Source organism: Methylorubrum rhodesianum (assembly GCF_014199985.1).
Taxonomy (GTDB): Bacteria; Pseudomonadota; Alphaproteobacteria; order Rhizobiales; family Beijerinckiaceae; genus Methylobacterium; species Methylobacterium rhodesianum.
Genome location: NZ_JACHOS010000004.1, coordinates 113,384 through 170,018, shown reverse-complemented (window position 1 = coordinate 170,018; position 56,635 = coordinate 113,384). Strand labels below are relative to the sequence as shown.

General features: G+C 71.7%; 51 protein-coding genes (1 of these 51 only partly in view). 24 read left to right on the top strand and 27 right to left on the bottom strand.

Annotation, left to right across the window (positions count from 1 at the left end; translation table 11 throughout):
* Positions 1–147 precede the first annotated feature (147 nt).
* On the top strand, positions 148–1,707 hold the full coding sequence (locus HNR01_RS07440) for an HNH endonuclease signature motif containing protein (RefSeq protein ID WP_183667259.1): 1,560 nt from the start codon (positions 148–150) through the stop codon (positions 1,705–1,707).
* A 266-nt stretch (positions 1,708–1,973) separates the two neighbouring features.
* A complete protein-coding gene (locus tag HNR01_RS07435; protein WP_183667258.1) occupies positions 1,974–2,273 on the top strand; it encodes a hypothetical protein in 300 nt (99 codons plus the stop codon).
* Here HNR01_RS07435 and HNR01_RS07430 read toward each other — a convergent pair.
* The 6 genes from HNR01_RS07430 to HNR01_RS07405 all read right to left on the bottom strand — a co-directional run bounded on the left by HNR01_RS07430 (position 2,270) and on the right by HNR01_RS07405 (position 9,086).
* Positions 2,270–2,740: a DUF411 domain-containing protein gene (locus tag HNR01_RS07430; protein ID WP_096485538.1), complete on the bottom strand. Its 471-nt coding sequence runs from the start codon at positions 2,738–2,740 to the stop codon at positions 2,270–2,272. The two genes, HNR01_RS07435 and HNR01_RS07430, sit on opposite strands and share 4 nt — an antisense overlap.
* Before the next feature lie 50 nt (positions 2,741–2,790).
* On the bottom strand, positions 2,791–5,955 hold the full coding sequence (locus HNR01_RS07425; RefSeq protein ID WP_183667257.1) for an efflux RND transporter permease subunit: 3,165 nt from the start codon (positions 5,953–5,955) through the stop codon (positions 2,791–2,793).
* Positions 5,952–7,478, bottom strand: a complete 1,527-nt coding sequence (locus HNR01_RS07420; RefSeq protein WP_183667256.1) for an efflux RND transporter periplasmic adaptor subunit — start codon at positions 7,476–7,478, stop codon at positions 5,952–5,954. The genes HNR01_RS07425 and HNR01_RS07420 overlap by 4 nt, the downstream gene beginning before the upstream one ends.
* Positions 7,478–8,026 carry a FixH family protein gene (locus HNR01_RS07415; protein WP_183667255.1) on the bottom strand — a complete coding sequence of 183 codons (549 nt, stop codon included), beginning with the start codon at positions 8,024–8,026 and terminating at the stop codon, positions 7,478–7,480. The genes HNR01_RS07420 and HNR01_RS07415 overlap by 1 nt, the downstream gene beginning before the upstream one ends.
* A gap of 241 nt (positions 8,027–8,267) precedes the next feature.
* Positions 8,268–8,666, bottom strand: a complete 399-nt coding sequence (locus HNR01_RS07410; RefSeq protein WP_183667254.1) for a hypothetical protein — start codon at positions 8,664–8,666, stop codon at positions 8,268–8,270.
* Positions 8,667–8,801: 135 nt separating this feature from the next.
* The gene (locus tag HNR01_RS07405; protein ID WP_063111115.1) at positions 8,802–9,086 is read right to left on the bottom strand and encodes a hypothetical protein; all 285 of its coding nucleotides are present in this window, start codon (positions 9,084–9,086) and stop codon (positions 8,802–8,804) included.
* A gap of 202 nt (positions 9,087–9,288) precedes the next feature.
* Here HNR01_RS07405 and HNR01_RS07400 point away from each other — a divergent pair, with 202 nt between their 5' ends.
* From HNR01_RS07400 to HNR01_RS07385, 4 genes are all read left to right on the top strand, one after another.
* Positions 9,289–10,497 (top strand): RNA-guided endonuclease InsQ/TnpB family protein, encoded by a 1,209-nt coding sequence (locus tag HNR01_RS07400; RefSeq protein WP_183667253.1) that lies wholly within the window; start codon positions 9,289–9,291, stop codon positions 10,495–10,497.
* 213 nt (positions 10,498–10,710) lie between these two features.
* The gene (locus HNR01_RS07395; RefSeq protein ID WP_183667252.1) at positions 10,711–11,076 is read left to right on the top strand and encodes a hypothetical protein; all 366 of its coding nucleotides are present in this window, start codon (positions 10,711–10,713) and stop codon (positions 11,074–11,076) included.
* Entirely contained in the window at positions 11,073–11,585 is a 513-nt protein-coding gene (locus tag HNR01_RS07390) for a hypothetical protein (protein WP_183667251.1), read from the top strand. The genes HNR01_RS07395 and HNR01_RS07390 overlap by 4 nt, the downstream gene beginning before the upstream one ends.
* 110 nt (positions 11,586–11,695) lie before the next feature.
* Positions 11,696–11,968 (top strand): hypothetical protein, encoded by a 273-nt coding sequence (locus HNR01_RS07385; protein WP_183667250.1) that lies wholly within the window; start codon positions 11,696–11,698, stop codon positions 11,966–11,968.
* A 65-nt stretch (positions 11,969–12,033) separates the two neighbouring features.
* On the opposite strand, the gene HNR01_RS07380 is transcribed toward HNR01_RS07385, so the two are convergent.
* Both HNR01_RS07380 and HNR01_RS07375 read right to left on the bottom strand, forming a co-directional pair.
* Positions 12,034–12,684: an NrsF family protein gene (locus HNR01_RS07380; RefSeq protein ID WP_012454454.1), complete on the bottom strand. Its 651-nt coding sequence runs from the start codon at positions 12,682–12,684 to the stop codon at positions 12,034–12,036.
* Positions 12,681–13,235, bottom strand: coding sequence for a sigma-70 family RNA polymerase sigma factor (locus HNR01_RS07375; RefSeq protein ID WP_183667249.1), 555 nt, complete (start codon positions 13,233–13,235; stop codon positions 12,681–12,683). The genes HNR01_RS07380 and HNR01_RS07375 overlap by 4 nt, the downstream gene beginning before the upstream one ends.
* 433 nt (positions 13,236–13,668) lie before the next feature.
* On the opposite strand from HNR01_RS07375, the gene HNR01_RS07370 reads away from it, so the two are divergent.
* From HNR01_RS07370 to HNR01_RS07295, 16 genes are all read left to right on the top strand, one after another.
* Positions 13,669–13,911: a hypothetical protein gene (locus HNR01_RS07370; RefSeq protein ID WP_157914193.1), complete on the top strand. Its 243-nt coding sequence runs from the start codon at positions 13,669–13,671 to the stop codon at positions 13,909–13,911.
* A gap of 315 nt (positions 13,912–14,226) precedes the next feature.
* Entirely contained in the window at positions 14,227–14,559 is a 333-nt protein-coding gene (locus HNR01_RS07365) for a DUF305 domain-containing protein (RefSeq protein WP_246417430.1), read from the top strand.
* A 799-nt stretch (positions 14,560–15,358) separates the two neighbouring features.
* Positions 15,359–15,592: a hypothetical protein gene (locus HNR01_RS07360; protein WP_041371369.1), complete on the top strand. Its 234-nt coding sequence runs from the start codon at positions 15,359–15,361 to the stop codon at positions 15,590–15,592.
* Between the two features lie 482 nt (positions 15,593–16,074).
* Positions 16,075–16,503 carry a hypothetical protein gene (locus HNR01_RS07355; protein WP_183667248.1) on the top strand — a complete coding sequence of 143 codons (429 nt, stop codon included), beginning with the start codon at positions 16,075–16,077 and terminating at the stop codon, positions 16,501–16,503.
* Between the two features lie 182 nt (positions 16,504–16,685).
* Positions 16,686–17,009, top strand: coding sequence for a hypothetical protein (locus HNR01_RS07350; protein WP_012454459.1), 324 nt, complete (start codon positions 16,686–16,688; stop codon positions 17,007–17,009).
* The gene (locus tag HNR01_RS07345) at positions 17,009–18,616 is read left to right on the top strand and encodes a TolC family protein (protein WP_012454460.1); all 1,608 of its coding nucleotides are present in this window, start codon (positions 17,009–17,011) and stop codon (positions 18,614–18,616) included. Before HNR01_RS07350 ends, HNR01_RS07345 begins: the two co-directional genes overlap by 1 nt.
* Before the next feature lie 33 nt (positions 18,617–18,649).
* Entirely contained in the window at positions 18,650–20,071 is a 1,422-nt protein-coding gene (locus HNR01_RS07340) for a multicopper oxidase family protein (protein ID WP_041371993.1), read from the top strand.
* A gap of 170 nt (positions 20,072–20,241) precedes the next feature.
* A complete protein-coding gene (locus HNR01_RS07335; protein WP_012454462.1) occupies positions 20,242–20,526 on the top strand; it encodes a copper-binding protein in 285 nt (94 codons plus the stop codon).
* Between the two features lie 71 nt (positions 20,527–20,597).
* Positions 20,598–21,308, top strand: coding sequence for a copper-binding protein (locus HNR01_RS07330; protein ID WP_012454463.1), 711 nt, complete (start codon positions 20,598–20,600; stop codon positions 21,306–21,308).
* 103 nt (positions 21,309–21,411) lie between these two features.
* Entirely contained in the window at positions 21,412–22,050 is a 639-nt protein-coding gene (locus HNR01_RS07325) for a c-type cytochrome (protein ID WP_009864849.1), read from the top strand.
* 95 nt (positions 22,051–22,145) lie between these two features.
* A complete protein-coding gene (locus tag HNR01_RS07320) occupies positions 22,146–23,231 on the top strand; it encodes a glycosyltransferase (protein ID WP_012454464.1) in 1,086 nt (361 codons plus the stop codon).
* Between the two features lie 58 nt (positions 23,232–23,289).
* Positions 23,290–23,670: a hypothetical protein gene (locus tag HNR01_RS07315; protein WP_009862577.1), complete on the top strand. Its 381-nt coding sequence runs from the start codon at positions 23,290–23,292 to the stop codon at positions 23,668–23,670.
* A 125-nt stretch (positions 23,671–23,795) separates the two neighbouring features.
* Positions 23,796–24,320: a uracil-DNA glycosylase family protein gene (locus HNR01_RS07310; protein ID WP_012454465.1), complete on the top strand. Its 525-nt coding sequence runs from the start codon at positions 23,796–23,798 to the stop codon at positions 24,318–24,320.
* A 567-nt stretch (positions 24,321–24,887) separates the two neighbouring features.
* Positions 24,888–26,060: an SIR2 family protein gene (locus HNR01_RS07305; protein WP_238231521.1), complete on the top strand. Its 1,173-nt coding sequence runs from the start codon at positions 24,888–24,890 to the stop codon at positions 26,058–26,060.
* Positions 26,060–26,590 (top strand): hypothetical protein, encoded by a 531-nt coding sequence (locus tag HNR01_RS07300; RefSeq protein WP_012454467.1) that lies wholly within the window; start codon positions 26,060–26,062, stop codon positions 26,588–26,590. Before HNR01_RS07305 ends, HNR01_RS07300 begins: the two co-directional genes overlap by 1 nt.
* Positions 26,587–28,650: an AAA family ATPase gene (locus HNR01_RS07295; RefSeq protein ID WP_096485554.1), complete on the top strand. Its 2,064-nt coding sequence runs from the start codon at positions 26,587–26,589 to the stop codon at positions 28,648–28,650. Before HNR01_RS07300 ends, HNR01_RS07295 begins: the two co-directional genes overlap by 4 nt.
* 279 nt (positions 28,651–28,929) lie before the next feature.
* Here the strand turns inward: HNR01_RS07295 and HNR01_RS07290 are convergent, their stop codons facing one another.
* The 7 genes from HNR01_RS07290 to HNR01_RS07260 form a co-directional block, all read right to left on the bottom strand.
* Complete coding sequence (locus tag HNR01_RS07290; RefSeq protein WP_012454469.1) at positions 28,930–29,907, bottom strand: 3'-5' exonuclease; 978 nt, start codon at positions 29,905–29,907, stop codon at positions 28,930–28,932.
* A gap of 119 nt (positions 29,908–30,026) precedes the next feature.
* Complete coding sequence (locus HNR01_RS07285; protein ID WP_012454470.1) at positions 30,027–31,013, bottom strand: metallophosphoesterase family protein; 987 nt, start codon at positions 31,011–31,013, stop codon at positions 30,027–30,029.
* A gap of 71 nt (positions 31,014–31,084) precedes the next feature.
* Positions 31,085–32,872 carry an AAA family ATPase gene (locus HNR01_RS27525; RefSeq protein WP_238231523.1) on the bottom strand — a complete coding sequence of 596 codons (1,788 nt, stop codon included), beginning with the start codon at positions 32,870–32,872 and terminating at the stop codon, positions 31,085–31,087.
* Positions 32,873–32,907: 35 nt separating this feature from the next.
* Positions 32,908–33,195, bottom strand: coding sequence for a hypothetical protein (locus HNR01_RS07275; RefSeq protein ID WP_009861606.1), 288 nt, complete (start codon positions 33,193–33,195; stop codon positions 32,908–32,910).
* A 43-nt stretch (positions 33,196–33,238) separates the two neighbouring features.
* A complete protein-coding gene (locus HNR01_RS07270; protein WP_012454472.1) occupies positions 33,239–34,012 on the bottom strand; it encodes a metallophosphoesterase in 774 nt (257 codons plus the stop codon).
* Between the two features lie 75 nt (positions 34,013–34,087).
* The gene (locus HNR01_RS07265) at positions 34,088–34,558 is read right to left on the bottom strand and encodes a hypothetical protein (protein WP_012454473.1); all 471 of its coding nucleotides are present in this window, start codon (positions 34,556–34,558) and stop codon (positions 34,088–34,090) included.
* 45 nt (positions 34,559–34,603) lie between these two features.
* Positions 34,604–35,677 carry a hypothetical protein gene (locus tag HNR01_RS07260; protein WP_012454474.1) on the bottom strand — a complete coding sequence of 358 codons (1,074 nt, stop codon included), beginning with the start codon at positions 35,675–35,677 and terminating at the stop codon, positions 34,604–34,606.
* Between HNR01_RS07260 and HNR01_RS07255 the strand changes: the two genes are divergently transcribed.
* Entirely contained in the window at positions 35,676–36,134 is a 459-nt protein-coding gene (locus HNR01_RS07255) for a helix-turn-helix domain-containing protein (RefSeq protein ID WP_081435397.1), read from the top strand. The two genes, HNR01_RS07260 and HNR01_RS07255, sit on opposite strands and share 2 nt — an antisense overlap.
* A gap of 338 nt (positions 36,135–36,472) precedes the next feature.
* Here HNR01_RS07255 and HNR01_RS07250 read toward each other — a convergent pair whose 3' ends face one another.
* Positions 36,473–37,993, bottom strand: a complete 1,521-nt coding sequence (locus HNR01_RS07250) for a sensor domain-containing diguanylate cyclase (RefSeq protein ID WP_012454476.1) — start codon at positions 37,991–37,993, stop codon at positions 36,473–36,475.
* A 186-nt stretch (positions 37,994–38,179) separates the two neighbouring features.
* Entirely contained in the window at positions 38,180–39,298 is a 1,119-nt protein-coding gene (locus HNR01_RS07245; protein ID WP_066918771.1) for an acyltransferase family protein, read from the bottom strand.
* Between the two features lie 553 nt (positions 39,299–39,851).
* Between HNR01_RS07245 and HNR01_RS07240 the strand changes: the two genes are divergently transcribed.
* Positions 39,852–40,091: a hypothetical protein gene (locus HNR01_RS07240; RefSeq protein WP_066918773.1), complete on the top strand. Its 240-nt coding sequence runs from the start codon at positions 39,852–39,854 to the stop codon at positions 40,089–40,091.
* A 237-nt stretch (positions 40,092–40,328) separates the two neighbouring features.
* Here the strand turns inward: HNR01_RS07240 and HNR01_RS07235 are convergent, their stop codons facing one another.
* From HNR01_RS07235 to HNR01_RS07190, 10 genes are all read right to left on the bottom strand, one after another.
* Entirely contained in the window at positions 40,329–41,153 is an 825-nt protein-coding gene (locus tag HNR01_RS07235) for an MBL fold metallo-hydrolase (protein ID WP_238231524.1), read from the bottom strand.
* Between the two features lie 43 nt (positions 41,154–41,196).
* Positions 41,197–42,000, bottom strand: coding sequence for a sulfite exporter TauE/SafE family protein (locus HNR01_RS07230; protein ID WP_066918775.1), 804 nt, complete (start codon positions 41,998–42,000; stop codon positions 41,197–41,199).
* A complete protein-coding gene (locus HNR01_RS07225) occupies positions 42,000–42,458 on the bottom strand; it encodes a YeeE/YedE family protein (protein WP_012752928.1) in 459 nt (152 codons plus the stop codon). The genes HNR01_RS07230 and HNR01_RS07225 overlap by 1 nt, the downstream gene beginning before the upstream one ends.
* Positions 42,459–42,460: 2 nt before the next feature.
* Entirely contained in the window at positions 42,461–42,886 is a 426-nt protein-coding gene (locus HNR01_RS07220; protein WP_066918776.1) for a YeeE/YedE family protein, read from the bottom strand.
* A gap of 678 nt (positions 42,887–43,564) precedes the next feature.
* Positions 43,565–43,888 (bottom strand): ArsR/SmtB family transcription factor, encoded by a 324-nt coding sequence (locus tag HNR01_RS07215; protein WP_012752930.1) that lies wholly within the window; start codon positions 43,886–43,888, stop codon positions 43,565–43,567.
* Positions 43,889–44,665: 777 nt separating this feature from the next.
* Complete coding sequence (locus HNR01_RS07210) at positions 44,666–48,040, bottom strand: UvrD-helicase domain-containing protein (RefSeq protein ID WP_066918778.1); 3,375 nt, start codon at positions 48,038–48,040, stop codon at positions 44,666–44,668.
* The gene (locus tag HNR01_RS07205) at positions 48,040–50,700 is read right to left on the bottom strand and encodes a PD-(D/E)XK nuclease family protein (protein WP_153874040.1); all 2,661 of its coding nucleotides are present in this window, start codon (positions 50,698–50,700) and stop codon (positions 48,040–48,042) included. The genes HNR01_RS07210 and HNR01_RS07205 overlap by 1 nt, the downstream gene beginning before the upstream one ends.
* 244 nt (positions 50,701–50,944) lie before the next feature.
* Positions 50,945–53,212 (bottom strand): DEAD/DEAH box helicase, encoded by a 2,268-nt coding sequence (locus HNR01_RS07200; RefSeq protein ID WP_012752933.1) that lies wholly within the window; start codon positions 53,210–53,212, stop codon positions 50,945–50,947.
* The gene (locus tag HNR01_RS07195; protein WP_066925038.1) at positions 53,187–54,512 is read right to left on the bottom strand and encodes an ATP-binding protein; all 1,326 of its coding nucleotides are present in this window, start codon (positions 54,510–54,512) and stop codon (positions 53,187–53,189) included. The genes HNR01_RS07200 and HNR01_RS07195 overlap by 26 nt, the downstream gene beginning before the upstream one ends.
* Positions 54,513–54,516: 4 nt before the next feature.
* Positions 54,517–56,635, bottom strand: the 3' portion of a protein-coding gene (locus HNR01_RS07190) for a tellurite resistance TerB family protein (protein WP_238231525.1). 410 nt of this gene lie beyond the right edge of the window; 2,119 of the gene's 2,529 nt are visible here — the last part of the coding sequence; its start codon lies beyond the right edge, outside the window; it ends in the stop codon at positions 54,517–54,519.

Sequence of the window (56,635 nt, the reverse complement as noted above, 5' to 3'; positions counted from 1 at the left end):
GTTGCCGGGTGGCGCCGGCAAGTTTAGAAGGGCGCGCCCGGCCCGAGCCGGTGGGCCGAGGGGCGACCGCCGCGTCGTCTTCCTCGGCGGGCGACCGTCCCTGGCCGGCACGCCAAAGACTGTTTCGACGGACGCTAGAGCCCCCGGATGGCGAGCAACACCAAGCCCGAAGGCAACGGGAAGCTGTCCGAGGTCGAAGCGGCGATCCGCCTGCGGATGTCGCCGGAACTGCTCGAACACTTCACGCGCTACGGGGCCAAGGCCGGCATCCGGCGCAAGCTCGCGTGCGAGACCGGGGACGGGCTGCGCTGGTACGAGGAAGCCGAGCTCGCCGCCTTCGACAAGTTCCTGCGGGAACCTTGGCCGGTCAAGGAAGGCAAGACGCGTCCGCACATGCCCGAGAAGGTCCGCCTGGAGATCAAGCTTGAGGCGAACTGCGGCTGCGCGATCTGCAGCCACGGCGCGAACTGCGAGGCCGCGCATATCGAGCCCGTCTCGCAAACCCTGAGCCACCATCCCGCCGGTCTCATCTGGCTCTGCCCAAACCACCACACGGACTTCGACAAGGGCCTGTACATGCCCCGCGACGTCGACCTCGCGACCGTGCGGGCCGTGAAGCAGATGCTCGTCAACCGGCGCGTGCGGGGGTGGACCATCGAACGGAATGCGAGCCTCGCCGTCCTGCAACTCGTCCGACAGATTGAGGAGATCGGCGGCCTGTTGGCCAACGCGCAGTTCGCCGCGGCCCACGGCGCCGCGGTTGCCCTTGCTGAACAGGACATCGTCGCGCTGGAAGAGACCGCGAGCAGGGCCGCGACCGCGAAGCCGACGGCCGGTCCCGTCGGCCGGTCCTACGGCAAGTTCGCGGCCAAGGTCGCCACCTCGGCGAAGGGAGCCCGGGCGCTGCCCGGGGCTCGGATACCGACGTTCGCCGCGGCCGTCGTCGAGGCGCGGGACGAGTTCCTGCGGGACGCCTCGATGACCGCCTGCCCGCTCTGCGGGGGTGCGGGCTCGTGGGACGGCTCCGATTGCCCGGCCTGCGGGGGCGAGGGCTACATCGGCACGGCGGAGGCCCGCCGAATCGACGTATCGGCTTACCAAGCGGTGGATTGCCCGGTCTGCGACGGGCTGGGCCAGCGCAACGGGAGCCCATGCACGGCCTGCGGCGGCGAGCGTCGCATGCAGCGTCGCCACGCGGAAGCGGTCGACGCCAGGGACTACCAGGAAGTGCCCTGTCCCGTCTGCGCGGGCGTCGGGCGCCGGCAGGGCGAGGAGTGCCCGGCCTGCGGCGGCGAGAGGTCGATGGAGCGGCACGTCGCCGACAGGATCGATCCAACCGCATACGACGAGGTCGATTGCCCCCTCTGCCACGGAAGCGGGCGACGGGACGGCCTCGATTGCCCCGTGTGCCAGGGCGACGGGCGGGTCGAGGCACGGCACGCCGAGCGCGTCGACCTGTCGGACTACGCCGAGGTGCCGTGCCGCCTCTGCGGCGGCAGCGGACAGGTCAACGGCTACGACTGCCCACCCTGTGGCGGCGACGGGCGCATGGAACGGCAGCTGGCGGACCGGTACGACTGGTCACAGTATGACTTGGTGACGTGCCCGAGCTGCAAGGGGACGGGGCAGCGGCACGACTTCGATTGCCGGTCCTGTGGCGGCGAGGGTCAGGTGTACCGGCGGCAGCTCGCTTGGATCGAGGATTAGCGGCACCACCCTGCCGTTTTGCCCGAGCTCCCCACGCGAGGGCGGCCGGCGCTTCGACCGCCCAGTCCCAAGGCCGCTGTCTCGGCGCGTCGCCCGATTCGGGTGCCCCGGGTTCGAACCAGATGTCGGCAGGGCTCGCGACGACCGCGACGTTGTGGGCTCCCTGCATCCAGCCACAGCGCGGTGGGTGGGCCCTGCGTTGGGAAGGCCGGCACCCCGCCAGTGCCGCCGCGGCGCCCCCGGTTGACCTGCGGCGAGGCCTCAGGATGGCGATCGTCACCGCACGCAATCCTCAGCTCGACGAGACCGACGGTGGCGCCGCCCCCGAGGCCCTCGGCAAGAGCCGCCTCGGCTCCCCCGTCCCGTGGCGGACGTTGTCGAGGCGGCCCAAGCCGGCCGATGTCTTGCTCGTGTTGACGATGGCGACGGCGATGCGCGGGCCGACGCCGCAAGCCAAGAGTTCGTCCTCGTCGTCGCGCTCGAAGGTCAATGCCGCGGCGGTCCGGTCGACCTCGGTCAAGAAGCCCCCTGCTTGCCAGGGCGGGCGTGCCGCCATGCCCGGCTAGACGGCCTGCCCGCCGCGAAATCGCGCGAAGGTGGTGCGCACGCCCGGGCCGAACAGCACCACCTCGTAGGTGGCGGGCTCCACCCCGTCGACCTCCATGCCGGGCGAACCGACCGGCATGCCGGGCACCGCGAGGCCGGTGCCGGCAGGCTTCTCCACCAGCAGCCGCTTGATGGCCGATGCGGGCACGTGCCCCTCGATCACGTAGCCGCCGACCTGGGCCGTGTGGCACGAGGCCAGCTCCCGCGGCACCCCGAGCCTCGCCTTGACCGGGTTCACGGGGGCGTTCACGACCTGGACGCGAAAACCCTCGGCGCGCAGGTGCTTGACCCAGGCCTCGCAGCAACCGCAGCTCGGGTCCTTCGTGGCGACGACTTCCGGCAGATCCTCCGCCCGCGCCGCCTGTACGCCGGCGGCCGCCAGGCCGAGGACCACCATGCGTCGGGACGGCCGGAAAAGTTCGCTCATAACCAACTCCTGTCTGCTCACGGCCGCCGGGACGGCCCGTCCAGCCACGCTCACTCGGCGGCCCGGGGGAGGCCCGCGTGCACGGCGGCCCGCCGCTCCTGCCGAAGCGTCGGCCTCCGTTCCTTCACCAGCCCGTAGATGGCCGGGATCACGACGAGGGTCAGCACGGTCGAGGAGACCATGCCGCCGATCATCGGCACCGCGATGCGCTGCATGATCTCCGACCCCGCGCCGGTGCTCCACAGGATGGGCAGCAGGCCCGCCATGATGGCGACGACCGTCATCATCTTCGGCCGCACCCGCTCGACCGCCCCCACCATGATGGCTTGGTACAGGTCCGCGCGCGTGGTCTCCCGCCCGGCGGCGAGGGCCGCGGCCCGACGCTCGTCCCAGGCATGGTCGAGGTAGACCAGCATGATCACGCCGGTCTCCGCGGCGACGCCGGCGAGCGCGATGAACCCCACCGCCACCGCCACCGACATGTTGAAGCCCATCCACCACATCAGCCAGACGCCGCCCACGAGGGCGAAGGGCAGGGACAGCATGACGATCAGCGTCTCGGTCAGGCGCCGGAAGTTCAGGTAGAGGAGCAGGAAGATGACGAGCAGCGTCACGGGCACCACGATCTTCAGCCGCGCCTCCGCCCGCTCCAGGTACTCGAACTGGCCGCTCCACTGGACGCTCGTGCCCGGCGCGAGCTGGACCTCCTTGTCGACCGCGTCCCGGGCCTCGGCGACGTAGCCGCCGAGGTCGCGCCCGGTTATGTCGACGAAGATGTAGACCGCGAGCTGCCCGTTCTCGGTGCGGATCGAGGTCGGCCCCCGGGTCAGCTGCACCTTGGCCACCTCGCCGAGCGGCACCGTGCCGCCGGCCGGCAACGGCACCTGCACCTCGGTGGCGATGGCTTGCGGATCCGAACGGAAGTCGCGGGGGTACCGCACGTTGACGGTGTAGCGCTCGCGGCCCTCGACCGTGTTCGTGACGCTCTCGCCCCCCAGCGCCGTCGCGATGACGTCCTGCACGTCCCCGACCGTCAGGCCGTAGCGCCCGAGCGCCTCGCGGTCCGGGGTGATGTCGAGGAAGTAGCCGCCGATGACCCGCTCGGCGTAGGCGCTCGACGTGCCCGGCACGTTGCGCACGACCGCCTCGATCTGTCGGGCGACCTTCTCCATCTCGGCCAGCTCGGTGCCGTAGACCTTGATGCCGACCGGCGTGCGGATGCCGGTCGAGAGCATGTCGATGCGGGCTCGGATCGGCTGCGTCCAGGCATTCGACACGCCGGGGAACTGCAGGGCCCTGTCCATCTCGGCCTTGAGGCTCGCCAGCGTCACGCCGGGACGCCACTCCGCCTTCGGTTTGAGGGTGATGATCGTCTCGAACATCTCGGTGGGGGCCGGGTCCGTCGCCGTCGAGGCACGCCCCGCCTTGCCGTAGACCGAAGCCACCTCCGGGAAGGACTTGATGATGCGGTCCTGGGTCGCCAGCAGCTCCCCGGCCTGGGTCACCGAGATGCCCGGCAAGGTCGTGGGCATGTACATCAGGGTGCCCTCGTTCAGGTCCGGCATGAACTCGGAGCCGAGCTGGCGGGCCGGCCAGAGGGTCAGGCCGAGCGCCGCCACCGCCAGCAGGATGGTCAGCACCTTGGCCCTCAGCACGACCTTGATGACCGGGCGGTAGACCCAGATCAGCAGCCGGTTCAGCGGGTTGCGGTGCTCGGGGATGATGCGCCCGCGCACGAACAGCACCATCAGGGCCGGCACCAGGGTGACCGACAGGAGCGCCGCGGCGGCCATAGCGAAGGTCTTGGTGAAGGCGAGCGGCCCGAACAGCCGCCCCTCCTGGCTCTCCAGGGTGAAGATCGGCAGGAAGCTCACCGTGATCACGAGGAGGGAGAAGAACAGCGACGGGCCGACCTCTGCCGCCGCTTCGACCAGGATCTCGACCCGGGGCCTGCCCGGCGGCGCCCGCTCCAGGTGCTTGTGGGCGTTCTCGATCATGACGATGGCGGCGTCGATCATGGCCCCGACCGCGATGGCGATGCCGCCCAGGCTCATGATGTTGGCGCCGATCCCGAGGAGATGCATGGCGCCCAACGCCATCAGGATGCCGACCGGCAGCATCAGGATGGCCACCAGCGCGCTGCGCAGGTGAGCCAAGAACACGATGCAGACGAGCGCCACGATGACGCTCTCCTCGACGAGCGTGTGCTTCAGGGTGTCGATGGCCGCCTCGATCAGCTGCGAGCGGTCGTAGACCGCCAGGATCTCGGTGCCCGCCGGCAGGCTTTTCGCGACCTCCGCGAGCTTCGCCTTGGCGCCCTCGATAACGGTGAGGGCGTTGGCGCCGAAGCGCTGCAGGATGATGCCGCCGGCCACCTCGCCCTCGCCGTTCATCTCGGTGATGCCGCGCCGCTCGTCCGGCCCGAGCTCGACCCGGGCGATGTCCCGCACCCGCAGCGGGGTGCCGGCCTCCGTCTTCAGGACGATGTTCTCGATGTCGGAGACGCTTCTGAGGTAGCCGCGCCCACGCACCATGAACTCGAACTCGGAGAGTTCGACCGTGCGGCCGCCGACGTCGGCGTTGCTCGACCGGATGGCGTCTCGGAGCCTGCTGAGGCTGATACCCTGGGCGCGCAGCCGGTTCGGGTCGACGACGACGTTGTACTGCTTCACGAAGCCGCCGACGCCCGCGACCTCGGCCACCCCCTCGGCGCGCGAGGCGCCGAAGCGGACGACCCAGTCCTGCAGCGAGCGCAGCTCGGCGAGCGTCTGCTGCTTGGCCACGATGGCGTACTGGTAGACCCAGCCCACCCCCGTCGCGTCGGGCCCGAGCGTCGGCGTCACCCCGGCCGGCAGCCGCTTGCCGGCCGCGCTCAGGTATTCCAGCACGCGCGAGCGTGCCCAGTACGGATCGGTGCCGTCCTCGAAGATCACGTAGACGAACGAGACCCCGAAGAACGAGAAGCCGCGCACCACCTTCGACCGCGGCACCGTGAGCATGGCGGTGGTCAGCGGGTAGGTGACCTGGTCCTCGACGACCTGGGGCGCTTGCCCCGGGTACTCGGTGTAGACGATGGTCTGCACGTCCGAGAGGTCCGGGATGGCGTCGAGCGGCAGGGTGCGCACGCTATAGAGACCGGCCGCCACCGCGAAGACGGTCCCGATCAGCACCAGGACGAGGTTGCGGGCCGACCAGCCGATGAGGCGCGCGATCATTCCGGGTTCTCCTCGGCCTGCGCCCGGGGCTCGGCGGGGGACTTGGGCGCCGCCATGCTCTGCAGCGCCGCCTTCAGGTTGCTCTCGGCGTCGATCAGGAAGTTGGCCGCGGTCACGACATGCTCGCCGGCCTGCACGCCCTCGCGGATCTCGGTGTAGCCCTCGCCGCGGGCGCCGATCTTGACCTCGCGCGGCTCGAAGCGGCCCTCGCCCTTGTCGACGAGCACGACCTGGCGCGCGCCCGTGTCGATGACGGCATCGTTCGGGACCGCGACGACGGGCTTCGTCGCGCCGGTCCCGATCTCGACGTCGGCGTACATGTCGGGCAGGAGCACCCCGTCGGGGTTCGGCAGCTCGATGCGCACGCGGGTGGTGCGCGTTTGCGTGTTCACCTGCGGGTAGATCAGACCGACCTTGCCGACGAAGTCGCGCCCGGGGAGCGAGCGCATGCGCACGCCGACCGGCTGGCCGACCTTGACGCTGCCGAGGTCGTATTCGGGCACCTCGGCCAGCACCCAGATCGTCGAGATGTCGCCGATCCGGAACAGGGTGTCGCCGGCCGCGGCCTTCATGCCCTCGACGGCGGTGCGCTGCAGGACGAGGCCGTCCCGAGGCGCGGACCAGGTGATGGCCATCGGCACCTTCCGGGTCCGCTCCATCTCGTTGATCACCTCCTCCGAGACGTTCAGGTTCTGCAGCCGCCGCCGGGCCCCGTCGAAGCCGGGATTGGCGATGAGCTGGGCGGCGGCCGCGTTGATCTCGGGCGAGTAGACGTGGACCAGGGGCTGGCCCTTGCGCACGCGGTCCCCGGTCGTGACGTTCTCGACGTGGTCGACGTAGGCGTCCGACCGTGTCGCCACGACGGTGACGCGCCGCTCGTCGAGGGTGACGGTGCCGGGCACCCGCACGGCGCGGCTGACGACGCGACGTTCGGCCCTCTCGGAGCGGACGCCGGTGCGCTGAACCTTGCCGGGCGAGATCTTGAGGGTGTTGCCCTCCTCGGCCTCGCCCTCGTAGACGGGGACGTAGTCCATCCCCATCGAGTCCTTCCTCGGCACCGGCGAGGTGTCGGGCAGGCCCATCGGGTTGCGGTAGTAGAGGATTTTCCGGCCCCCGGCCGGGGGCGCGGCGTAGGTGGCGTTCGCCGTGGCCTCCTTCGCGGCGGGCCGGGGCTCGAAGTCGACATCCCCGCCGACACGCACGGGAAGGTAGTCGCGTCCGTCGGGCGTCCGCGCCGGGGCGAGCGCGTAGGCCGCCTTTCCGTCGGGATCACGGTAGTAGAGGACGGGCGCATCCGCGGCCGCGGCCGGCTTCGCGCCGCGACCGACGAGCGGGCCGGAGACCGACGGCGGCAACCATGCCGGCAGGGGCCATCCCGCCGCGCCGGCCCTCAGCCCGGCAAGGGCCCCGCCCGCGACGGCGAGGGGCAGGAGGACGAGGCCCGCGACCCACGCCCTCGCATGGCCGCCCCGGGGGGCGCGCTCATGGTGCCGCGCCAGGTGGATCGGTGTCGTCTGGTCCATCACTCGACCGCCCTGAGCACGAGTTGGTCGTGGACGGTGCCGGTCTCGCCCGGCACCTTCGCGGCCAGCGAGAGGCGCCAGCGGCCCTCCATCGTCAGGCCGGCCCTGAAGGCGTGGATGCCCGGTCCTGGGCTTGCCTCGGGCTCCAGCTTGCCGGTCATCGTCGGCATCCCGTCGGGCGCCATGTCGAGGCGGCGCGCGTAGACGAGCGCGTCGGCCACGGGCTTGCCGACGCGTGCGTCGAGCAGGCGGACCCTGAGGGTCGCCTCGCCCGCCTTGGCCTCGGGATCCAGGAGCTCGAAGGCATAACCCTTGAGCTCCGGGGGCATGGGTCGCGCGGCCTGGGGCAGCCACGCCGCGACCGGTGCGGGAAGCCGCGTCGCGACCGCGTTGGGAATATCCCATGCGCCGCGCGCGAGCCCGTAGCCGGCGCCGGCTCCCGCCACGGCTCCTACGATGAGGACGAACCCGAGCAGGAGCCATGCGCCCATTCCGGCCGGCCGGCGCCCCTCCTGGTCAGCGGCGGAAAATCCTTCCCGTCCCGTCATGGCGCCATTCGCGGAGCCGGGGGGATGGGGAAGCGCGCCGCGCGGCTCGGGGCACGCCGGATGCGCCGGGGTCCCAGGGGCGGGACGCGGCGGGGATGCGGGATGTTCGATGGACACGGGGATGTTCCTGTTCCGGAGCGTCTGGACGCGGGGCCTCGACCGTTCGGACCGCCGCGAGGCGGCGATGCGCGAAGGCTGCCGTGCACGCGCGTGCACGGGGCGGCACCGCTCTCGGGCGGGCTCAGGAACGCGGTTTGGGAGGGGGGGCCTGCGGGGCTGCGGCCAAACTTGGCCGGGTATGGTCCTGCCGAACGGGCAGGAGGACCGGGGCGACCAGGGCATCACCGGCAAGTGGGGTAGGCAGGATCCCTGCTACGATCTTCGCGGCGCAGGCCGCCGCGAAGGGGCAGGCCTTGGTGTCGCGGCAGTCCGGGTCCGAGGGTGCGGGATCGCAACACGGCATGTCGGCAGGCATCGGCGCAACGTGCGGCGACGCGACGTCGTCCTGCTGCGCGACGATGTCCCGGTAATCGCCGCCCGCGAAAGCGCGCGCCTGCGCGGGGGCGACAAGCGCCCCAGCAACCAGGCCGAGCACGGCGAGGGCCGTGAGCAGGCGCGCTATGGTGGATCGGATCGACATCCACTCCCAGGATCCCACTGATCGGGGGCCTTGCCTAGCCCCGGACGCGCCGGGCTCGCGACAAGCCCGACGACGACAAGTTCGCAAATGCGGGCCCGCGGGTTACAGCCGCGTGCGCAACGTGCGCGACGCTGATCAGAACGCGGGTCCGCCCGAAGTGGCGCCGAGGTTCTGAGCCTCGGCGGGACGCTCGGGGAACTGGGCGTTCCCGCGCGTGCTGCTCCTCAGGTCCCGTCCCTGGAGATCACGCCCCTCCCAAACGCGGCCGAGGCTGCCCGTCACCTCGGGCGCGGCTCCCGTCGGGCCTTCCAGGACGCTCCAGCCCGCCGAGGGAACGGCCTCGCCGGTCAGCCTCGGGTGCGCCCAAGCGCCGCCGGTCATGAGGGTGGAGGCCACCAAGGTCGCAAGGATGTACTTCATCGAATGCTCCATCGTCTTTCGCGTTTGCCTTCACGGCGCCGCTACCGACGACTTCGGGACGCGCGGACGATGCGTTACAGTAGAAGCGCGGAAAGCCCCGCCCTTAAGGGCGGGGATGGATAGCGCCGGCGGCGACAGCTGCCATCCAGGCATCCGTACCAAGGCCCTTGCCTGCGTTCCGCTTCCGTTCTAGCCTTGGTCCGTGCTTCGCGTCCAGGCATACCGGTTCGTCCTCCGGCCCGACGGCGCGCAGGAACGGCTCATGAGACGCTCCTGCGGCGCGCGCCGCTACGTCTTCAACAAGGCCCTCGCCCTGCAGAAGGAACGTTACGCCGCCGGCGGGAAGCACCTCTCCTATGCCGACCTCTGCAAGCATCTCACCGCCTGGAAGGCCGACCCCGCCACCGCCTGGCTCAAGGAGGTGCACAGCCAGGTCCTGCAGCAGGCGCTCAAGGACCTCGACCACGCCTACCGCAACTTCTTCGAGGGGCGGGCCGAGCTCCCGCGCTTCAAGAGGAAGGGCAAGGACGACGCCTTCCGCCACCCGCAGAAGGTCGAGCTCGACCAGCCGAACGGGCGCATCCGCGTGCCCAAGCTCGGCTGGATGCGCTACCGCGCCTCCCGCGCCGTCGAGGGCGCGGTCGGGCAGGTCACCGTCTCGCTGAAGGCCGGCAAGTGGCACGTCTCGGTCCAGACCGAGCGCGAGGTCGAGAAGCCGGTCCACCCGTCGACGACGCTTGTCGGCATCGACGTCGGCGTGACGCGTTTCGCCACGCTGTCCGACGGCACCGTCATCGAACCGGCGAACGCGTTCCGCAAGGCCGAGGCGGCGCTCGCGAAGGCGCAGCGGGCGATGGCCCGCAAGACCAAGTTCAGTAGGAACTGGAGGAAGGCGAAGGCGAAGGTACAACGGGTCCAGGCACGCATCGCCCGCATCCGCTCCGACTTCCTGCACAAGGCCTCGACGACCGTCAGCAAGAACCACGCGGTGGTCTGCGTCGAGGACCTGGACGTGCGGGCGATGACGGCGAGCGCGGCCGGGACGGTCGAGGAGCCGGGCGTGAACGTCCGTCAGAAGGCGGGGCTGAACAAGGCGATCCTGGACCAGGGGTGGGGCGAGTTCCGCCGGCAGGTCGGGTACAAGCAGGAATGGCTCGGCGGCTGGCTGCTGCCGGTGCCGGCTCCGAACACGAGCCGGACGTGCCCGGAATGCGGGCACGTGGCGGCGGAAAACCGCCCGAGCCAGGCCGTGTTCCGGTGCGTGGCGTGCGGGTACGCGGCGAACGCGGACGACGTGGCGTCGGTCAACATCGCAAGGGCGGGGTACGCCCGGCAAGCCTGCGGAGAGACTTCGCCCGTTCGGGCGTCGGCCCAGGAACCCACCGAGGCGGGTCCGGCCCTCGCGGCCTGACACGCGGTAGGAATCCCCGCCCTCCAGGGCGGGGAGGATGTCAAAGAGACCGGTGCCAGACCCCATATCCGCGGGGACCGAAGTTCTGTGGAAGTCGAACCGAGCCCCAACTCCGACGTTGTCGGGTCTCCGGGCGTCGGGCATAATGCCCACGGTCCGAAACGCGTGTGGCTCCAGAGGCATCCCGTGCGTCCCGAGGTAAACAGGGAAGTCGTGAACGACCGTGCCAAGCTGATGATCCATCGGCTGGTGGCGCGTCGGCTCGCGCGCGACCCGGGCATCCTCGATAGCGCCAAGATGGCCGTCATGCGGCTTGAGGCGGACTACCCCGAGCGCACCTTCGTCTCCGAGTGGCGCGAGATCCTCGGGCAGCCGCCGGGGACGATCCGGCAACTCCTCACCCGGTGGGACGAGGGTATGCAGCGGCTTCGGCTGTCCTCGCCGTTCTTGGAAGGGGAGGGCGTGTCGTTCGTGCGCGACCCGAACGTCCGGAAGCGGATCTGGCGCCTGGCACGCAAAGGCGCGGCCGCCCAGCGCGCGGCGCATGCCGGCCGCCAAGGCTCCTCCGTTCCGGCGTGAGCCGTCCGATTGAGATCCGGACGGTCGCGGACCTGGAGCGCACCGCCCGCTCGCTGGCGTTGCACTTCAAGGCCCGCACCGTGGTGGTCGTCGGCAGCCAAGGCATCCTCGTAGGCTGGCCCGGCGCGCCGGTCACGATGTGCATGTCGCCCGAGATCGACGCCTATCCCGCCAACGCCCGGGCCTGGGAGGCAGCCCAGGACGACGACCTCGCGGAGGCATCCGAGGAGATCTCCGTCATCTTCGGCGAGGGCTCGCCCTTCCACGCGGCGCACGGTTTCTACATCGACGGCGTCGACGACCGCACCGCCCGCCTGCCGCCCTCGTGGCCCGCGCGCGGTGGTGCGGGAGGTGAGAGGCCACGGCACGGCGACTGTGACGGTGGTGGCCCCCGGCCCGGACGACCTGATCGTTTCCAAGCTCGCCCGCCTCGCCGACAAGGACAGGGACTACATCGCGGCCTACCATCGGGCCCGGCCTCTCGACCTTGCCGTCATCCAGGCGCGTAGCGGAATGCGGGTTCGAGGAAGTTCTGGCACAGCGTGCGCTCGCCTTCCTCGCCGGCCTTCCCTCGCCTCCCGGGCGCGCGACCGCCGCACCCGTGCGGGCAGGGGCTGTCGTGCCACCCCATCCCGCGGGGACGCACTGCGCCTTCCTCATGGACGAGGGCCGTTCGGTTTCGGTCCGCGCCTGGAACGAGGCGGCCGGGCTCTACGATATCCTCGACAATCCGCTCGGCCCGGCGGTCGTGGCGCAGGACGGGACGAGCGCCTTCCGGATCGACGGGGAGGCGCTCACGCAGGCGGCGTGGGACGCGCATCCGCGCGTCCGGGCCGCTCGACAGGGCGACCTGTCCGGGTACCCACGGCCGAACTGGAGGCCTCCGGGCTGACCCGCCCCTGAAGCGGGCGGCGGGCCGGGAGCGGTTCGCCCTTGCGTACGGGTGAGCCGACGGCCTTACCAGCGCAGCAGGCGAGGCCCGAGAAGCGCGCCCGCCAGCGTGCAGAGGGCAATCGTCCCGCCGTACCAGAGCGCGATGAAGGGCACGGTGTCGTCCATGCAGTGAATCGCGTAGCCCATCGCACTCACGCCGCCCGAGGCGAGCCCGACCAGGGCCCCGGCCCGGACGAGGTCCGTCGGCGCGCCGAACCTCCGGACCGCCCACATCAGGGTCGCGAAGGGGACCACCGCGATCACCGGGATGGAGACGAGGCATTCGAGCCACATATGGCCGGTGAGCATGGTCCCCCAGTGGGCCGCCGGCGCGTTGGCGAGGCTGAGGGCAGCGAGGACCATGACTGCCGCGAACGGCAGGGCCGCGATGCCGAGATGCACCCTCCTCTCGCCCCCTGGGCGAGCGATGCGACCGAGATAGCGCAGGGCCAAGCCACCGACGGCGAGGGCGAAGGCCAGCTTGGCCAACAGGAAGGTCAGTGACTTGCCTTCACCCAAGTCAGGCCGGACGCCCAATGCGAGAAGGGCGAGGCAGAGTGCCCCGGCGGCCCCGATGGCGGCCCCGAGCGCGATCCGCCGCAGCATGCCGGGAGACTTGGCAGGCTCGCTGGCGAAGCTCGCGCCGAGCAAGCCGATGAGTTCGTCGGTCTTCATTCCCCTTTGCCTCCTGCCATGGCGGCCAACGCCTTCAACCCGCGGTGGACGCTGACCTTGACGGCCGATTCCGACATGCCGGAGCGCGTCGCGGCCTCGGCCACGCTCAGACCTTCGACCTTCATGGCCCGGATCGCTTGCTGCATCTTGCCGGGAAGGCGACCGAGCAGGCGCTCGACGTCGAGCGTGCTCTCGACGGCGGCGTGGTCGTCGCGCGCGACCAGCTCGCTCGCATCCTCGACGGGTACGTCGGCGAGGGAGGCGCGCGTACGCCGGAGATGGTCGATGAGCTTGTAGCGCGCGATGGCGTAGAGCCACGGCGTGACCGGTTGGCCAACGTCGTAGGTGTGCCGTCGCGTGTGAACCGCCATCAACGTTTCCTGGACGAGGTCCTCCGCCTCCGGCGCGGCGCGTCCGGAGCGCGCGAGCTTACCCTTGAAATAGGCCCGCAGGTGGGGACCAAGTCGCTCCAGGAACAACCGGTAGTCCGCCGCGCTTCCGGCGAGGCCGGACGATAGCAATGCCCGCAACTCGTCTTCCTGACTGATCAAGACGCCTCTCTCGGCCACACCGCGAAGACGCGTCTGACCCGGCCATCAAACACGTCACCGCGGCTCGCCTCGCATTCGATCCGCGCGTGCCGGCCCCGGACACGCGCCCACCCGCCCGCGCAGCCTTCGCCGGGGCTAAGGCGAACCCGAGCCGCGAGCGGGCAAGGGCTCGACCACCGGAGCGGCCGGCCCGGTACCGCCGCCTCGCACGGACGCAGTGCCCGCCAGGACCAATCCGCAGGAAACGCGCAGATGGTTACAGGGCCCCACCTGCCCATTTGCCCACCCCGCGACCCAGCCCGCCCGCTGTCGGCCGGCCCCTCCATTTTGCTCGGAACGCTCGCGGAGGCAACAAAAACGCCTGTATACCCCCGGATCGTATATGGGGCCAAGCGCGTTCCTTGAGCCGCAGAACGACGATGGAGGTGAAGGGATGCCGAAACTGTTGCAGGTCGGGTTGCTCGTGGCCGCCGCGGCCGCATTCGGGTCCACGGCAGGGCCGGCGCGGGCGCTCGACGAAGTCGGGGCCGCCCACGGCGACCAACACGGCGCGGAGCGCCATGGACACGTCATCGAGCACAGGCAGACGCACGGCCATCATGGTGAGGCGGACCATCACGAGGAGCATCATGAGGTCGTGCGCGAGGGCGGCCACCACCGGGAAGGGCGTCACTGACACGGGGTGCCAAGCCCCGCCGACACCCTCATCCCGTCGCCCGTGGCCTTCTCGGCGACGGGCGCGCTCGTCGGGAGCTCAGCGTTCCCGTGGCGTCACCCCAGACCGCGGCTGCAGGACGCCGGGGGGGCTGGCGGGCGCGGCCATCCGGATGGCAGCAGGCTTGTTCGCGCCCGGCCTACGACCCAACCCAACAGAAAAGCGCGATCGGACGGCGAACCTGGATCACGCCGCCGGGTTGTACCCCCACAGGGTAAAACGAACAGAGAGGCTCGCATGAAGGTAGTGAGAACCGCACTCGTAGCCACGGCACTCATGGCTTCCGGCGCGACACCGTCGCTCGCCCAAGGCGGCCAGGGCGGGTCCATGTCGGGCATGGACATGAAGAACATGGGCCCTCTGCAGAAGGCCTCCATGGAAGCCATGGACAAGATGAACAAGGCGATGATGCAAGGCATGATGGACCCCGATCCGGACTTGGCCTGGATGAAGGGCATGGCGGCACACCACCAGGGCGCGGTCGACATGTCCGAGGCCGCCATCAAGCATTCAAAGGACGAGACGGTGGTGAAGGAAGCCCGGAAGACGAAGGAGGAAAACGAAAAGAGCCTGCGCGAGATCCAGGCCAAGATCCGGAAGGAGAAGTAGATCTTCCACCCCTGGCCTCGCTGCGGACCGCCGACGGGTCAGGGCAACGACTCGACGGCTCGGCGACGCCTTGTCTGGCGGGCCCGCTAGCTACGGTCCCGGCCAGGCTCTCCGCGGGCCGGAATCACCGCCGTCCGGGTCGTCGGGGTCAGGCTGGCCGAACAACTTCTCCCCGTCGCCGAAAGCGGACACGGCCACGGCCGGAGGAGGGAGCGTCCAGCCGACGTCAGAGGATCCTGTTGGCGCTCCCCCCTGCATAAGGGACACCTGCTGTCCGTGAACTCAGGCGCGCAGGCCAAGTGCCGCGCTTGCATCGTCCGGAAGTTCGGCGGCGAGGTTGCGCCGCGGCTGCGCCGGTGCCACCGGCCGATGTCGAGACAGTCCGGTTCTGTCTCGCCCACGAATGGCGGTTCGCCCAGGATCTGTTCCGCGCCATCCCGATGAGCTGTCCCGGCCCCGAGCCCAGGATCGGTTCGGCTTGGGTTTTCCGGGCCACGTCGGGCAAGCGCGGCGGCAGCCTGCCCGCTGAGAGCCGGGTTCCGCGCGGGTGGCGGCAGGCCGCGACGCCGTCCATCTCGTCGTGTCGTCCGACCGCTGCGGTCAGGCTGCGACCGGGCCGGGCGCAGACCGGGCCCGGAGCCGCTGGGACACCGCAATGCCGGGCTGGTCTCCCCGGGGCGCGGCCCCGGGGTCTTGGCCCGACCGCAGTTCGAGATTCGAACGGTCTGCAACCTTTTCCGCGTCGGCCCCGAACTCTTCCAAGAAGCCGCCAGCTTCTTGAGAAGAGGGAAACGTAGCCATGAACCGAGCTGTCCATGCCGCCCTTCTGGGCGCCGCCTTGATGGCCTGGATGCCGGGTAACGCCCTTGCCGGCGCCTGGGACAACGTCCCCCCTGCTTGGCGCAACGAACGGTATCAGAAATTGCGTCCCGCATTCCGCTCGCTCGACGACGGCCTGACGACCGGTTCGATCCGGCGCGCGCCCCAACGCCCCGTCACCGAGCGCCCCGAGCCGGCCGGCGCTCGGCGGTGAGACGAGGCCGCGCGGTCCGTGGTGCACCCTGGCGCGGCACCGAGGACAGGATCAGGTCGCATCGCGACCATCTCGGACCCGGCACCCGGGAGGCCGAGGGGGCGGGCGTCCTAGCCTCACGGGCCGGCGCCCTCTTGCCCCGGTCAGGACTGACATCGAGGCCCCGCCCAAAGCTCGGAAGGCAAGACCGGCGTCACGGGCGCCTGGGGAGATCCGCATCGTCGCGAGCCGGCCTAGGCCGCAGGCAATCGCACCCTACGCAGAGACGCCCAAGTCACGAGCCTCCAGAAGCCCGCCGGCACGATCTCGACACCTCTCGGCCGCCGCGCGGGCATGACCTGTGACCGAATTCCAACAGCGCCGAGGGCCGAGGCAGGTTCACATTAAATCAAAGTGTTCGTGCGTTGCCCGGCAAGTCCATCCGTGCGACGATTGGGTCGGGTTTTGGCAGGGTCTCTGGGTCCTTGGCAGTTCTTCGCGCAATGTTGCTTGCCGTGCTGGCGATGGCCGTGGCCATCGCCCCGGCGGCGCCGTGCACGATGCAGCGCCACGCCGCGGCCGATCACGCCGCCGCCGACCAGGCCGCCGCCGACCCGCATGCCCACCACCGGCACGGAGCCGGCTCCGCCGACGCGCCCGCGGGAGCGGCCCTCCAGGCGGACGGCCCCGACTGCCAGCGGCATGCCTCGGCCGGCCAGCACCACCCGGGCGGCCACGGCCACCACAAGCGGCCGGTCAGCTGCGCGGCCACCTGCTGCCCCCTGGCCTGCCAGGCGGCCGTGCCGGACGCGCCCTGGTCGGGCGCGGCGCTGGTCCTGCGCCCCTCCGAGCCCATCGGCCTGGCCCAGGAGGACGGCGTCGCCCAGCCGCGTCCCCTGCGCATCGAGCGGCCCCCCAGGCAGCGCGCCTGACCGCGGCGGGCCAGACGCCCGCCCGCCCCCGCCCGCCGCACCCGGACGCGCCCTGACCAGGATCCTGCCTGCGCAGGCCGCGCCCGGCCCGGCCGGCTCAGCCGCGCCCGCGCCCCCCCCTCCCTGTCCGCCGGTCCGCGCCCCCGAGCGCGGCCGCCAGCCCCCGTTCGGGATCCGAAGCGATGCTCACCTTCCTCAGGCCGGCCGTGGCGCTCACGGCCCTGGCGCTCACGGCCTTGCCGCTCGCGGCCTGCGTGCCCACCGCCGCGCCGGACTGGCTGGTTGCCCCGGCCAACCCTGCCGCTGCCGTGCGCGCGCCGCGCTACTCCGCGGTCACCGCGGGCGTGGCGCGCTACGACGTGGTCGATCCCAAGGACTGGCGCGAGCTCAACCGCGCCGTGACGCCGAAGTCCGGCTCGGGCGGCATGGAGGGCATGGACCACTCCCGGATGCCCGGCATGAACATGCCCGGCATGGGCGGCAAGCGCGACACGGGAGGGCGGTGATGGGACCCACCTGTAACCAAACCCCGCCCGCCCACGGACTAACCCCCAAAGGGAACTCACGGATGACCTTGCCTCAGACTCGCGGGTCCGGCGTCCGCCGGGGAGCCGCAGCGTCGCTCGGCCGTCGCGCCCGGACCGCTGCCCTCCTGGCGTCGGTCGGGGTGCCGCTTGGCGGCTGCGTGGGCTTCTCGGCCGACGGCGGTCTCGGACCGGCGCACAGCTACGCCGCCCTGGAGCTGAGGAAGGACATCGTGAAGGTGTCCGACGAGATCGCCGCGACCGGCGCGGCGGCGCGCGCGGACCAGCTGCTGCGGCGCCCCCTGACGCCCGACAGCGCGGTTCAGGTCGCCCTCCTGAAGAACCGCGCCCTGCAAGCATCCTTCAACGACCTCGGCGTGTCGGAAGCCGAGTTCGTCCAGGCGACGTTGCCGCCGGTCCCGCGGCTCTCCCTCAGCCGAACCGGGGGCGACTTCACCCTGGAGGTCGAGCGCTCGCTCACCGCGAGCCTCATCGAGCTCCTGACGCTGCCGGTCCGCATCCCGATCGCGCGGAACCGTTTCAGGGCGGAGCAGTACCGCGCGGTCGGGCAGGTCCTGCGCCTCGCCGGCGAGGCGCGGCGCCAGTTCTATCGCACGGTGTCGGCGAACCAGTCCGTCGCCTACCTGGAGCAGGCGCTCGCGAGCGCCGGCTCCGCCTCCACCCTGGCCAAGCAGCTCGGCGAGACGGGCGCGTTGAACAAGCTGGAGCAGGCGCGCGAGCACGCCTTCTACAGCGAGCTCGGGGCGCAACTCGCCAAGGCGCGCGTCCTGCAGCGGGTCGAGCGCGAGAAGCTGATCCGCCTGCTCGGCCTGTGGGGGCGCGAGATCGACTTCAAGCTGCCGAACGGCTTGCCGTCGCTGCCCGGTCGGCTGGTGAGCGGCACCCAGATCGAGGCCGAGGCGATCAAGAAACGCGCGGACATCCAGACGGCGCGCTTCGAACTCCAGTCGCTCGCGGGCCAGTACGGCCTCAACCAGGTCAGCGGCTTCATCAACGTGCTCGATATCGGCTACTCCGACCGTTACGAGCGCTCGAAGGCGTTCGAGCCGAACGAGCAGGGCGGCTTCAACGTCACGCGCGACAAGAGCTTCGGCCGCGGCTACACCGTCGACTTGGTCATCCCGATCTACGACTTCGGGACGACGGTGGTGCGCGGAGCGCGGGAGGCTTATCTCGGCGCCGCCCATCGCCTTGCGGAGAAGGCGGTCAACGCCCGTTCGGAGGTCCGCGAGGCCTACCAGCGCTACCGCGGCCAGTACGACATCACCCGGCACTACCAGGGCAGCGTGCTGCCGCTGCGCAAGACGATCCAGGACCAGGCGTTGCTGCAGTACAGCGGCATGCTGATCGACGTCACCACGCTGATCATCGACGCCCGCTCGCGGATCCTGAGCAATATCCAGGCCATCGAGGCCCAACGCGACTTTTGGATCGCGGCGACCGACCTCAGGGCGGCCGTCATCGGCGGCGGCTTCACCGGCGAAGGCTTCGGTGGCGAGTCGGCTGGAGCCGAGGCGGTGGCCGGCGGCGGTGGCGACACCCTCGCGGCCGCCACGCCCGGCGGCTGATGCCGCTCCCCCACGAGACCCATGGAGAAACCGATGACTGACATCTCGCGAAGGGGCCTGCTGGGCGCTGGGGGGCTCGTCCTCGCAGGAACGTCCATGATCAGCGGCCGCACGCAGGCCGCCGGCCTGCCCGAGGCGCCCTCGATGGACAAGGCGACGACGCAGCCGCCGCTCGTGCCGACCACCGGGGTGGACTACCAGCCGGTGGTGACGCTCAACGGCTGGACGCTGCCGTGGCGCATGCGCGGGGACTGGAAGGAGTTCCATCTCGTGGCCGAGCCGGTCGTGCGCGAGATGGCCCCCGGGATGAAGGCGCATCTCTGGGGCTATAACGGGCAGTCGCCCGGGCCGACCATCGAGGCGGTCGAGGGCGACAAGGTCCGCATCTTCGTCACCAACAAGCTGCCGGAGGCGACCGCCGTCCACTGGCACGGCCAGACCCTGCCCAACGGGATGGACGGGGTGGCGGGCCTGAACCAGCCCGGCATCCCGCCGGGCAAGACCTTCGTCTACGAGTTCATCCTGAGGCGCTCGGGCACCTTCATGTACCACCCGCACTCGGACGAGATGGTCCAGATGGCGATGGGCATGATGGGCTTCTTCGTCGTGCATCCGCGCGATCCCGCCGAGCGGCGGGTCGACCGCGACTTCGTCTGGCTCCTGAACGCCTACGACATCGAGGCCGGGTCCTACGTGCCCAAGGTCAACACGATGCTCGACATGAACATGTGGTGCTTCAACAGCCGGGTCTGGCCGGGCATCGAACCCATGGTCGCGCGCCAGGGCGACAAGGTGCGGATGCGCTTCGGCAACCTGACCATGACCAACCACCCGATCCACGTGCACGGCGTCGACTTCAAGGTCACGGGCACCGACGGCGGCTGGATCCCGCCCGAGCGCCAGTGGTTCGAGGTCTCTGCGGACGTCGCGGTCGGCCAGATGCGGGCTATCGAGTTCAACGCCGACAACCTGGGGGACTGGGCGGTCCACTGCCACAAGTCGCACCACACCATGAATGCCATGGGCCACTCGGTGCGCACCTACATCGGCGTGAACCTGAAGAGCACGGCGAAGCGCATCCAGAAGATCGCGCCCGGCTACATGCCGATGGGCTCGACCGGCATGGGCTCCATGGCCGAGATGGAGATGCCGCTGCCCGAGAACACGCTGCCGATGATGACCGGCGCCGGCCCGTTCGGATCGGTCGAGATGGGCGGCATGTTCACCGTGCTGAAGGTCCGCCCCGACGTGGCGCCCGGCGATTACAGGGATCCGGGCTGGTACCAGCACCCAGAGGGCACGCTGGCCTACGAGTGGACCGGCGAGCCCCTGCCCGAGCCGACGCGGGCGCCGGACACGCCCAAGGGCCGGAAAGCCCGCGAGACCGACCTGCGCGTGGTCGACCCGCGCAAGCGCCGGACGGCCTCCAACCCGGGCGGTCACGGAAACCACTGAGCCGGCGATGCCGGATGTCTTCCAAGCTTCCGCCGGAACGACGCCCCGATGCGGGCGGGCACCGGCGGACGGGTTCGGGTGGACCTAGTCCGCCCGAAAGCCGCTGCGCGGGCGCCATCGCCCCTCAACAAGTGCCCGTGCAGCGGCACAACGACCATCAGGAGAATACGATGAGGAAGGTACCTCCCTTCGCCCTCGCCGCGCTGCTGGCTCTGGCGAGCCCGGCCTGGGCTCAATCGGTCAAGGCCACGGTCACGAAGGTCGACCCGGCCGCCGGCAAGGTCACGCTGGACCACGAGCGCATTCCGAAGCTCGACATGGACGCCATGACCATGGCCTACAAGGTCAAGGACCCGGCGATGCTCAAGGACCTGAAGTCCGGGGACAAGGTCGAGTTCGACGTCGACGAGGCCGGCGGCCAGTACACCGTCACCCAGATCCAAAAAGCCAAGTAGCGCCTCGAACGGGCCCGCCGCGCGGGCACGCCCGATCACGCGCGGCGGCCCCATGCCGCGGAGGAAATCACATGCGACGTCTATTGCTGTCGGCCGCCATGAGCGTGGCGCTTGCGAACCCGCTCTCGGGCGGGGCCTGGGCCCAACCCGCCAAGGGTGCCCCGGCCGCTCTGGAGCGCGTGCGCGAGGTCATGGCGGACCGGTTCAAGAACCTCAAGCTGACCGGGGACCCGGATCGGGACTTCGCCGAGCTCCTGATCGCGAGCTACGAGCAGTCCCTCTTCCTCGCCAAGGCGCAGCTCGATTACGGCGGCGACCGGCAGCTGCGCGAGACCGCGCAGAAGATCCAGGACGAGCAGCAGCAGAAGATCGACGCCCTCAAGGAATGGCAGGTCCGGAGCCGGCAGTCGGACTACCGGCCGCAGCCGAACCAGACGCCGTCCGGCGAGGGTCCGCTGGACCGCAAGGCGCAGGCGGGCGGCTCGACCCAGCCCGCGTCGCCGTCGCCCGCGCCGGCGTCCCCCGCCAAGCCTGCCGCGGCCCAGCCCCCTGCCAACACGCCCCTGGTGAGCGGGACCGTCCAGAAGGTCGACGAGGCCGCCGGCAAGGTCACGCTGGACCACGAGCGCATCCCGAACATCGACATGGACGCCATGACGATGGCCTACCGGGTTGCCGACCCTGCCATCCTCAAGGGGGTGAAGGCCGGGGACCGGGTCCGGTTCTCCGCCGACCGGGTGAACGGGCAGCTTGCCATCACGCGCATCCAGAAGGCGCGGTGAGAAGACGGATCCGACGAGAGCGCTCATCCCAGTTCGTCCGACGGCCCCCCCGCACCTGACGCGTGGGCGGCCCGTCTCTGAACCGGTCACTCAGGACACATCCATGCAAACCGCCAAGATCGCCTTCCTCACGTTGCTCTCGGCCGGCATCCTGGCGACGGTCGCCGCCGCGGCCGTGATCTACGCTGGCGTCTTCAACGTCGCCGCGACGGAGCCGCACTGGGCCCTGACCTCGTGGGTGTTGGAGACGGCACGGGTGCGCTCGATCCGAGCCCACGCGGCCGGCCTGCTGCCGCCGGCGGGCTACGACGAACAAGCCAAGCTGGTGCCGGCCGTCGGGCACTTCGCCGAGCATTGCGCCACGTGCCATGGCGGACCGGGCACCAAGCGCAACGAGGTCGCGGAGGGCATGTATCCTGAGCCGCCGAATCTCAAGGAGGCCGCGAAGCGCTACAGTGCGGGCGAGCTGTTCTGGATCCTGAAGAACGGGATCAAGATGAGCGGCATGCCGTCGATGGCGAGCGACGGGGACGAGATGCTTTGGGCGACGGTCGCGCTGCTGCGGAAGCTGCCGGAGATGACCGACGACGAGTACAACGACCTGTGGATGCAGGCACAGGCAGGCGACGCTCATGCCGGAATGAACCACGGCGCCGCCGGGACGGACGGCACGAAGGCAGCGGAGAACCCCTCCAGCACAGCGCAGCCGGACGGCGGCGCGCGCCACAAGCACAACCATTAGCGGGAGCCGTACGACGCCGGCGCCGAGGCAGGGTACTTCCTGTGAATGCTCCACCTGCTTCCGACAGGCCGAGACCTGTTCCGCGTAGAATTCTGATGTACGTGCACGCCCTCGCAGGCGGCGGAGCAGAACGCGTGTGGGCAATCCTCGCCACTGAATTCTGCAAGTTCGGACATGAAGTAGTTGTGGCCGTTGATTACGAGGCCCGGGAAAACATGGCTCATTTGAGCCCCGATGCTCGGCTTGTCGTGTTAGGAGGCGGACATCTACGCTCAACGGCGCGCCTTGCCGGGCTGATACGTCGCGAGCGGCCGGACGTCACGATCTCCGCGCTGGCCTCCTCAAACCTCAAGCACACGGTGGCAGCGGTCCTGGCCGGCCGCTTGCGCCGGAGCGTCATCACGTACCATGGCTATACGGCGAACGAGCGTGGGCTTCTCAGCCGCATCGGCTACCTCGCCACGCCGCTTCTCACCCGGATGGCCGCTCGTACAATCGCCGTCTCGGACGGGCTTGCCCGATACCTGCAGGAGAGGCTTGCGGCCAATCCGAGCCGCTTGAGCCGGATCTACAATCCGGTCCTCTCTGATCGCGTGGCGGAGAAGGCACCCAACCGGACCGTGCCGGTCATCCTTTCCGTGGGTCGCCTGGACCATGCGAAGGATCATCAGACCCTCCTGCGCGCCTTCGCCAAGGTACGACAACCGAGCGCGCGCTTGGTGATCCTCGGCGAGGGGGTCGAGTATGCGCGTCTCGAAGCCGAGATCGACCGCCTCGGCCTGTCCGGCCGGGTCGAGCTTCGCGGCTACGTCATGGAACCCTGGCCGGCCTTTGCGGAGGCGAGTTGTCTCGTTCTGTCCTCACGCGTCGAGGCCTTCGGTCTTGCCGTGGTTGAGGCCCTAGCCCACGGCATGCCGGTCGTCGCGACGGATTGCGACGGGCCGCGCGAGATCCTGCTCGACCCGGCGCTTGGGGTTATCGTTCCGGTCGGCGACGCCACGAAGATGGCCGAGGCTATCGAAGCCGTCTTGGAAGATCCGGGCGACGCTGAGAGACGCCGGCGGCGCGCGGCTGACTTCTCCCCGCGGCGCGCGGCCACGGCCTACGACGCCTTGTTCGAGGCAGTTGTGGAACGGGATAGCAGTCTTCGCCCCTCCCTGTTCGGGCGACATGGAACCTAGAAAACCGCGCCGAAGACGCGTTTACCACCGATTTCTGGCTTGTTACGAGGAAAGCACGATGAAGCTCTTCGCGATTCCGTTGGTTCTTGCCCTCAGCCTCGCATCCGGTTCTGCCCTCGCCCATGGCGAGGCACCCAAGGCCGCGCACGGCGGCCTCGTGCAGGAGGCCCAGGAGCTCTGGCTGGAACTCGTGGTGAAGGACACCGACGTGACCGTCTACGTCCTGGACGAGATGCGCAAGCCCGTTCCGGCGTCCCAGGTCTCGGGCACCGCAACGGTGCTCGTCGGCGGCAAGAGCTACAAGGTCGACCTCAGCCCGGCCGGCTCCAACAGCGTGCAGGGCAAGCTTCCCGTCGCGGCGAGTGGCCAGGTCGTGGCAACGGTTTCGCTCAAGGTCGGCGGCAAGGCCGCCACCGCGCGGTTCACGAACAAGGCTTGAGCGGCCGGGATCACGAAGCCGCCGCAGGTGCGGTAACGGTCGGCGAAGCGGCTAGCTGTCAGGCAGGCCGGTCGCCGGTCGTCCCAGGAAGCCCCGGCCCGGCCTGCGGTCGCGAGCCTGCCGACATGACACCGGCCGCCTTCATCGATGCCCTGGCGGCGCTTCGCTTCCGTGACGCGTTCAACCCCTACGCCGTGGTCTGTCCGGATCACGACGGGGCCGACGCCCCGCAGATCCGGAGGGAGAACCTGCGGCTCGTTCCGGAGGCGGCCCTCGCGGGAGGCGTCGATCCGATCTGGATAGCGCGCGACCTCGGGTATCGCGGCGGGCGGCGCACTGGCCTGGCGCTCACGGACGAGGCTCACCTCCCCGCCCATGCCGGCCTCCATGGGCAGTTGCCGCTCTCACGGGCCGCCCGGGGGCCGGCGGTGGCCGAGCGCACCGCGACGGTGACCTGGCAGGTCCTCCGGCACCTGCGGCGCCCGGTCTTCCTCTGGAATGTCTTCCCGCTCCACCCGCACGCCTCCGGCGGCCCGCTTCCCAATCGCTGCCACAGCCGGTCTCGAACGGCAGGCTTCCCCCCACCTCCTCGAATGGCTGGTCTCGGAACCGCGCCCTCGCACCATGGTCGCTATCACGAGGGACGCTGAGGCGGCCCTGGCGGATTTGGGCATGACGGCCGAGCGGGTCCGCCACCCCAGCTACGGTGGCTAGGGCGAGTTCATCGCCCTGATGGGAGAGTTGTACGGCTTGCCCGCCAAGGTCCAGCGCGAGGTGCAGCCGACGCTGCCTTGAGGGCGGGACAGCCGCCGGGCCTTGCCCAGAGAAGCCATGCGGGCCCGCGCCTCGGACCTGTCTCGCCAGACCCATCAGCCGCCCCGGCCCGGAACAGGCGGCCTGAAACCTTGTCGCCGAGACGACAGCGCGCAACCTACGCCGGCGCGACTTTCTGGGCCGACGGTTCGATGCGCGTGCGGCGTGGGCGAGAGAAGCTGGGTCGCCTTACTTTGCCTTGAGTGTGATCTCGGTCTACGCCACCGTAAAGGTTCGCGAGGCAAGGGAGGAACGGGTTGGACGCGGCGGTTCGTGCGCGATTGCTCGCCTCCATGGAAGCGGGGCGCCTCGTCATACTCTGCGGTGCCGGATTGTCGATGGCGCCGCCGAGCTCCCTACCGTCGGCATGGTCCGTGGCCACCAGTTGCTACGACCGGTATGTCATGAGCATCGACCCCGCGTGCCCGCCGGGGTTGCGCGGCGACCTGGAAGCCTTGGCGGAGATCTTCGCGAGGGACGACACCCTCGGCTCGGTCTTCATCGAGGCCCTCGTTCCCTGGGAGAGTTTCGTCAGGCCGCCGAACGCCGGCCACGCGGCGGTGGCGGACTTCCTGATCACGCGCATGGCTGCCGGCGCCGTATCGGCGAACTACGACAACCTGATCGAGCGCCGCGCACAGGATTACGGGTTCGACCTCGCCGCCTCGCTCGACGGCGACGAGGCCACCGTGCGGGCCCGCATGCACGCGCCCTTGCTCAAGTTCCATGGCTGCTCGGTGCGCGAGCGGCGCGCCACCGTCTGGACGGCGTCGCAGCTCACCGAGGACGGCGTGATCGCCGCGCGCATCGCCAAGACCAAGACCTGGATGGCGGCGAACCTGCGCGAGAAGGACCTGCTCGTCGTCGGCTTCTGGTCGGACTGGTCCTACCTCAATGCCGTTCTCGCCGAGGCGATGACGGGCGTCGCGCCGCTGTCGGTGACCCTGGTCGACCTCGCGGGCGAGGACGTCCTGCAGGCCAAGGCCCCCGAGCTCTGGACGTTGGCCAATTCGGCGAACGTCCGCTTCGCGCATGTCAGGCGCTCGGGGGCCGAGGTCCTCGACGAACTCCGCCGGGCGTTCTCCCGGGCTTACCTCCGCAAGGTGCTGCACGCCGGACGCGCCGCGGTGGAGAGGGAGACGGGGGCGGCGTGCGAATCGGCCTGGCTCGATCCCCCCGATCTGGGCAGCGAGGACCTCTACGGCCTTCGTCGGGACGCCGAAGGCGTGCCGGCCACCGCCGCCGCGACCTTGCGGAACCCCGGCCCTTCCGAAGTCTTGGGCTACGCGCACCTGTTGCTGCGCCGTGCCGGCGCCGTCCAGACCTCCGTCGGCTATGATCTCGCCGGCCGCCGGGTCAGGGTCGTGAACGGTTCGGGTACGCTGCTCCAGACGACGCAGGACCGGTTCAGGGAGACACCGTTCGAGGTCGCCGACGTCGTGGTCTGCGCCGGCGCCGTCGACGTCGGCCTGCCGGTGAACCTCGTGCGGGAGGGGCGCCCGGGCGACATCATCCGGCCGGGCGCTTCGGCGGCGTGGCTCGACCTTCCCGCGGCACGCCAGGAGCTCGGTGTGTGATGGACATCGCGACCCAATCCGAGGTGCTGCTCCGCTCGGCCGGCTACGAGACTTGGACCTGGCCGGGCGGCAGCGTGCCGGTCGTCTGCTTCGAGAATGCGTCCGTCGCCGGCTTCCTGCACGTCTTCGGGAGCGGCGAGAGCCTGCTCGCCGACTGGCGGCAGGTCCAGCAGGCCACGCTCGGCCGACATGCGGCCTCGCTGCGGTCCGCGGGCGCCAAGGCCTGGAACGTCTACGCCTTGTTCCTGGCCGGCGGTGCCGAACCCGGCCTCGCGCGGCAGATCGAGCGGATCGAGGAGAACTTCTCCATGACCCGCAAGATCGCGCGCGGCGACCTGCGCACGGCGGCCGACCTGCGAAGGACGTTGTTGCCCCTCCTGCCGGTTCTCAGCGCGCCCGTGATCGGCGGCGCCGACTACCGCGCCCGTCTGCGGTCGCGGTTGAGCGACGTTCCGGACGCCGCGGTGGCCGCCTTCCTGGGCGCCGCGAGCGCTTCCGACGTGGCGCGCATCCTGGTGGATGCGCCATGAGGCTCGACTACCTCGAACTGTGCGGCTTCCGGGGCTTCCGGGAGCGCCAACGCGTGGATTTCGGCCCCGGCTTTACCGTCATCTGCGGACGCAACGGCGTCGGGAAGAGCACGCTGTGCGACGCGGTCGAGTTCGCGCTCACGGGCCAGATCGACAAGTACCTCGTCGACAAGGCGGCCAGGGAGAGCCTCGACGACTATGTCTGGTGGCGCGGCGAGGGGCAGCCGGAGGCGCACTTCGTCACGGTGGGGTTCCGTGCCGATGACGGGAGCGGCTTTGCCGTGACGCGCTCGCGCGAGACCGGCGCCGACCGGGACGCGGCCCGCATCGAGGCACTGCTCTGCGTCCCGGGCGCGAAGCCCGAGCGGGCGCTGCAGCAGGTCTGCAGGACCTCCATCATCCGCGACGAATGGATCGCGGCGCTCAGCCTCGACCTGACGGAAACGCAGCGCTTCGAGCTCGTGCGGGCGGCGCTGGGCGCCATCGAAGGCCCGGATTACGCCGCCAAGGCGCGCGAGGTCATGTCCTCCGCCGAGGGCGCGCACAATACGGCCGCGCACGCCTACGAGGAGGCGCGCGCGCGCCTGACGGCGGCGTTGACCGATCTGGAGGAGACCCGGGACGTCGCCCTGCAGGCCGGCGACATCGCCGCCGCCCTGTCCAGCCTGGACGGACTGACGCCGGCCGGCGGCCAGGACTTGGGCAGCCGGGTCGCGGCGGCGCGGCAGGCGCTGGCCCGCCGCCGGCTGAGCCTCGGCGAGATGGGTGGGGTCGCGGACGAGGTTCGCGCGGTGACCGCGCTGCGCGACACGGTCGCCGGCCCCGATTTCCGCGCGGGCCGGGACGCGGCGGCGGTGGCGGCGGCCGAGGCCGAGGCCGCGGTCCGGGCGGCCCGCCACGCGCTGGAGGCTGCCGAGGCGCGCCTTCACAAGGAGCAGGAGACCGACGCGCTCGCCGCGTCGCTGGCCATCCTGGTCGACCATGGCAGCCGGGTCGGGCTTCATGACGACCGCTGCCCGCTCTGTCGCGCGCCGCAAGGCGCCTCCGAATTCGAGACGGGGCTCGCGGCTGCGCGCGAGCGGCTCGCCGCCCGGCGCTCGGGGGTGCCGGAGGCGCGCGCCGAACTCGCGGCGGCCCGGACCCGGCACGAGGCCGCGGCCGAGATCCTGCGGGAGACCGAGGCGGCGGTCCTCCGGTTCGCGTCCGCCGAGGCCGAGCTGTCGGCCCGCGAAGAGGCGCTGTCGGCCGAGCTCGTGCGACGCTCGCTGGACGGGAAGCTCGCGCACGACGCCGGCGCCCTCGACGCGGCCGTGCAGGCCGAACGGAGCCGGTTGATCGACCTGGAGCGGAGCATCCTCACCTTGGAAGCCTCGCAGGCGGTGGAACGCGTGACGGACCTAGAAGCGCATCTCGAAGCGCTCCGGGTGGAAGCCGACGCCGCGGCGGACCGGCTCGCGCGGGCCCGCGCGGCCGTGACCGCCGCCCGGACGCTGGACCGTACCGTCCGCAGGACGAATGCCGAGATCATCGACGAGCGCCTCGCGGTCATCAGCCCGCTGCTGAACGAGCTGTATCAACGGCTCCGCCCGCACTCCGAGTGGCGCACCATCGATTACGGCATACGCGGCGACGTGAAGCGCTTCCTGAGCTTGAGGGTCGGCAACGGGCTGAACCCGCAATTCGTGTTCAGCAGCGGGCAGAGGCGTGCGGCCGGCCTGGCCTTCCTCCTCTCCGTTCACCTGTCCCGACCGTGGTGCACCTGGCGGACGCTCATGCTCGACGACCCGGTCCAGCACATCGACGATTTCCGGGCCCTGCACCTCGTCGAGGTGCTCTCAGCCCTGCAGCGATCGGGGCGGCAGATCGTCTGTGCCGTCGAGGATCCGTCGCTGGCTGAGTTGCTGTGCCGGCGCCTGATCAGCGAGCCCACGTCGCCCGGCCGGCGTCACGACCTGGATCTGGTTTCCGGGGGCGGGGCCTCGATCACCCGCTCGACGGATATCGCACCGGCAATGGCCGGCGTGCTCGGGAGGACCAGGGACCTGAGTGCGGCCGGCTGAAACGGCGCGGGTATCCGCCGGCGTCGCGGCCCATCCGGCCGGGGCAAGTGTCCCACCCGCGATAGACGCGCCCGTACCCTCGACGACGGAAGGCTGCGCGCGTGCGACGGCCGTGCTCGCCGCGACCCATCGGCGATGGGGACGTCCGTCGGGACAGGCCGGCGGTGCCAGCGCTCCCCACGGCGGCGGCCCGGTCCCAGTCGTTGGCCCCGCCGACCAAGCCCTCGTCGCCGGCGAGCCCGTCCCGGTCGTGCGCGGGAGCGTCCAGGCCGGCCGACCTCAGCCCGCCACGGCGGGCCAAGCCTGCGGCGGCCGGGAGACGAAGGCGGACCGGGATTCGGTCGCCCGCCGCCATGCGTCCACGAAGGCACCGAGGTGCGGGCGCGCCGCCCGTTCGGACTCCAGGTACCGGATCAGGCCGTCGATGGCAGCGTCGTGGGCCTCCGGGCCGGTCCTTCCGGTGAGGTGCGCCCAGCGCAGGTACAGCACGAAGAGGTTCAGGCAGTCGGTCTCGCAATAGGCCCGCACGCGCCCGATCTCGCCGCGGGCGATCATGGCGGCGACCTGCGAGCCGTGCTCGCCCAGCTTCCCGGGCAGGGCCAGGAGCCCGGCGGCCTCCTCCAGGGTCAGCCGCGCGCAGGCCCCGAACTCGGCCAGGACCTCCATCAGGTCCGCGTGCCAGTCTACGGCGTAGCGGTGGCCGTAGCCGTCCCACTTGGTCCCCCTCCTGTACCAGGAGGGCACCGCGATACCGTGCATCAACGAGCGCAGCAGGAGCGTGGGGAGGTCGAAGCTGCGGCCGTTCCAGGTGACGACCCTGTAGCGGCCGGCCGCGAAGAACTTCCAGAAGGCCCGCAGCAGGCGCTCCTCATCCCATCCAGGCTCGCCCCCGCTCCGGCACGACCGGATCTGGTATGCCTCGGTTCCGGTCGCCGCGTCGCGGGCGATGGCTGCCTCGACGAAGGAGACCGCGACCACCTTGTGCCAGGCCGCCTTCGGAAATTTCTCGGACGGCCAATCCGACGGAACCTGCTCCTCGTCGGGCACCGTCTCGATATCGAGGACGAGCAACGCCTGGTGGAGGCCGGCCGGCTCCGCGACGCCGGTCCGCGCCTCCGGCCGGTCCGGACGGTGTCTCTGAGGCGCCGCGGGGGCGTGGCCGTCGAGCAACGTCGCGCCCGCGGCGAGGCGGGCCGCGCCGCCCGGCGCCTGGAGTCCGGGGCGCGCGGTCACGTTCGCGATGGCGTTGAGGGACATGTCGAGACCTTTCCGGGTTCGCGCCGCGGCGGGCTGCGGGAGGCGGGGCTCAAAGGGGCTTCCCGTGGTCCGCGGCAGCCCTCGCAGGCTCGCTGGGCGGAAAACGGAGGGGAGAGGGTTCAGACGCAGACGACGAGCGCCGGGTCGAAAGCCCGGTTGCCCTGCCTCCGCCATGGATTGGCCAGCACCCGGGTCCTTCCGATGTGATAGTCCGCCGCCGCCGGCACGCGGCCGTGGACCCAGAGCGCCGGCGCGCCCCATGCCCGGAGGACGTCCTCCAGGTCGGACGCGAAGGTCGTGGCCTCCCACTCCTCGCACTGCCACTCCGGCCAGCCCGGATGCAGCGAACGCGCCGACGGCGCGTGGTGGGTCAGGACCACGGCCCGGTCGCCGGGACGCACCCCGGCGGCCAGCGATGATGGCGGGACCGAGATGCCGTTGGACTGGATAACGACGCTCGTGAGGAAGTCCTCGATGTAGGCGCGTGACCGGGCATGGGCACCGGCCGCGTCGTACGGGCCCCAGGTCCGGTCGCGCTCCGCCAAAATGTTGTCGCCGCCCCGCCACATGTTGCGCGCGCGCGCCCGCGCGCCGCCGGCGTATGCCGCACCGCCGAGCGCCCAGTCGGTCCAGAGCGTCGCCCCCACAACGTGGACGGCAGCCCCCCGCCCGTCGTCGAGCCGGACGGCCTCATCCATCAGCACGGTGATCCCGAGTTCACGCCCCCTCTCGCGCCCGAGCCGCAGGGTCTCGTGCGGAGGCAAGCCGCCGCGGTACTCGCTGATCCCCGGCACCAGCACCACGGGTCGGCCGGCCCTCCGGTCGCCGAGCGCCCCGGCGAGCCACTCGACCGCGGCCACCAGCCCCTCGGAGATCCCGCCGGCGACCAGCAGGGCGTCATGGTCCGGAAGCGGATCCGGCAGGGCGAACGCGCCGTCGCGGACGGCGAGGTCGGACATGATCCAGAGCCGCATCCCCTCCGACCGGGCGGGAAGCAGGGGGGTCCGCGCGTTGGAGGCCGCGGTCGCGTCCAGGCTGCGGCGGGCGCGCCCGGGCCGGAAGACCGGGGGCAGGACATACGGTTCGGGCAGGATGCGGCCTGACAATGTCCGGGGTTCTCCGTCGCGAAGCGGCGGGCAGGGGCGCCGGCCGCGCTGTGGGGTGGGGCGAGTGGCGGTCAGTGCCTGACGGCCGCCTGCTCCCGGTGGCGCAGCAAGACGTCCAGCATCCGGCGGAGGCGGCGCACCGAACCGCCCCGCCACGCCCTGCGGAGGACCCTCACCTCCTCGCCCGTCAGCCCCTGGACCCAGCGCGGGTCGGTCCCGCGCTCGGCCGCGGCCTGGGCGAGCAGGGCGGGGAGCAGCGCCTCAAGATGCTCGGGACCTGGATGCGGGAACTCGATCCGCCTCAGCCTGTCGAGCAGGGGCGCCGGCAAGTTCCAGTCCACGTTCGCCGTCGCCACCACGGAGACCCAGGAGAGGTCGAGCTCCGCCTGCACGCAGGGGTCGGGGAACCGTGCGGCGGTCTCGGGCTCTAGGAAGGAAATCATGCCATCCCAGAGCCGTCCGTAGTCGCTGCGGGTCGGTGCCTTGTCCACCTCGTCCACCAGGACGAGGGGGTTGGCTTGCAGGAACCGGTTCACCGCCATGAACGGTCGCGCCGGCTCGGCGGAGTACCACCGCCGCTCCGTGCCGCCGAAGCTCGCCCCGGCGTCGTTCGAGCCGTCGACCCGGAAGACCCCGGTCCCGAGCTCCTCGCCCAACCGGCGGACGAAGCGCGACTTCCCGCTGCCGGGCGGGCCCACGATGAGGAGGTGGCCGAGGCGGACGAACGGCTTGCCCACCAGATCGCATAGGACGAAATCGACGGCCCCGCCCGCCTGGGGGAACTCGTAGAGCAGCCGGCGCCGGACGCGCACGAGATCGGGCGTCGGGACCAACGGGAGGGGCTTGGCGATGGACTTCTCGTACCCCTTGGTCACGTCGCGGCCCTTGCCGGAGCCGGTGGCGCCGATGGCCGGACAGACCAGGACGTGTCCCTCGGGCACGCCCGCGTCGGGCTCGTCCGCCGGCGCGGGCGCGGCGCTCCCGGGCATCTCGGCGGTCTTGCGCGCGGCGGCCAGCTCGGCGCGCCTGCGCTCGGCGGCGCGGGCGCGCCGCTCGACGGGTCCGAGCGCCGCCTCGCCGAACCGGAGCGCCGCGCTCCCGATCCCCTCAGTCCCGTAGTAGCGCTCGGTCTCGCCGACGGCGAGCGCGGACAGGCCGAGCGCCAGGGCGCGGGCCTGCACCCGCAGGTCCGCGATGGCCGCGTCGATGGCCTCGACCCACGCCCGGCGCAGAACCTCGGCCCGGGCGTCCTCGGGCATGGGCAAGGGCAGGAGTCCGTGCCGGCCCGCCTCGGCCGAGACGAAGTTGTCGTCGTCGTCGTCGAACTCTTCCGCCATGTCGAGGAGCCGGAGGATCGCCGCGCTCTCGTCGATGCGCGGCAGCTCCCGCCATATCGAGGCGGCCAAGCGCGCCGCGGCCGACCGGTCGGCGGGCGAGGCGGTCAACACGAGGACCGCGTCCGCGATCTCCCGGACCGTGACGGAGTCGTGGGCGGCCGCGAACCCGTCGAGGAGGCCGACGAGCGTGCGGGCCTCCGAGGGATGGACCTCTGACGGCCGCTCATCGCGGCCGTCAGAGCGCAACCTCAGGACGCGCCTGAGCAGGGCCCTGGGGCCCCGCGGCGCCGTCCCGGCGGCCATCTCCGGAAGGTCGTCGTGGATGTCCCGCGCCGGTCCTTGCGCGATCCAGGCCAGGACCGCCTCGCCGAGGCCGGCGTCGACGGCCCCCGCGTCGCGCGCCAGCATCACCGGCACCCGACCGTACAAGCCGTCGGGATCTAGGCCCGCACGCAGGATGCGCGGCAGGTGGCGCAGGACGATCCTGCGCGCGAGGCTCGGGGGTACGACAGGACCGGTCAAAGGAAATTCGTCCTCCATCTTCGTGGTCCGACGCGTCAGGCTTCGCCGCGCTGGCCGAGGCGCAGCCAGCCCTCCTCCGTCAGCGCCCATCTGAGGTTCGGGTCGAGCGCCCACATCCGGCCCGTGAGCACGGCGCTCCCGTCGATCACGCCGACGATGGCGGGAAGCGGCTGCGAGGCGGGCACCCAGCCCTCGACGAGGGGGGCCCACGCGAGCTCCCTGCGGATCGGCGACGCCCCCGCGACGACCCGCTCCAGGCGGCCGAGCAGCGTGCGCAGGGCGGCGACCTGCTCGTGCAGGTCGGCCGGAAGGTAGGCGGTCATCCAAGTCCCCCGTTTGCCGCGACGCCCGATGCGGGAGGCGTCCTCACGCGCCGACCTCCACCACGAGATCCGCGCGGAAGGCCGGGTTCTCGGAGCCGTACCCGCGGGGGTTGCAGATCACCCGTGTGGCGGCGTGCACGTAGTCGAGGCTGGCGTGGACGTGACCGTGAACCCAGAGGGCGGGGCGCCGGTCCTCGATCATCGGCCCGAGATCGGAGACGAAGGCCGGGTTCAGCGGGTCGCCGGCGAAGACCGGCGCGACGGAGGCCGGTGCCGGGCCGTGGTGCGTGACCACCACCTGGGGCAACCCGCCGGGGGTCTCCCGGAGGACGGCGTCCAGGAAGGCGCGCGAGGCCTCGTGCAGGCCGAGCGCCTCCTCCGGGCGGAAGGGCCGCCGCGCGTGGCCCCAGCGGATGCGCCGGTGGTCGTTGAGGCCACGGCCGGCGGCGTCCATCGCCGCCCGCCGCCGTTCAAGGCCATCGAGCGCATAGTCGGTCCAGAGGGTGGCCCCGCAGAACCGGACGCCGCCGAGCGCGACCGCCTCGTCCTCCAACAGGTGAATGCCGGCGGCTTGCGCGGCGGCACGGCCCAGCGCGAGTTCCTCGCCGTGGATGCGGCGGTAAAACTCGTGGTTGCCGGCGACCATCACGACCGGCATGTGGCGTCCGAGCGCTTCGGCCGCCCAGTCCACCGCGGCGCCCAGCCCCTCGCAGACGTCGCCCGCGACGACCACCACGTCGGCTTCGGGGATACGGGCCGGGTTCCACGGTGGCCCTCCCACTCCTTGGTGGAGGTCCGACAGGATCCAGATGCGCATGGGTGCCGTCCTTGGGCGATTGGGATGCGGGGCAGGAATTCTCGGCCGGCGCCGGGGCGAACCGGTCCCGGTCGGTCACGGCCGCGGCGCCGGCGGGACGCGCGGCACCCAGGCCGCCCACCGCGCGGCGAGTTCGACCAGGTGACGCTCGTCCGGACGTCGGCGCGCCAATCGCCTCAGCGCGCTTGCGAGGACGACCGGGGCGGTTCGATCACCGCACAAGGCACGCAGCAGCAGGGCGCTCGCGACGGTGTCGGCCGCCGGTCCGCTCACCCCTTCCAGGCGCAGGACCGTGAGCGCGATGCGCGTGGTCGCGACCGGATCGCCCCGGAGCGCGGCGTCCCAGCGTCGCCGGGCGCAAGGGGGTTCGACCGCGCGCAACACCATGAGGAGCGAGCGCGCCGTCGCGGGACCGAGGGACTGCGGCGGCACGACCCGCCACAGCCTGAGCATCGGGGGCGCGCGCCTCAGCGCGGCGTTGGCGGCGGGCGGGCACGCGGGAGCGGCCGGGCAGGCGTCGCGGCGCCCGGAAGCGGGTCGGGACATGTCAGGCTATCTCCATGGCGTCGGGATGGGCGGGAGGGCGCGCGCTCACTGGAGCCCCGCCGCCGGCGTCGCCTCTGCCGGTGTCCCCAGGCGATAGAGGCGCGACAGCGTCCGCGCCCAAGTTCTTCCGTCCGTGGCGAAGACGTCCGAGGTGAGGGTGGGGCGCCCGGAAGCGATGGTCGGGTGGCCGAAGGAGACGCCGGCAAGCACCCGCGTCCGGCCGCTCAGAAAACTCCAGGATTCCATGAGCGGCGCCCGCGCCATCTCCTCCGGAGCCGGTCCGCCTTGCTCCAGCGCCTCCAGCGCGTCGGCGAGGTCGCGCAGCCGGTCGCAGAGCCGCCGCTCGTCGGGGGTGACGGGCATCTCGGGATCGAGGCCGAGCGCGCGGGCGAACCGCCCGCTGTCGAGGGAAGCGACGAAGGGATCCTGGGCGGCCACCTCGATGGCGGCGAGAAGGAGCATGCCCTGGCGCACCGTTCCGGCCAGCGGATGGCCCGCCGCGACGGCGTGCGTCTCGGATCGCGTCGGCGCGGGCAGGGCCACGGGCAGGAACCGGCAGCCGTCACCGGCGCCGGCGCGGCGGAGGAGGGGGCGCATCGTCTGTTCGAAGCGCGTGGCGTCCGGGCCTCCTCCGGCCCGTCCGGCCCCGAGCAGCCAGACCGGGGCGGCGGATCCGGGCTCCGGCCCCACGCCGGAAGCCTGATCCGCCGCCGCCCGTCCCGAGATCACCTGTTCCCCGCACTGGCCGAGGGCGAAGGCTGCGAGGCGCTCCTCCATGGCGCCCGGACCGACAACGACCACCGACAAGGCCGCCGCCTCGCGCAAGCTGCGGTAGGGGAGCCAGGAGAGCGGAAGGTCCAGGACGACGTCCCGCGCCGTCGCCTGCGCCTGCCTGATCAGATCCTCCGGATCGTCGAAGGTGACGAGGTCGCCGGGTTCGGCCTCGACGACGCACAGGGCCTCTGGCATCGTCTCCGGGATCCGGGCAAGGCCCTGTCCCCGCTCGGTGATCCTCAGCAACGTGGCGGGCCGTGCGGCGGTGGTCAGGGCGTGGGCCGCCGCGAGGGCGGCATGGGTCGCGGCCGAACGGCCATCGGCCCCGTAGAAGGCGTAGAGCATGGAGCAGTCCCATCCCGAGAGAGCGGAGCGGGCCACGGATGCCGGCGATGGAGTGGGACCACGCGCGGACGGGCGAGCTCAAGCAACGAGATGGAACTATACCACGGGTGTAATATTTTATCACGAGCAAAGCAAGCCGCCGCTCGACTTATCCTCAGCCAACGTCGAAGCGCTGGAGCCCGGCGCCCCCCTTCCGGGCGTTGTGTGCCAAGCGGCTCGCGAGTTGCTCGGCCTGACGCAGCTTGAGTTCTCGAAACTCTCGGACGTGAGCAAGAAAACGATAAATGATTTCGAGAACCAGAAGGTGGAGCCCCGAAGCCGCGTGGTCCGCGCCTTACGCGAAGCCCTGGAGAACCGTGGGGCGCGCTTCTACCGAAGTGGCGAAGCGATTGGCGTTCTGGTCAGCAGGCCGCACGTGAAGCGCGATGACGCGGAGGATGGCACCGGGCGAGGCTAAACAGCTTGGTTCCGCGAAGAGATCTTGCCTCTACATGTGGGTACGTTTCTACCGGCATCGGCTTGCGGTGGTCGAGCAACAGGGCTGGACGTCACGGGATCGCTCGCATCCAGCCGTTGCCCACGGTTCCCCAGGGAAGCGGGTGTCAACCGTCGGACCTGGAGAACCAGGCTCGGCGCCCTGGCAAGACCATCGCTTCCAAGATGCGGCCTCGCCCCGCTCAAGCCAGCCCCCCGCTATTGCGGGCGCCTGAGGTCGAGAACGACCCACCCGAGGATCGCTGCCGTGAGGGTTGCGATCACGGGCATCGCGACGCCATCGTGCCCCGGCCGAGCGTCTCAGGCGCCGACCAGACGAAACTGCGGCTCGCCGGCTGACCTGCCCGTTAGGCGCGATGCGCAGCGGGTCTGGTTCCGGCCGCATGCCTTGGCTTCGTAGAGGGCGGCATCGGCCAAGCCGTAGAGGTCGGCGTCGGTTATCCCGGTCGCCAGCCCGATGCTGACCGTGACGGCGCCTGGCGCGATGCCGGCCGAGGCGATTGCCAGTCCCGACACCTGGGCGTGCACCCTCTCGGCGACGCGCCGCGCGCCCGCAGCGTCGGTGTTCGGCAAGAGCAGCACGAACTCCTCGCCGCCGACCCGACAGGCGAGGTCGCCGGGCCGGGGCACGGCAGCCTTGAGGCAGCCGGCCAAGCCCTTGAGCACCTCGTCACCCACAGCGTGGCCGTAACGGTCGTTGTAGCGCTTGAAATGGTCGGCATCGACGACGAGCAGCGACAGCGGGTTGCCCGTGCGTCGGGCGTCCTCGCAAGCCCGGGCGAGGACCTGCTCGAACCGGCGGCGGTTCGCAAGGCCGGTCAGCGCGTCGGTGCGCGAGAGGCGGGCCATCTCGGCGTGCATCTCCGCGCGGCGGCGGAGCTCGCGGCCGAACAGCAGCGACAGCGTGACCGTCAGCCCGCACAGCACGAGTACGACGGCGGCGATACCGAGCGCCTTCGTCCGCCATGCGGCCTCGACCTCGGCGGTGGCGACGGCGACGTTGAGGACGAGGGGTAGGTCGCCGACCCGCGTGAAGGCGTAATGGCGCTCGACGCCGTCCCGGACCGAGGTGCCGACGAAGGCGCCGCCGCCCTCGCGCACGAACCGGTCGAAGTTCCGGGTGCCGGCGATGTTCACGCCGATGTCGGCCTCGACGTAGGGATGGCGCACGACGCGCGTGCCGTCCTGCATGTAGAGGTTGATCGCACCCTCATGACCGAGGCTGATCCGGTCGAACAGCCGGGTGAAGTACGATAGCTTGAGCGTACCAAGCGCAACGCCGCCGAACGAGCCATCGGGGTTGGCGATGCGGCGGCTGAACGGCAGCATGCGCTCCCCGGTCAGGCGCGAGATCAGCGGTCGGCCGATATGGAGGCCGACGTCCGAGCGCGCCTTGTGGACCTGGAAGTAGTCGCGGTCGGCGTAATTGCCCTTGCGCGGAGGGACGGCGCCCGCATCGGCCGCGACGTCACCGTCGGCGTCGATGACCAGCATGACCCCGAGGTCCTTGGCGGTGGCGGCCCGGTCGAACAGGATGAGTTGGCGCAGCTTGGGGCCGGCCCCCGCCGCCTCGGGCGCACGCAGGTTCTCGACCGCCGCCTGCAGGGACAGGTCGATGAGCTCGACGTTGCGGGCAATGTCACGCTCGATGACCTGCAGTAGGTTCTTCGAGGTTTGCTCGGCCTTGTCCCAGGCGTCACGGCGCACCTCCAGCAGCAGGAGCCCTGACGTGACCAGCATGCCGACGGGCGCCAGCACGCTGAGCGCGACCCAGTTGCGGCCGGACCGGAGGATGCGCGGGAGGCGCCGAGGCAGGATCATCGCGCGGCGTTCCCCGGCTGCGTTGTCGTCGCTTCGATCCTGACACGCCGAGACCTAACGGGTCTTTGCGAGTGCGGAAGGGTTGTCCGGCCCGCCCACGCCTGACGGACGGGCTCGCCGAGGCAATCGGCCGCGCGAGCCTCGACCTGCTCGTCACCGACGAGACGCCCCCCCCCGGGTCCTGCGCTAACCGCGAGCCTGACGTTCGATCACCCGGCTGCCGGTCAGCGGCGTCGTGAGCGCTGCCTCACCGCTCCTTGTACCCGTGAGATGAAGAACGCGGGGACGGCGAAATAGGAAGCCGAGCCAGGTGCCGCGGATGAGCCGCTCGAAGAGAAGAGGCAGTACGACGGCGACGCTCATCACGGCGAGCGAGGCCAATCCGACATCCTCGATCACGCCCGTCTTCACGATCAGGCTGCGCCAGGCGGCCATTGGCAGGAAGAAGGCAAGATAGATCACGATGGAGCGCTTCCCGCAGGTACGCAGCGCCCCCGTCACGACGCCTCCCGCTTCGGCCAGCAAGCTGGCAAGTGCGACAATCGCCAGCGCGCCCGCGAATCCGGCCGCGAGACCCACCCCCGGCAGGCTCGCGAGGGTCGGGTGGTCCGGGATGCCCGACGGCGTGAAGGCGAGCCAGCCCTCGGCCAACGCCCAGGCCCCAAGGCTTGCAAGCGCCAGCCGCCGGTAGCGCCGCACGGCATCGGAGAAGGCAAAGATCTGGTCGGCCAGGAGGTAGCCGCCGACGAAGTAGACGTAGCGGGCGCAGAACTCCTCAACGAGGAAGGAGGAGGTTTGGACCGGCATGATCTGCAACAGCGCGGCGGTCCCGAGAAGCGCCGGGCCAGGCAAAGGCCGCAGCAACTTCGTCACGATCGAGAACACGGCGAGGAGATAGATGAACCACAGCGTTGAGTAGGGCTCGACGAGGGCGAGGGCAAGGTGAGCTAGGAAGGCCGGGATGCCCCCATCCCCGGCGACGGTCTCGTACTTCAACGCCGACTGAAGCAGCAGCCAGAGCAGGTAGAAGTAGGCGAAGTGGATTATGCGCCGGTCGGCGAAGCGGCGCCAGTCACGGTCCAGCACCCGTCCGACGAACAGACCCGAGAGCAGGAAGAAGTCCGGGATCCGGAACGGCTTGGCGAAGGCGACGACCGGGTGCAGGAAGCCCTCCCCACCCATCGCCTCGCCGGTGCCGAGGGTCGAGTGCATCATCACCACGAGCAAGATGCAGATGCCCTTTGCCACGTCGACCCAGGCGTATCGGAGCTCCTCCTCCGCTTGAGTTCTCGCCCGCCCGCCCACGATCCGTCCCCGTATCCCAGCCCGGGGCCGAGTTTCGCCGGAGCCGGTTAAGCGAGCGGCAGCACCGGCGCGCGACCGTCCATGATGGACAACGGAACTTGAACGAAGCCGCGGCCGCGGTACCAGCGCACGTTCGCCGATGCGCCGACCAGCCCCCCCGGACGAACTGCCCTGCGTCCCGTGGCGCGTTGCGAAGCCGCGTCGAACCCGTTCCGGCGCGCTCCAGCGGTGTCCACGGCTTGCGCCCGAGGCCGCCCGGAGGCGGCACAACTTCAACCGATAAGGGCCGGGAAAGCGCAGCCGGGGTTGCCGCCGGCGCCCGGCGTGGTGTCATCGCACCGCTCTCCCGCGCCACCGTCACCAGGCCGGTCGGGCAAACGCGCGCTCGGCCACCGGGACATCGTACCTCGCTCCGGCACGCTCAACGTCTCACGCCATACGGTCGCCCGCCACGGACGGCCGTCAATCCCAGATCCCGCGCAACCGTACTTTCTACGGTGTGTGCCGGCCTCGCTGCGTTCCATATAGGCCGCTCGCGGAGTGGGGGCTGACGTTGGGCGAAGACCGGCCGGACGAGTATCACGTCTACCTGAGACACGACGACGTCATCTATTTCCTGGCGGCGGACGGGACGTTCGTGTCGGACCTCGAAGGCGGTCGCGCTTTCGAGAGGATCGAGGACGCGTTCGAGGTGATCAACGCCATGACGGATGGGCGCGATCTCCCGAGGGAGCATGAACCCGGAGTGGTTCGGAACGCGCACCGCTTCTACGGGCCACGCGCCCGAGGCTGAGGGCAGGCGAACCCGCACGCAGCAGGGAGGGGGAGACCTGACCGGCATTTGGACCGGGCGGACCGAGGCTACCGCGTGGCGGCGGTTCTGGGTGGCCGACAGGCGACATCCGGGAAGCACATGGGTGCGGGCAGGAGGTCGTCCAAGGACGAGGGCGCCGAGCCCGTACCAGCGGCCCGCCACGTGTCGCACGCTGAGCGCCCCCCGGGCCGAGACATCGTCAGCGCAGGCCGATCCTCAAGCAGGCGACCCGCCTGAAGCGCAGGCTGAACTGCCTGAGCAGTCTGTACGGCAGCAGGACCGTGTTGCCCGCCGGGCGCCGGACAAAGGCCCCGGGCAGACCGACCTGCGCTGTCGCCACCATGCGGTCGCCGATCCTAACACATAAGCACGGCGCAACAGCCCCTTCTGGCGCCTCATCAACAGGAAGAAGCGCTCGGTGGATGTGCCGCCGTGGACGCGGCTGCTATAATAAGGCCAGAGCGTGCGCGCGCTGCCGCCCGGGAAGTCCGCCCGCGCCGAGCCGCTGTCGGGCATGAACAAGGTGTCGTGGATGAAGGCGGCGTCGCCGACCCGGTAGGCGACGGAGGCCAGGGTGTGGCCCGGCGTGAACAGCACCTCGACGTCCAGGTTGCCGATCCGGAAGCGCTCGCCGTCGGCGAAGAGGCGATCCCACTGCGAGCCGTCCGCCGGGAAAGTCTCGGGCAGGTTGTAGAGCCCCTTCCAGAGCTTCTGCACCTCGACGACCTTCTCGCCGATGGCGGTCGGCGCGCCCGTCCTGTCGTGCAGGTAGCCGGCCGCCGAGAAGTGGTCGGCGTGCGGGTGCGTGTCGAGGATCCACTGCAGCCTGTAGCCCGCGCGCGCGATATGGGCGAGCAGGGCATCGGCCGAGCGGGTGGCGGTCGCCCCCGACTTCGGATCGAAGTCGTGCACCGGGTCGACGATGGCGCAGTGTTTCGTCTCCGCATCGGCGACGACGTACTGCACGCTGCCCGTGCGCTGCTCGTAGAAGCCCGTCACGAGCGGGCGTCCGTGCAGGGACGTTGCGGTCAGGTCTGACATGCATTCCTCCGGTTCGGGATGAACGGCTTCGGGGCTCTGGACGTCACGCCCGACCGAGCAAGGCTGGCAGGCCGCGCGCGACGACGTAGAGGCCGACCAGGATCACCAGGCCGGCGAAGGTGATGGTCAGGGCGCGCTTGTGCCCGGCGAGACGCTGGCCGAGGCGGGCGCCGACGAGGCCGCCGAGCGCGCCGCCCAGGATGAACAGCCCGGCCAGCGTCCAATCGATCAGGCCGGAGACCGCGTAGCTCGCGGCGGTGGCCGCCCCGAAGGCGCTGACCGCCACCAGCGAGGTGCCGATGGCCATGGGCAGCGGCATGGACGTCGCCAGCATCAGGCCCGGCACGATCAGGAAGCCTCCGCCGATTCCGAAGAAGCCGGAGAACAGGCCCACCGCGAACCCGATGCCGAGCAGCCAGGGCAGGAGCACCGGGGCGCTCCGTTTGGTCAGGCGCACGTCCGGATCGCCCTCGCCGCGCCGCCGGCGCAGCATCAGGCCGCCGACCGCCAGCATCACGAACCCGAACAGGGCGAGCAGGCTCTGCCCGTCGACCGCCCTGGCCGCGGCCGAGCCGGCCAGGGCGCCGAGGACGCCGGCGAGCGAGAACGCCCCTGCGCACCGCCACTTCACGTTCCCGGCCCGCCACTGCGGGACGAGGTTGCCGGCCGCGCTGACCGAGACCGCCAGGGCGCTGGTGCCGATGGCGACATGGGGCGAGTTCACGCCGACCGCGTAGGTCAGGAGGGGCACTGCCAGGATCGAGCCGCCTCCGCCGACGAGGCCGAGGACCACGCCGACGAGCCCACCCGAGCCCGCCGCCAGGCCGAAGGTGACGAAGCTCGCCATCACGCATCCGCCGGCGCGGCAGAGGTGGACGCCGCTTGCCGGGAGACGGCGGATGGCAGGGCCTGGAACAGCAGCATGCCGACGACCATGGCGGCGACGAAGACCGCGGCCCGGGTCGGCACGACCGAGAGGAGGGTCAGCGCCGGCCCGGGGCAGAGGCCGGCCAAGCCCCAGCCGATGCCGAAGACCGCGGCGCCCGTCAGCAAGCGCGGATCGAGGTCGCGCCGCGTCGGGATCTCCAGCTTGGGCGCGAGCACTGGCCGGCCCCGGCGCGTCGCGATGCGGTAACCGGCGGCCGAGACCGTGACGGCACCCGCCATGACGAAGGCGAGGCTCGGGTCCCAGCGGCCGGTCACGTCGAGGAAGGCGAGGACCTTGGCCGGGTTGGCCATGCCGGAGACGATGAGGCCAAGCCCGAACAGCAGGCCGGCCGCGAACGCGGACACGATCCTGGACATGGTCAGGCTCCGATCAGGTGACGCGTGACGAAGACCGTCACGGCGGCGGCGGCCATGAATGTGCCGGTCGCCACGAGGGAGCGGGGCGAGCCGCGGCCGACGCCGCAGACGCCGTGGCCGCTGGTGCAGCCGGCTCCGAGCCGCGCGCCGAAACCGACCAGCAATCCCGCAAGCCCGAGGAGCGGGAGCGAGGCCTCGACCGCCACGGGCGGCCTGCCGCCGCCGAGGCCGGCGTGGACGAGGGGCGCGAGAAGCAGGCCGGCGAGGAAGGCGGCGCGCCAGCCGATCCCGCCGGTGCTCGGCGGCAGCAGGCCGCCCAGAATGCCGCTGACGCCCGCGATGCGGCCGTTGAGTATCAGGAAGAGCGCTGCGGAGGCGCCGATCATGAGACCGCCGAAAACGGCGGAAAGCGGGGTGAAGGTATCCATGGCACTCACTCCTGGACCGCGGTGCCGGGCGTCTCGCGCAGGCTTGGAGCGATCCCTCAGGCGCCGGGGGCGTGGCCGTCGTGAGCGGCAGCGTCCAGCGACGGCGCCACCAGATTAGTGATGTCTAAATTAGAAATATCTAATCAAATGTCAAGGGATGGCGGGGAGACGCCGGATGGTCCGGGACGGCGGAACGGGCCGCGCTCCACACCGCCCCTGGCGTGAACCGCCGGATCGAGGCGGCGCTTCACGAGAGCCTCCGCTGGCACGGGGGCATCCCGAGGCGAGCGGCCGGCGGTCGCGCGAACTGGACGGGAATGGGATCGCGGGCCCACGTCGGCGGCCAACGCGGCGACGCTGGCCGGGATGGCTCTCGGGAGCGGTCACGGACCGGCGCCGGTCACGGCTCCCGGCGGCCGTGGCCGCCTTTCTGCCGCCTCACGCCGTCCAGGACTGGGGCCCGCCGTTGCCTGTCCTGAGGCGCCTCGACCTTCGGGCCGCCCGGGCGATCGATGTCGAGCGCGACGCCCTGCGGGCACGCCGGGGGTTCCGATCCGGTTGGCCCCGGAGCCGACGACCGTGGCAGCCGGGTCGACCACGCCGTCACGGCGGCGCTGGGTGGACGGCCAAGCCGCCGACGCGGCGGAGCGCGCGCCTGGCGGAGCCCTGGTTACCCGATCAGCCCGCCTCCGGGCAGAAGATGTCCTTGAGCGTCGCGAGCAGGCGCGCGGCGCGGGGATCCTCCAGGCGATAGTGGAGCGTCTGGCTCTCGCGCCGGAAGGCGACCAGCCCGTCCTCGCGCAGCTTGGCAAGATGCTGCGAGAGGGCCGATTGGCTGAGGTCCACCGCCTCGGCCAGGCTCGTCACGTCCATCTCGCCCCGGGCGACCAGCAGGCATAGGATGAGGAGACGCTTCTCGTTCGCGAGAAGGCGCAGCAGGCGCGCGGCATCGGCCGCCTTGTCCTGAAGGCGCAGCAGGTCGGTCGTTGTCACCGCATCCATCGACGTCGGCCGCCCTGTATTAGACAACCCTGTTTTAGCTGGCACTAACATGGTGGCTCTGACAGGAATTCCCAACCCTGGCGATGCCGGGCAGGCAGACGTGGCCGGCGCGTAACGCGCTCGACATCTTCGCCCGGCATCGCATGTTTCCCGCGGGAGCATCATCCGTCGAAGCCGGTGAGTCCACCGTGGGACGCAGGACAACCGCGCCTGCGGGCGGGAGCGCGCGCTCGAAGCCGTCCGGGAAGCTCTCTGATGGACGTCTCAAGGCGGCGCCACCGGAATTCAGTCGGCAGCGGCGGGCTCGGCACGCGCTCGGGGGAGACCGCCCGGCAGGTCGCTCTCGCGCAACGGGTTCATGGTCCGCGCCGCGGCCAGCACGGGACGGCGGCGTCGGCCACACCGGGACGGGCAGAGCACACGCGCCCGCCCACGCCCGTCGGCGCCGGCCAGCGACCGAGCCTGCCGATCCCCGGGAACGGACTGTTTCATGCGCTCTTCACGCAGACCCGGGGATCCGCTGTCAACCGCTTGAACTTGCTCACACTCTGCGTCCTTGCTCATTCACGAGCCGGAGCAGGCCGAGCCGCGTTGACCTGGCAAGTGATGAGTGCCTTCCTCCGCCGTTCGCGAAGGCGCAGGCTCCCACGTCGAGGCAAGGCTTCTCCCCAGGCATCGGCACCGGACCCTCCGTTCCGGGAACATGGCGGCCTTCCGAACAGGCCGGGTGATGCCCGCGCAGCGGCCTGCGGAAGCCCGGCCGCTCTTCCTCGTCGCTCATCCAGCCCCGACGTCGGCCATCGCGGCGCGGGTCACCGGGACGACCCGGCCGCTCGTCACGAAGACGATCAGGCCGAGGCGCGCGCCCGTCGCGAGAAGGTATCGGGCCACCTGACGCCGGTAGTCGGCGAGGACCGCCTCCGCAGGATCCACGTCGCTTTTCCAGTCCACCACGATGTCCGGCTTGCCGACCGCGTCGCAGGCAATCGCGTCCACCACGCCCGCCGTCGCCTGGTCCTCGTCGGCGAGGCTCTCGAACCCGAACACGGGCAACTCGGCCTGGAGGCGCTCGCGGATCCCGGCGATCTCGGGAAGGCCGAGCGCCCGGGTCACGCTGGCCGCGACCTCGGCCAGGTCGACCTCGGCCCCGGCAGCGTCGCCGGTTCCGAGACCGAGCTGCCGGGCGAGGAGCCCGGCGCGCCGTCCGAGATCGTCGCCTTCGCTCGCCTCGCCCGTGAGGATCTCCTCCAGCAGCTTGTGGATGAGGATGCCGCGCTCCCGGCTGCCTGTCGGCCGTCCCCCGGGTCCGCGCCCGCCGTCGGTACCGCCCTCGACCAGGCCGGGGGCGCCGGACGTCTCGGGACCCGCCGCATCGCCGCGGCTGGGGACGATCCAGCGCAAGCGGCGCTGCCGGGCGACGGCGGCGGCCTCGGCGGCGAAGATTTCCCGTGTCTGACCGTTCGCGAATTCCGGCGCGACGGCCGGCGTCCCGACCGGCAGCCGCTCCACGTCGATGGACGGCAAATCCGCCAGCCCGAGGTCGACCACCGCCGACCAGGACGTGCTGGCGCCCGGCTCGGCGAACCGCGTGAGCACCAGCGTCTCGCGGGCCCGCGTCGCCGCCACGTACCAGAGGCGGACCCGCTCGTTCCCGACCTCGCGCTTCTCGGCCTCCAGCGCCTCGTCGTAACCGGCCGGGCGCACCCCGAAGACCGGGCAGTAGAGACAGTTCGAGGCGCGGTCGACCAGGGCTCCGGAGACGGCCTTGGTCCGGGTGGTGGTGTTGATCGGGATCACGACGGGCCATTCGAGCCCCTTGGACGCGTGCATGGTGAGCAAGGAGACCGCGGCCTCCTGCGCGTCCGGCCGGCCCTCGACCGTGCGCGTCCGGCCCTCCCAGGCCGCCCTCATCGCCCCCGCGAAGGCCCGCAGGCCGCGCACGGCGAACGGGCGCGACATTTCCAGGAACAGGTCGATGTTGGCCAGCGCCCTCTCGGCGTGGCCGTCGTGACGCTGCTGCACCACCGGGCGCAGCATGAGCGCGTCGACGGCTTGGCTGAGGATGTCGTGCGGTGTCGTGCCGAGCGCCCGCTTCGCCAGGGCCTGCAACCGTTCCAGCACCGGCCGGGCCACCGGATGGTTCACGTGCGCGACATCGACGTGCAGGCGCAGCCTGGGGACGCTCTCCGGGCGCTCCGGGTCGCGCGGCAGTCCGTCGACGAGGTCGAGCAACTCCTCGTCGGTCAGGCCGACGGCCGGCCCCCGCAGCAGGGCCCCGAGCGCGAGCGTGTCGCGCGGGTCGGCGAGCACCCGCGTCAGCGCGATCAGGTCATGCACCTCCTGCCGCCGGAAGAAGCCCTTGCCGGCCTGGGTCGAGACGGGGATGCCCCTGGCCTCAAGCGCCTCCTCGTACCGCCAGAGGTCGCTCCCGCTCGGTGCCAGCAGCGCGATGTCGCCGGCCCGGAGCGTGCGGGTGCCCGCGCGCTTGCAGGTCACGAGCTGGTGCCCGATCAGGCGCGCGCAAAGGTCCGCGACCGCTTCCGCCTCGGCGTCGCGCAGCGCCTCCGCGGTCCGCTTCGCCCCGTCGGCACCGGCCGGCACGTCGAGCGCCGCGATGCAGGGTCCGCGGTCGTGGTCGGGATGGAAGGCGTCGAGCGCCGCGAACCCGGGTTGCCCGACCCCGTTCAGGATGTCGCCGAAGCGTTCGTCCACGTAGGCGAGGATCGAGCGGCAGGACCGGAAGTTCGTCGAGATCGCGAGGACGTCGTCGGGCGAGCGCGCGAGGATGCGGTCGCGCGCCCGGACGTAGGTCGACACGTCCGCCCCGCGGAAGCGGTAGATCGCCTGCTTCGGATCGCCGACCAGGAACAGCGCGCCCGGCCGCAGCACGCGTTCCGTCCACGCGTCGGCCGCGCCGTCGGGCAGCTCGCCGCACAGCCGCCAGAGGATCTCCGTCTGAATCGGGTCCGTGTCCTGGAACTCGTCGACCAGGACGTGGCGGTAGCGGCGCCCCAGCGCCTGCCGCACGGTCTCGTGCGCGCGGAGCAGCGTGGCGGCCGCGGCGATCAGGTCGTCGAAATCGAGCAGGGCGCCGTCGCGCTTTCGGGCCTGGTACCGGTCGAGAACGGTCCGCACCGTTCCGACGAGCCTGGCCAGGAGTTCGCTCGCGGCGTTGGCCTTCAGCCGGCGCCAAGCCTCGCAGCACGCGACGTGCAGGCGCTCGGCCGACGCCTGGAGCCGGTCGGCCTCCGTCTTCGGAAGGCCGACCAGCTTGGCGGCGCCGGCCCACTTGCCTTTGCCCCCGCGGTACTTCGCGAAGTCGCCGTCCGCCTTGCACAGGCTCGCCTCCGCCGCCGCCGTCAGGATGGCGACGAGGTCGGCGTCGGCGACGCCGGTGTCCGGCAGCCGCGCGGCCATCGCCTGGAACGCCCGCACGTTCGCGGCGGTCTCACCCTCGGAAACCCCGCAGCTCCGCTGGAAGTCCGCGAAGGCCTGCACGCTGGCGCCGAAGGCCCGCACCAGGTCGGGAAGGGGTTCCGCCGGCGCGGTGCCCACCGCGCGCCCCTCGCGCAGGCAGCCGGCCACGCGGTCGATGGCCGCCAGGGCCGCGTCCGGGTCGGCCAGCACCATCTCCGCGACAAGGCCGCCGCCGCCGGAGAGGCACTCGCGGAGCCAGCCGTCGCGCAGATCCTGGAAGATGCCGTCCGCCTCCGCCTCGTCGGCGACCCGGGCGCCCGGGTCGATGTCGGCCTCGACCGGGTAGGGCTTGACCAGGCGCTGGCAGAACCCGTGGATGGTGGTGCAGGCCAGCGCGTCGAGATGCTCGCCGGCCTCGACCAGCCGGGCTCGCTGATCCGGAGACAACCCGTTCGGGAGGACGACCCGCAGCTCCTCCGGGACCTGCCCCTCGACCAGCCGGCCGACGACCTCGCCGACGCGCTCCAGCAGCTCGCTGGCGGCGAGTTCCGTGAAGGTGACCGCCGCGATGGATCCGGGGGCGACGCCCGCGGCCAGCATCATGGCGATGCGGCCGGCCATCAGCGCCGTCTTCCCGGATCCGGCCCCGGCCTCCACGAGCAGCGACCTGTCGTGGGCGGTCATGGCGAGCGCGCGCTGGGCCGCGTCGGCGAGGCCCCGGTCGTGGGCGGTCATCAGGCGGCCTCCCAGACGCGGGCGGCCTCGCCGAGCGCCGTCGTCACCAGGTCGTGCTTGCGCGGGCAGTAGGTCTTGTCGGCGTTCGCCGGCAGCGCGAAGGCCAGGTCGTTCCAGGCATCCCGGGCATCGGGGCCGGCGAAGGCGTTGCCGGCCCGCAGGCTCGCGCCGGCCGCGACGAGATACGTGGCCAGCTCGTCGAGGGCCTCGTCCGGCCGTTCGAGCCGGAGGCACAGGGATTCCCGCGGGAAGTGCAGCGAGGCATCGATCGACACGTCCGCGCCGAGGAGCACGCGGGTGGCGTAGCCGTACAGGCACCGCTGCAGTTCGCGGCCGCCGTCGAGGACCGTCCCCGCCTCGCGGGGCTTGCCGGTCTTGTAGTCGCGCACCCGCGCGCTGCCGCGGTCGTGCGACAGGTCGAGCCGGTCGATGTAGCCGGAGATCCGGAAACCGGTGCCGGGTATCGTGACCGTGGCGTCGCTGTCCCAGGGGAGGGGGTGGTGGTCGCGCTTCGGCGGCTGCCCGCCGAACGGGACCTCGACCCAGCTTCCCTGCCCGAGGAGAGGCTGGTCGGGGTGGGTGAGCGCGGCCAGGGCGAGCGCGGCCGTCTCGTCCAGGGTCCGCCGCCAGATCAGCCGCGGCGGGATCGGGCGCTCGCGCTCCCAGACCTCGGCGACGGTGGCGAGGACCGCGGCCAGCGCCCGGCGCTTGCCCGCGTCCGTCGACGGGGCGAAGCCGCCATCCGCCTCCAGGGCGACCACCGCGCGTTCGAGCACCTCGTGCAGGAGGTTGCCGAAGGCCTGATGACCGAGCGTGAGCGGCTCCGCGGCCGCGTCGGCCGTCTCCAGGCCGAGCCCGTAGGTCCAGACGAAGCCCAGCGGGTCGCGCAGGAGCTTGCGCAGCGACCGGGCGGAATGGGTGCGATCCAGGATCGCGAGCACGACCGGGTGGTCCGGCCGGACGCGCCCGTCGTGCGCGGTCAGCTCCGCCCGGCCCCAGGCCCGCCAGCAGCCCGCCGCGCAGATGGCCGGGGCCGTCGCGCGGAACTCCGCCGGCCGGGCCATGAGTCGGTCGACCTCGCCCACGGCGTGGGCCGGGACGCGGTTGCGCCCCAGGTAGGTCTCGGCCGCGCCGAACTCGCGCAGCAGCGGGCTCCTCCCGAGCAGGCGCCCGTCGGGGCCGCGCCGCGGCCGGGACAGCACGACGGCCCCGGCGCTGGTGGCCAGAATCGCGCGGAAGTCGCTCCTGTCGGCCAGCGGCCTGGGGAAGGGGTCGAGAAGACGGGACGGCACGAGATGGTCCGACAGCAGCCGATCTTCCGCGCTGACCTGCGGCCAGCCGCGCGAGCTCAGCCCGAGCAGGCGCACGAAGCGCCGCGGGGCGGCGGCCAGCGCCGAGGCGGGGGCCCAGACGACCGAGGCGCAGGCGTCCGCCCCGTCGTCGATGCGCAGGCGTCCCAGCGTCAGGTCGACGACGGCCGGCGCCCCCTCGATCAAGGCCTTGCGCCAGATCCGGAGCGCCAGGCCGTGCAGGAAGCGCTCTCCCGCCTCCGCCGCGACCGACACGCCCTGCACGAGCACGCCCACGACGTCCCGCAGCGCCGGGACGTGGTCCTGCCCGTCCGGGAAATCCTCTGCCCGGAGGCTGTTCAGCAGCCGTTCCCAGGCCGTCGGGTCGGTCAGCGGCGCCTCGCGCGGAAGGACGCGGGTCCATCGCTCGGGCAACGCGGCGAAGGGACCGGGGCCGTCGCGCAGGAGGGCCGCCAAGCGGCGGACGCCGTCCTGCGAGATCCCCCTGACCAGGACGTCGGCGAGGGCGGCCGCGGCCTGCCCCTCGCGGACGCTGGCGGCGGGCACCCCGTGGACGAAGCGCACGTCGAGGTTCGCCTCCGCCCGGAGCGCGAGCACGACGTCGTCGTACTCCTCGGTGCGGCAGGCCGCGACCGCGATGTCCGCGGGCGCGGCCTGCCCGGACGCCATCAGCTCGCGGGCCCAGCGCAGCGCCTCCAGGACCTCGTGCCTCGGGGTCGCCGCGCTGCAGACCGCGACCGCCGGCCGTTCCGGCGCGCACGTGACGACGCGGATGCCGGCCGCCTCCACCCAATCCGGGACGGAGCGCGGCCCCGCCACCCAGGTCACGGGAACGTGCGCGACCAGGGATGCGACGAGGCCGCGCCAGCACGGCGGCACGTCCGGGAGCCCGACGATCTCGACGGGCCCGAGCACCCGCGGCGCGTGGGCGAGACGCGCCCGCGCGGCCTCGGCGAGGTCGACGGGCCGCATCATCCCGGCCGGCAGGCGGGCGAGGACGGCCTCCTCCAGGCGCCGGACCGAGGCGGTCCGGTCGGCCGGGTCGGCCGACCGCGCCAGGTCGAAGGCGGCCAGCCACGCCTTCCGCACGGTCTCGGCGGCGGCGTCGACCATGCCCGGCAGCGTCTTGATGGGATCGAGCTCGCCGAGGTCCGTTTCGGCGAGGGCGGCCGGCAGAAGGCTCTTGAGCGTCTCGTCGTCGACCGGTCGCGCGAAGCCCCCGGCGAGGCGCGCCACCATGCGCTCCACGGGCATGAGCTGGACGCCATGGTCGGACCGGCGCGCGGCGGCCAGCCGGCCGTCCGACATGGCGAGGCGGCCTTGGATCACCACCGTCCGGCGCGCCATCATGCGAATCATTTCCCCGACCGTCGACCGTCACCCATCTCCGGCGAGGCTGAAGAAACGGTCAAGCTCGTACGAGTCGCCCCGGCCCAGCCGTGCACAACCTGCTCGAACCTGACGATGGCCGAGGCTTTGGCTCCGCGCCCGGGCGCGAGCTTGCGCGCTCTTCCCGGCGCGCCCGTGCCCAGCGCGGCCCGCTCGGGGTCGCCAGCTTCCCCTGGGCCCGCTCGGCCGCGCCCGTCACCGGGCGTCAGGCTTCGGGCACGCCGTCGAGCATCTCGGCGGCCAAGCCCGGCATCCGCGCCAGGACGCCCTCGTTTCGCCGGGCCCAGAAGCGCCGCAGCAGCGTCTCCGGAACATGCTCGTCGTACTTCGCGGTCTGGATGGTCCCGACGAACTCCGCGACGGCCGCGAAATCGCCCGGCACCATGCTCGCAACCCTGCGCAGGACCGCTCGGGCGTCGTCCGGGCTCACCCCGGGGAGCGTGACGCCAAGGTCGTGCGGCTCCGCCGGCAACCCGAGCATCGACAGGATGACCGCCAGGACGTCGCACGTCGCGCTGCCGCGCCACGCGAAGAGGTGAAGGTCGCGCCCGGTGTGCACCATCCGGGAGCGTCCCAGACCGAGGCGGCGGTAGGCCGACCGCCCCTCCGCGAGGAAGGTGCGGGCCCGCGCGTCGAGGTAGGCCGGCACGTCGTCGGCCTCGAAGACGCCGCGCATCTCCGCGAGGAGGCGGTCGTGCGTGGGCTCGGCGAACAGCCGCTCGAACTTCGGGATCACCCCGCCCCGGTGCGCGGAGACCTGCAGGACGTGGGCCCGCTCGTCCACCTCCTCGACCAGCCAGCGGCGCCCGGCGAAGACGACCAGGGTGCCCTGGGCGACCGCGTTGGTGAGCGGGATCGTGCCGAGCGCCCGGGTCCCGGCGACCAGGCGCCACTCCGCCCCGCTGTCGAACAGGGCGTAGAACTCGCGCGCGTGGACGAGGCGCTCGCCGCGCTCGCCCAGGAGCAGCGTGCCGTCCGGCGCCTGCTCGATGAGGCCCACCCCCGTCCGGGCCGCGCCGCGCAGCAGCTCCGCGAAGTCGCCCGGCGTCACCGAGGCGAACACCCCGGGACCGCAGAGAAGCCGATGGAGCGCGTCGGCCCGGGCGCCGCCGCGCTGCGCGATCACGGACAGGACCTGGTGCAGCAGGGCGGTCGCGAGCGCGGCGTCGCTGGCCAGCGGCGGCTCCACGAAGCGGGCGGCGAGCAGGCGGATGGCCGCGACCGCGCGCACCGCGTCCTGGCGAAGCTCGTCGAGGACCGAGGAGCGCGTGTCGAGCTCCTGCTCGCGGACGTAGATCCGGAGGATGGCGGGCACGCCCGGCCGCCGCCCCGTCCGGCCCAGGCGCTGCCGCAGCGACGCCAGCGAGCGGGGCGCGCCGACCTGGGCGACGGACCGCACCGAGCCGATGTCGATGCCCAGTTCCAGGGTGGAGGTGCAGACCGCGGTGGTCGGCAGGGACGCGTCCTTGAGGCGGCTTTCGAGCTCCTCGCGCAACTCCTTGGAGAGGTTGCCGTGGTGCGGGAAGAACTCGTTGGGGACCTCGCCCCGTTCGGCCCGGCGCCGCAGCCTGTCGGAGAGGGCCTCCACCAGCCGCCTGGAGCCGCCGAAGACCAGGTTGTTGCTGCCCCTCAGCGAGGCGAACAGGTGGTCCGTGATCGCGTCGAGTGCCGGCACCGGCCCTGCGCCGGCCGCGCCCTCCGCCTCGGCCCCGTCGGTGCCGTCGGCGTCGAGCGGCTCCAGGTAGCCGAGGATCCGAAGCTGGAGGTCCAGGCCGGCCCCGCCGTCCTGGAGCAGGCGGACGCGCTCCGGCGCGGTCGGGCGAAGCCAGGCCGCCGCAGCCTCGGCGTCGCCGATGGTGGCCGACAGGCCGACCCGTCGCGTCCTGCCCGGCGCGCCGAGGGCCTCGACACGTCTCAGCAGCGACGCCAGGTGGAGCCCCCGTGGGCCCGACAGGAGGGCATGCACTTCGTCGACGACCACGAAATCCAACGCCGCCAGCAATCGACTGGCATCGGCGGGACGCCGGATCAGCAGGGCCTCGACGGATTCCGGGGTGATCAGGGCGATGCCGGCCGGCTTGGCCAGCATCCGCGCCTTGGCCGATTGCGGCGCATCCCCGTGCCAGCGGACAAGCGGGATCTCCATCCGCTCGCAGAGCTGGTCGAGCCGCTGGAACTGGTCGTTGATGAGCGCCTTCAGGGGGCTCACGTAGAGCACCGCCAGGCCGGGTTCGGCCCGGCCGGCGATCCGGGTCAGGATGGGCAGGAAGGCCGCCTCGGTCTTGCCGGCCGCCGTCGCCGCGGCGACCAACACGTCGTCACCGCCGTCGAGGACGGCGTCGATCGCGCGCGCCTGGATGTCCCGCAGCCCCGTCCAACCCTGCTCCCGGATCCAGGAGCGGACCTCCGGGGCGAGGCGGTCGAAGGCCCCGTCGCGGAGGCGCCGCTCAGAGGCGGAAGCTGACGAGCTCATCGCCGGGCGCCGGGCTGGAGGGGACGTCGGCGTCCGCCCCGGCGTCATCTGCCTGGTCGTCGCTGCGGACCTCGACGTGCCCGAGCAGCTCCTTCCAGCCCGTGCCGGGGTTCTGCTCGATGACGGCAAGCAATTGAACGAAGGCGCGGATCGTGTTGCGCGGCGTCCGGAAGTAGGCCTCGCCGATCCGGTCGTTGCAGTGACCCATGAAGGCGCCGAGCGCCTCGTCCGGCACGAGGTGCCTGGCGGGGTCGCCGCCGGCGAACACCGCCCGGATGTTCGACAGCAGGATCAGCATGTCCTCCGGGGTCAGGTTCTGCAGCCGGATCACCGGGCCCGACAGGTCGACCAGGCCGCCCTTCGCGAAGGCATTCTCCGCCAGCCGGCTCTGGAGCGCCTGGTAGCTGTACAGCCCGCGGCGGGTGTCGAGCAGGAATTCCGGCGTGCCGCCCAGGGCCAGGCCGAGCCCGCGCACGTTCCCCTGCAGCACATCGTTGAGGATGCGCAGGACCTGCTCGAAGTTCTGGTTGCGCGCCTGCGCGCTCTGGAGCTTGTACAGGTTGACCAGCTCGTCGAAGACGACGAACAGGCCGCCGTAGCCCGCGAGCCGGACGAAGGCGGCGAGCAGCTTGAGCGCGTCGTAGACGTTGTCGTCGTCGACGATGGTCCGCACGCCCAGCGCCTGCCGGGCCTCGGTCCGCGTCGAGAACTCGCCGCGGAGCCAGCGCAGGGCCGCCGCCTTCAGCGCCTCGTTCCCGTCCTCGCTCCCGCGCCAGTACGCCTTCAGGACGACCGCGTAGTCGTAGCCCCCGACCTCGTCCTGGAGCGGCGCGAGCCTGCGGTCGATGACCCGCTCGACGGGCAGGCCGGCCTGTTGCGCCTCCTTGACCGCGTCCGTGACGAAGCGCTCGACGACGCTGCCCAGGGCGCCCCCGTCCGGCTTGGTGCGGGTCGCCATGTTGCGCAGGGCCTCGGCGTAGAGGGCCCGCGCCTGCCCCGCGCTGGCGTGCAAGCGGCGGTCCGGCGCGAGGTCCGCGTGCACGGTGACGAGCTTGCGTTCGAGGGCGACGAGCCGGACCAGGTTGAGGAAGAAGGTCTTCCCGGCCCCGTACTCGCCGATCACGAACCGGATCGAGGACCCCTCGTCGGCGACGCGGTCGATGTCGCGCACCAGGGCGGCGATCTCGGCGGCGCGCCCGACCTGGACGTGGCGCAGGCCCGTGCGCGGCACGACGCCGGCCGAGAGGGCCTGCAGGATCGCGTCACGGTCCCGCGGGCGGATGGTCGGGGCTGGCTGCATGGGGCTAGGCGGTGGTGCTGGGGAGCAGGTGGAGGCGAAGGTGGGCCGCGATGGTGACCGGGTCGTCGTGCTCGATCAAGGCCTCGTCGAAGCGCTCGAAGCCCCATTCGTTGATGGTCTCAAGCGCCCCGTCGGGAAACAGGCCGTTCGCGCGGGCCGCCCGGTCGAACGCCTCGCGCGGCATCGGGTCCGGGGATGCGGCGACCGCGGCGAGCAGGCCGGCATGGGCCGGATCGAGCCCGGCCGGGCCCGTGTCCGCCGGTGCCGGCGCGGGCGCTTCCGGGGCGACGCCACCCGGCGGCGAAACCGTGCCCGCACCTGACCCGGGCGCCGAGTCCTCGACGAAGATGTCCGAGAGCAGGCTTGCGACCGCCTGCGTCTCGCGGCGAACGCGCTCCAGCCGCGATGCGTCGATGACGACGCGCCCGGAAGCGCGGTCGCCGACGTCCCCGCGCGGTTGGCTCCCGTCGGCGCCCCGCGGCTCCGCCGACGCGGCCGACCCGAGCGGCCCGCGATGCAGGGCGGCGTAGATCCCGTCGGCCGGCAGCGCGAGGAACGCGTGCAACCGTTCGAGGAACCGCACCTCCGCGGGTTTGGCTTGACCGCCGGCCATGACGGCCGCGAGCGCCGCCCGCGCGCAGGCCTGGCGCTCGGACAGGGGGCGGCCCGCCAACCGCCTCAGGATCCCCTGCGGCTTCGGCGGGTTGCGGTGGATCGACAGGGCGTAGGCGGTCAGGCGGGATTTCTCGGCAAGGCTGAGGGTATCGGTGCCCCGGATCGCGGCGAGCATCCCGTCGGCGGCGCCCTGGGACACCGCGCCGTCCGACGCCGCGGCGAGGCATGCGGCCTCGATGACGCCGCGCAGCGCCAGGTACTCGGGGCGTGTCGCGTCGACCGGTGCCCCGGCGGCCCCCTTGAACAGGACGACCGCCGCATCGGCGTCCGAGGCCGAGGCGCCGGCGCGAGGTTCCGGCCCGTAGCGGCGGTCCGGTTCGATGCCGATGCCGACCCGGTCGAGCGCTTGGCAGAGCTGCGTCACGCCGGCCTGCGGCACGCGGCCTTCCTCCGGCAGCGGGATCTCCATCACCTCAAGCAGCCGGCGCAGGGACGTGGCCGGCATGGCCGCTCCGGCGGCGAACAGGGCCTCGCAGCGCTCGCCGACGGCCGTCCACGCGTCGCCTGCGCAGGCCAGGTCCGGCGGCAGGAGCAGGGCCGCCTGCACGCTCCCGCGGGCGTCCGGGCGCCTGCCGACGAAGCGGCTGAACGCATCGAGCTCGTCGGTGCAGGCCTCGACGAGCTCGCGGAGCTTCCTCACGGGGGCGGAGACGGCAGCGATATCGGGCAGGGACCCCGGCGCCTTGAGGTCCACCTGGAACGTCGAACTGGCGGCTCGATAGGACGCCTTGATCCGCGCCTTCGGCGCGCCGACCTTGAGTCCCTTCGGGTATTTGGCCGGGAACCGGAGGCGCCAGAGCGCCGCGAACTCGTCCGGGCATCGCGTCACCGGCGTGCGGAAGCCGCGGTCGGGCAGGCCCGCCAGCCAGAGGAGGGCGTCGTCCGCGTCGAGGGGCTGGCCGTCGGCCAGCTTCCGGCCGAGATGGACCCTGACGGCGAGCGGCAGTTCGTAGCTGTAGAAATTCGGGTCGAGGTTCAGCTCGGGACGCCGCTCCTCCGCCGCGGGCACCAACAGCCGGGCGGCCTCGACGAAGCTCCGCGCATAGGCCTGGAACGAGCTGTTCGCCCCGTAGATCGCGCGCAGGCGCTCGACCTCCGCGACCAGCACGGGCGCGTCGGCCGCGACCCCTTCCTTGAACAGCCGGTATTCCAGACCGTAGAAGTACAGGAAGACGAGCGCGATGCTGGCCGCGGGGTCGGAGCGCCCCCCGGCCAGCCAGTCCAGGTAGGCGCGGCGGCCCGCCGGGTTCAGCCCGTCGTACCGGCACCAGTAGGTCAGGCCGGTCGCCGAGCCCCGCCCCGCCTTCGCCACGGGAAGCGCGGGATCGATCAGGCAGTTCTCCCTGCGCCACGGATCCGACCCGAGCTTCTCGCCGACGTAGATCAGCCCTCCCGTCACCGTCAGGCCCTGGATCTCGACCGGTTCGCCGGGAGGGACCCAGCGCGCC

What these genes read in the sequence shown, in the direction of transcription:
- HNR01_RS07305 (WP_238231521.1), top strand. Translation starts at nt 24,888, where the DNA reads ATGAGCATCGACCCCGCGTGCCCGCCGGGGTTGCGCGGCGACCTGGAA.
- HNR01_RS07260 (WP_012454474.1), bottom strand. Translation starts at nt 35,677, where the DNA reads ATGCTCTACGCCTTCTACGGGGCCGATGGCCGTTCGGCCGCGACCCAT.
- HNR01_RS07270 (WP_012454472.1), bottom strand. Translation starts at nt 34,012, where the DNA reads ATGCGCATCTGGATCCTGTCGGACCTCCACCAAGGAGTGGGAGGGCCA.
- HNR01_RS07225 (WP_012752928.1), bottom strand. Translation starts at nt 42,458, where the DNA reads ATGTCCAGGATCGTGTCCGCGTTCGCGGCCGGCCTGCTGTTCGGGCTT.
- HNR01_RS07195 (WP_066925038.1), bottom strand. Translation starts at nt 54,512, where the DNA reads ATGCAGCCAGCCCCGACCATCCGCCCGCGGGACCGTGACGCGATCCTG.
- HNR01_RS07250 (WP_012454476.1), bottom strand. Translation starts at nt 37,993, where the DNA reads ATGATCCTGCCTCGGCGCCTCCCGCGCATCCTCCGGTCCGGCCGCAAC.
- HNR01_RS07340 (WP_041371993.1), top strand. Translation starts at nt 18,650, where the DNA reads ATGACTGACATCTCGCGAAGGGGCCTGCTGGGCGCTGGGGGGCTCGTC.
- HNR01_RS07360 (WP_041371369.1), top strand. Translation starts at nt 15,359, where the DNA reads ATGAACCGAGCTGTCCATGCCGCCCTTCTGGGCGCCGCCTTGATGGCC.
- HNR01_RS07205 (WP_153874040.1), bottom strand. Translation starts at nt 50,700, where the DNA reads ATGATGGCGCGCCGGACGGTGGTGATCCAAGGCCGCCTCGCCATGTCG.
- HNR01_RS07325 (WP_009864849.1), top strand. Translation starts at nt 21,412, where the DNA reads ATGCAAACCGCCAAGATCGCCTTCCTCACGTTGCTCTCGGCCGGCATC.
- HNR01_RS07350 (WP_012454459.1), top strand. Translation starts at nt 16,686, where the DNA reads ATGCTCACCTTCCTCAGGCCGGCCGTGGCGCTCACGGCCCTGGCGCTC.
- HNR01_RS07320 (WP_012454464.1), top strand. Translation starts at nt 22,146, where the DNA reads ATGTACGTGCACGCCCTCGCAGGCGGCGGAGCAGAACGCGTGTGGGCA.
- HNR01_RS07290 (WP_012454469.1), bottom strand. Translation starts at nt 29,907, where the DNA reads ATGTCCCTCAACGCCATCGCGAACGTGACCGCGCGCCCCGGACTCCAG.
- HNR01_RS07300 (WP_012454467.1), top strand. Translation starts at nt 26,060, where the DNA reads ATGGACATCGCGACCCAATCCGAGGTGCTGCTCCGCTCGGCCGGCTAC.
- HNR01_RS07425 (WP_183667257.1), bottom strand. Translation starts at nt 5,955, where the DNA reads ATGATCGCGCGCCTCATCGGCTGGTCGGCCCGCAACCTCGTCCTGGTG.
- HNR01_RS07230 (WP_066918775.1), bottom strand. Translation starts at nt 42,000, where the DNA reads ATGGCGAGCTTCGTCACCTTCGGCCTGGCGGCGGGCTCGGGTGGGCTC.
- HNR01_RS07410 (WP_183667254.1), bottom strand. Translation starts at nt 8,666, where the DNA reads ATGTCGATCCGATCCACCATAGCGCGCCTGCTCACGGCCCTCGCCGTG.
- HNR01_RS07380 (WP_012454454.1), bottom strand. Translation starts at nt 12,684, where the DNA reads ATGAAGACCGACGAACTCATCGGCTTGCTCGGCGCGAGCTTCGCCAGC.
- HNR01_RS07345 (WP_012454460.1), top strand. Translation starts at nt 17,009, where the DNA reads ATGGGACCCACCTGTAACCAAACCCCGCCCGCCCACGGACTAACCCCC.
- HNR01_RS07295 (WP_096485554.1), top strand. Translation starts at nt 26,587, where the DNA reads ATGAGGCTCGACTACCTCGAACTGTGCGGCTTCCGGGGCTTCCGGGAG.
- HNR01_RS07365 (WP_246417430.1), top strand. Translation starts at nt 14,227, where the DNA reads ATGGCTTCCGGCGCGACACCGTCGCTCGCCCAAGGCGGCCAGGGCGGG.
- HNR01_RS07310 (WP_012454465.1), top strand. Translation starts at nt 23,796, where the DNA reads ATGACACCGGCCGCCTTCATCGATGCCCTGGCGGCGCTTCGCTTCCGT.
- HNR01_RS07430 (WP_096485538.1), bottom strand. Translation starts at nt 2,740, where the DNA reads ATGAGCGAACTTTTCCGGCCGTCCCGACGCATGGTGGTCCTCGGCCTG.
- HNR01_RS07415 (WP_183667255.1), bottom strand. Translation starts at nt 8,026, where the DNA reads ATGACGGGACGGGAAGGATTTTCCGCCGCTGACCAGGAGGGGCGCCGG.
- HNR01_RS07215 (WP_012752930.1), bottom strand. Translation starts at nt 43,888, where the DNA reads ATGGATGCGGTGACAACGACCGACCTGCTGCGCCTTCAGGACAAGGCG.
- HNR01_RS07370 (WP_157914193.1), top strand. Translation starts at nt 13,669, where the DNA reads ATGCCGAAACTGTTGCAGGTCGGGTTGCTCGTGGCCGCCGCGGCCGCA.
- HNR01_RS07440 (WP_183667259.1), top strand. Translation starts at nt 148, where the DNA reads ATGGCGAGCAACACCAAGCCCGAAGGCAACGGGAAGCTGTCCGAGGTC.
- HNR01_RS07315 (WP_009862577.1), top strand. Translation starts at nt 23,290, where the DNA reads ATGAAGCTCTTCGCGATTCCGTTGGTTCTTGCCCTCAGCCTCGCATCC.
- HNR01_RS07355 (WP_183667248.1), top strand. Translation starts at nt 16,075, where the DNA reads ATGTTGCTTGCCGTGCTGGCGATGGCCGTGGCCATCGCCCCGGCGGCG.
- HNR01_RS07265 (WP_012454473.1), bottom strand. Translation starts at nt 34,558, where the DNA reads ATGTCCCGACCCGCTTCCGGGCGCCGCGACGCCTGCCCGGCCGCTCCC.
- HNR01_RS07255 (WP_081435397.1), top strand. Translation starts at nt 35,676, where the DNA reads ATGGAGCAGTCCCATCCCGAGAGAGCGGAGCGGGCCACGGATGCCGGC.
- HNR01_RS07200 (WP_012752933.1), bottom strand. Translation starts at nt 53,212, where the DNA reads ATGAGCTCGTCAGCTTCCGCCTCTGAGCGGCGCCTCCGCGACGGGGCC.
- HNR01_RS07335 (WP_012454462.1), top strand. Translation starts at nt 20,242, where the DNA reads ATGAGGAAGGTACCTCCCTTCGCCCTCGCCGCGCTGCTGGCTCTGGCG.
- HNR01_RS07405 (WP_063111115.1), bottom strand. Translation starts at nt 9,086, where the DNA reads ATGAAGTACATCCTTGCGACCTTGGTGGCCTCCACCCTCATGACCGGC.
- HNR01_RS07210 (WP_066918778.1), bottom strand. Translation starts at nt 48,040, where the DNA reads ATGACCGCCCACGACCGGGGCCTCGCCGACGCGGCCCAGCGCGCGCTC.
- HNR01_RS07275 (WP_009861606.1), bottom strand. Translation starts at nt 33,195, where the DNA reads ATGACCGCCTACCTTCCGGCCGACCTGCACGAGCAGGTCGCCGCCCTG.
- HNR01_RS07435 (WP_183667258.1), top strand. Translation starts at nt 1,974, where the DNA reads ATGGCGATCGTCACCGCACGCAATCCTCAGCTCGACGAGACCGACGGT.
- HNR01_RS07220 (WP_066918776.1), bottom strand. Translation starts at nt 42,886, where the DNA reads ATGGATACCTTCACCCCGCTTTCCGCCGTTTTCGGCGGTCTCATGATC.
- HNR01_RS07235 (WP_238231524.1), bottom strand. Translation starts at nt 41,153, where the DNA reads ATGTCAGACCTGACCGCAACGTCCCTGCACGGACGCCCGCTCGTGACG.
- HNR01_RS07330 (WP_012454463.1), top strand. Translation starts at nt 20,598, where the DNA reads ATGCGACGTCTATTGCTGTCGGCCGCCATGAGCGTGGCGCTTGCGAAC.
- HNR01_RS07420 (WP_183667256.1), bottom strand. Translation starts at nt 7,478, where the DNA reads ATGGACCAGACGACACCGATCCACCTGGCGCGGCACCATGAGCGCGCC.